This window comes from Lacrimispora sp. (genome assembly GCF_036758025.1).
In the GTDB taxonomy this organism is placed as follows: Bacteria; Bacillota; Clostridia; order Lachnospirales; family Lachnospiraceae; genus Lacrimispora.
This window is the reverse complement of the sequence record NZ_DAIOXM010000008.1, coordinates 114,951-160,734: the sequence shown is the minus strand read 5'-3', so window position 1 is coordinate 160,734 and position 45,784 is coordinate 114,951. Positions and strand designations below refer to the sequence as shown.

Below are 45,784 nucleotides of genomic sequence, written 5' to 3'. Positions count from 1 at the left end.
TCGGAAATGATGACCGGGCGGATTATATTAAGGAATGCCTGTCTGAGGAGGGAGTTTCCTATGACAGATCCAGAAAGGTCTATGCCCACACTGCCCAGCCCAAGGTCTATTTAAAGGACGGGGACCGTGTGTTCGCACCGGGACCGAGAGATAGCTGCCAGCATCTCTTTGCCATAAAGATCGTAAAGGAAGATATGGAGATCATAAAAGAATTTGATATCTGTCACACAAGCTGCTATTCCAATTTAGAATATGAGCTTCCGGAGCTGTCCAAAATATGCAGTCTTTCCTTTGACTTTTCAGACAGGCATGAAAGAGAGTATTTAGAACGGACCTGTCCTTACCTGACTCTTGCATTTTTCTCAGGGTCGGATATGAGCGAGGAGGAGTGCGGGGAGCTGTTAAAACTGTCTTCAAGTCTGGGAACAAAAGTGTCCGGGGTGACCAGAGGTTCTGAGGGAGCCGTCTTTTATGACGGGAAGACATTTTACAGGCAGGGGATTAAAAAGGTGGAAGCCATTGACACTATGGGAGCGGGAGACAGCTTTATAGCAGGCTTCTTGACTGCCTGGGGAAATGGAAGGACCATGGAGGAAGCCCTTGATTACGGGGCGGAGCGCTCGGCAGTCACCTGTACGGTCCACGGCGGTTTCGGGCATCCCCATCCATTTACAGAATCATGATGTTTGAAAGAGAGGTAAAACAGTTGATTTGAGGGTCCTTGTAGTATATAATAAAAACAGGCCTGTATGGATAAATTTGAAACTTAGGAGAAACTTTTATGCTAGACCAGAATGCATTGATTCCGCTTTATGAGCAATTGAAAAATGCGATCACAGAGGACATCAAGGCGAAGATATATCATCCCGGAGACCGTATGCCCAGTGAAACAGAGCTGGGAGAAAAATACGGAGTCAGCCGGATTACAGTCCGGAGAGCGGTGAAAGAATTGTGTGAGGAAGATATTCTCATCCGCAAGCAGGGAAAAGGGACCTTCGTACTGAATACAGGGATGAAGAACCGGCTGGACCTTTTAGGCGGCTTCCATGACTGCATGGAGGAGCAGGGGAGGGCAGTCAGGGCAGAAATCCTGGAAAAATCTATTATCCGTGTAAAAGCTTCCTATGCAAAAGATTTACAGATCGGGGAGGACGAGGAGGTCGTATACTTAAAGCGTATTATGTATGCGGATGATATTCCTATGATGATGGATATGTGTTATCTGCCGTTAAAACGTTTTCCAGGTATTGTTGACAAGATGACAGGGGATTTCTCAGTGTTTCGGATTTTAAAGGAAGAGTACTCCATCAACCTGAAACGGTATTACAAGGTAATCAAGGTACGCAAGGCGACAAAAGAGATTTCCGCTCACCTGCAGTGCCGCATTGGAGACCCCATGTTCGACCTTTTTAAAATCACCTATAATGAGGACGGAGTGCCTCAGCATATTGCCATCAGTATTTTAAAAGGTGAAAACACCTCTTATGTCATATCCAGTGATGAAGACGACCAGATGACCCATGTGGGAATAAGCTGGAAGATATAGAAGAAATGAAAAAACCTGAGGAGTTCATGCTCCTGCAGGTTTTTTCATTTCTGGACTTTTATGGGCAGATACAGTTCAATGTAATGAATGGATCTGGTGTTTTGTTCATCAGCGGCACAGCTTAAGAGACAGCCGCTGTAAGCGGTGCCAAGAGGGGAGTAACCCTGGTCCTTTGCCCAGGCAGCTGCATTTAATATGTCTTTGACATCGGCAGCAGGGGCTTCTGATTCTACAATGGTGTAAACACAGGTTTTATGCCGGAGCATGGGGGGTTGGCCCAGCCTTTGCTTGATTTTCATCAAAGCAGCCTGTTCCTCTGATATCAGAAAATATTCTGATGTCTGCTCTGCACTGTCTCCAAGGAGTCTGTATTCCTGGTATAGACAGCACAGATCAGAGATTTCCAGGTCATTGACCAGCCGGTTATCTTCCAGTTGATAGGAAGGAGGAAGAGGGCGTAAGTCAAATCGGTTTAAGGAGCGTTCCACATCCAAATACAGTTTTTGCAGCTGGTTCAGATGAAGAAGGGCCTGGCGGTGCTTTTCTGCCACCTGCTTTTCTTCTTTTATTTTTTCCCTGACCATGATCCGGTGGGAGGAGAGGGAGCTTTTGTAAAGAATCCGCTCAATGTCCTCAATGCTGAAATCAAGCCTGCGGTAAAACCTGATTTTTAACAGCTTTAAAATATCGTCATATGTATAGGTGCGGTAGCCGTTTTTCTCTTTTTCCGGGTGTATGATTCCTTTCTTTTCATAAAACCGGAGGGTATCCCGGCTTAACCCAATCCGGTCTGATACTTCTCCAATGCTGTACTTTTTCATTTCAAGTCCTCGTTTCAGTCACGTATTGCATCTATTATTTTACCACAAAAATGCAGTTTTTCAGCCTTACGGTTTTCTTTCTATGATTACAAAATATTAACAGAAAGAATTCAAAATATTACAAATTTGTGATATGATGGTACAGGAAATAAAATTTTTAATAATAAAAACAAATGTGAAAAGGGGGAATTTACGTGGCAGAGGACAAAAAGAAGCTGGTCAAATGCCTGGTGTGCGGTGCAATATTTGAAGAGGGGGAACCAGTCTGTCCGGTATGCGGGGTAGGTCCGGAATATTTCACTCCCCATGAGGAGAAGGAAAAGAAGTTTCGCAAGGACACCGAAGAGATCTACATCATACTTGGAAACGGAGCAGCCGGCGTCAGTGCGGCAGAGGCGGTCAGGGAGAGAAACGCCACCTGTTCCATTGTTATGGTGACAAAGGAGGATGTCCTTCCTTATTCAAGGCCTATGCTGACCAAGGCGGTCATGGGAAAGGATGAAAGGGATGAACTGCTTCTCCACGAACCGGAGTGGTACGAGGAGAGAAGGATTTTAAACCTTACGGGAAGGAAAGCGGAGAAAATTGACACAAAGGAAAAAGAAGTTATTTTTGATGATGGAATCCGTCTGAAATACGATAAATGCATTTACGCCCTTGGTTCGGAATGCTTCATCCCTCCGATACCAGGGCATGAAAAGGGAGAAGTTATTGCCATAAGGCGCCTTTCTGATATAGAAAAAATCAATTCCCTTCTTCCAAGGTCTAAAAAGGCCGTGGTTATCGGAGGCGGAGTTTTAGGCCTGGAAGCGGCCTGGGAGCTGAAAAAGTCGGGGCTTTCCGTAACGGTTTTAGAGCATGGAAGTCAGCTTATGAGCCGTCAGCTTGATCAGGAAGCCGGAGAGTTTTTAAAGTCATTGATCCTGAAAAAGGGAATTGAAGTGAAATTCCAGGCAGACACCCAGGAGATTGAAGGAGATGACCGTGTGACAGGAGTCCGCCTGGAAAGCGGAGAAGTCATTCCGGCAGATCTGGTGGTAATATCGGCAGGAGTCAGGGCCAATTGTTCCCTGGCCCAGGAAGCCGGAGCCAGCACAGGACGGGCTGTAGTGGTAAATGAGCACATGGAAACTACCATACCGGGAATTTACGCCTGCGGGGACTGTGCTGAGTATGAAGGAATCAACTACGCCATCTGGCCTCAGGCCCTGGAGATGGGAAAGGCTGCCGGAGCCAATGCTACCGGAGAACGGGTGTCTTACAAAACTGTGCTTGCAGCCCTTACCTTTCACGGCATGGACACTTCCCTGTTTGCAGTGGGAGATGCGGGAAAAGACCCTGAAAAGCCTTATAAGGTATCCATTGAAAAGGACGAGGATCAGAAGACATATAAGGCTTATTATTACCAAAACGACAGGCTGACCGGAGCCATCCTCATTGGAGATACGTCTGAGATGGGTAAAATCCTGGATCAGATGGAGAAGGAAACAGTATAAAACAAACAGCATAAAAACAAGTGCGGCAGATTGAATTCAATCTCCGCACTTGTTTTTTTATTCAACAGAAATATGATAGGTTTCCAGCCAGTAGTTGATTTGAAGAATATAGGCCAGCATCTGAGGCCCAGCCATCAACTGGCCGTACCAGGGCTTTCCGTAGTCCGAGGGACTGGTTAAAAATGCCTCCAGCTTCTCCTTATCCAGAAATTCCATAACAGGAGAGGAGCCCCCCGCCGCCATATCCCGGACACGGCTGACCAAAAGAGCCTCGTAATTAGTGTCATAGGTTTTGGGGTAAGGTGATTTTTTCCGGAAGAGGATTTCGTCAGGGAGAAGGCCCTTTCCAGCCTGGCGCAGGAGGTTTTTCACCACTCCATCCCTGGTCTTCATATCCCAGGGCACATTCCAGACGTACTCAATAATCCGGTGGTCTGCAAAGGGAACCCGTGCTTCCAGGCCGGAATACATGCTGCTGCGGTCCATACGGTTTAACAAGGTCTGCATGAACCAGCGCAGATTCAAGAAGGCAATTTCCCTCCTTCTGGCTTCCACAGGATTATCCTCTAACAGGATTGGAGTTTCAGCCAGGGATTTTTGGTAAGCTTCCTGCACATATTCATCCATTCCCAGATAATCCAGGAAGTCGTCTTTCAGAAGCATTTTCCGGGATTTTAAGTCCATGGTCCAGGGGAAGGCGGAGGCTTTGAAGCATTCTTCCTTGTGAAACCACGGATATCCGCCAAAAATTTCATCGGCGCATTCTCCAGTTAATGTCACCTTGTTGTGCTGTTTGACCAGGGAACAGAAATGGAGGAGGGAGGAGTCGATGTCTCCCATGGCAGGCAGATCATGGGCCTTCACAGAGTCGTAGAGGCGGTCGGCCTGGGTCACGTTGTCGCACTCCAAAAAGTGATGGTCGGAATCCAGGAATTTTACCATCTGCTCCACAAAAGGCAGGTCTCTGGAGGGCTGGAAGGCGCTGGCTTTAAAATATTTGTCATTGTTGACAAAGTCAAAGGAAAAGGTGGTGAGCTGTTTGCCCTGTTTTTTCAATTCTGCAGCGCAGACTGCGGAAACCAGGCTGGAATCCACTCCTCCGGATAACAGGGTACAGATGGGAACGTCGGAGACCATCTGGCGCCTGATGGAGTCCTGGACCAGGAAAGAGGTCTTTTCAATGGTTTCCTCATAGCTGTCTTCATGGACCTTGCTTTCCAGCTTCCAGTAGCATTGAAGGCGGAATCCGTCTTTGGAGCAAAGGAGCATATGGCCCGGGAACAGCTCGCTGATCCCCTTAAATACCCCGCATCCGCTGGTGCGGGCCGGACCTATGGAAAATATCTCGTTTAAGCCTTTCTTATCCAGAACAGGAGTAATGACCGGATGAGCAAAGAGGCCTTTTAATTCTGAGGAGAACACGATTTCCTCCCCTCTGATGGTATAAAAGAGAGGTTTTACCCCGGACCGGTCCCGGAACAGGCAGAGCCGCTTCTTCACCGGATCAGAGATGGCAAAGGCAAAGATGCCATTTAACTGCTTGACAAAGTCCGGGCCGTATTCCATATATCCGGTCAGGATTACTTCCGTGTCACTGGTAGTGGAAAAGGTATGGCCCTTTTTTTCCAGATCCAGACGAAGTTCTTTGGTATTGTAAATCTCTCCGTTGTATGTGATTCCAAAGGTATATCCGGCGTCTGCTTTTTTCATGGGCTGGTCGCCGGTTGTCAAGTCAATGATGGAAAGCCGGGCATGGCATAGGCCGCCCTGTTCAAAGAGCCAGACACCGGAGTTGTCAGGGCCCCTGTGCTTTTGGACCTCGCACATCTTTTTCAGTATGGTTTCATAACGGGGTTCATCTTTCTTGTAATCCTGAAAAGGATTGTAAAAACCGGCAAATGCACACATATAATTCCTCCTATGAGCGAATGGTTATAAAAGAAAACAAGCAGCAGCAAAGGTGGCAAGAAAGCCCAGGATAACAGGAGGAAGATTCTTTCTGGCAAGTTCCATAGGCTCTACGCCGCATATAGCCGCCACGGGAATAAGTCCCCAGGGAACGATGGTTCCTCCCCCTACGAAAATTGCGGTGATCTGTCCGAGAGAAGCTAAAACAGGAATGGAAGCGTTCACTGCAGTACCGAAGGTCCGGGCCAGGGAGCCGGTGAGGGGAAGGCCGGAAAAGCCTGAGCCGTCTAAGCCTGTCAATCCGCCTATTACCATTTGCACGGCAGCGGCAGCGTACTTGTTAAGAGGAGCGTGCTGAGCCAGCCATACAGCCCAGTCATTCATGATTCCTCCCTTAAACTGTTGGCCCATAATGGTGGAAATTCCCTCTCCGCCCAAAAAGAAAAAGGCTCCGATGATGATGACAGGGGCAAAGATCCGGATGGCAAAAAGAAAACCTTCTGTGACGTAATCCGTCACCTTTTCCAGGGACTGTTTTCCAAAGCCCAGAACAGAGCCGATAGACATTGCCACCAGCGCCGTACCGGAAACCATGCTGGTGGCCTCTCCTCCTTTTAAATCAAAGGCCAGCATAAGAATAATATCGGCCAGGAACAAAAGAGGGGTGAGGACTGCCATGACCAGGGCTGTTTTTCCGGCTTTGGGCCTTTCTTCCCGGGAGTTCACAACAGGGAGATTTACGATTCCGGCTTTGATATGTCCCCTGTTTAACAGGTATGCAGAGCAGACGGTAACAATGCCCATGACCAGAAACAAGGGCCGCCCCTCGGTCAGAATATCGGAGGGAGAGATAGAAGCCGCTCCTGCGGAAATGGCCGGGGCTCCCTGGATGACCAGGTCATAGCTTAAAGCAAAGCCGTGTCCGAATAAGTTCATGGATATGGCGGCTGCCAGAGGGTTTAAACCGGCTTTGACGGCAAAGGGAAGCATGATGGCTCCTACCAGGGCCACGGAAGGGGAGGGCCATAAGAAAAAGGAAAATACCATCATGGTCAGACCCAGAACCCACCAGGTCAGATCAGGGTTTTTCATAACCTTTGACATGGGAATCATCATCAGATGATCACTGCCTAAGTCTTTTAAGCATTTGGACAAAGCTGTGACCAGGGCAATGGTGGCAATGACCTCCATAAATTCCTTAGAGGCATAGAGGATGGCATTAAATATGGTCATAATGCCTCCTGTCACGGACCCAAGGCCCGCCAGCCCCAGCAGAAATAAAAATGCAATGCACACCAGAGGGGTATCTTTTCTGAGAATCATGACACTTAAGATTACGATAACACCTATGAGATAAATATAGTGCAGCGGTGTCAGTATCAGATTGGGATCAAGCATAGGAACCACTCCTGTCAGAAGAATATATCTTATACTATGACAGGTGGGAATGGGCAGTGTGATTTTTTTATGGCAGAACTTGAAATTTTTCTGTCCGCCTTTTATACTTATATTCTATAAAGAAGTTCCAGAAGGTGATGCCCAAGGGAGGGACTATGCAGATTACATCGGTACACATCAAAAATTTCAAATCAATCCGGGATATGGAAATCCAGGATATTGAAAATGCCCTGATTTTAGTTGGGAAAAATAATACGGGAAAAACAGGAATTCTGGATGCCATAAGGGCGGCCACAGGTTTTTATGAAGTCCGTCCCGAGGATTTTAATGAGCAGAAGCAGAATATAGAGATCACCATGACTCTGGGTATTACAGAAGAGGATTTAAAGCTGTTTCACAAAGGCGGACTGGTTAGTCAGTATAAGAGGTATGACGGCTGGCTTCACGACTTTGAAGAAAAGCTTCCGTCTTACCGGGATGGGAGTCTCACCTTTACCTTTTTAGTCAATTGGAGCGGAGAGGTGCGCTTTCAGGATGGATACCGGAAGAATAACCGGTATATCAAAGAGATATTTCCAAGGCTATACTACATTGATTCGGAACGGGATTTAAAGCAGTTTCAAAATGATCTGCTTTTGTTTCAGGAAGATGACCAGTTGGTTAAATTAAAAAACAACTTATGTCTGTTTGACGATACAAAGGAATGCAATCAGTGCTTTCAATGCATCGGCTTAATCAATCAGAAAACGCCGGAGGAGCTGCAGGTTTATGAAACCGTAAAGCTGCTGGAATACAAGATGTACCAGCTTAATTTAAATGACTTTGCAGCCAGGGTCAATGAAAATTACAAAAAAAACGGAGGGTACGAGGAGATTCGTTTTTCCCTTAATATGAGCTCCAATGAACTGTTTCGTGTGAAGGCGGAAGCCTATCATATGGAACGAGGGCGGTTAAGCCCCATCGGCACCTTAAGCACCGGCATGAAAAGCCTGTATATGCTTTCCCTTTTGGAGACTTATACAGAGGATGAAAAACTGATTCCCAGCATTGTAATCGTGGAGGACCCGGAAATCTTTCTTCATCCCCAGCTTCAAAAGACCTCCAGTGAGATTCTTTACCGCCTGTCCAAGAAGAATCAGGTGATTTTTTCCACCCATTCTCCCGGGATGCTCTTTAACTTCACCCGCCGCCAGATCAGGCAGGTGGTTTTAGATAAGGATGGTTATTCCATGGTTAAGGAAAGGACCGACATTGATGCGATTTTAGATGATCTGGGCTATGGAGCCAATGACCTGTTAGGGGTCAGCTTTGTGTTTATCGTGGAAGGAAAGCAGGATAAGAGCCGCCTTCCCCTTTTGCTGGAAAAGTATTATTCGGAAATCCAAAATAAGGACGGGAGTCTTTCCAGAATTTCCATTATTACCACAAACAGCTGTACCAATATAAAGACCTATGCCAATTTAAAATACATGAACCAGGTGTATTTAAGGGATCAGTTTTTAATGATCCGGGATGGAGATGGAAAGAATCCGGAGGAGCTGGTGAACCAGCTTTGCAAATACTACGATGAGCGAAGTATGGAGGATGCTGACAAGCTTCCCAGAGTGACAAGGAGAAATGTTCTTATATTGAAATACTATTCCTTTGAAAATTATTTTCTCAATCCAAAGATTATGGCAAAGCTTGGGGTTGTGGAAAGTGAGGAGGAGTTTTACCGGATATTGTTTGACAAGTGGAAGGAATACCTTCACCGGATTAAAAGCGGAAAAGCGTTTTTAGAGGCAGTGGGAAAGGATATGGAATCCGTAGAGGAATTAAAAGCTCATATGGAGGAATTTAAGATTCATATGCGGGGACATAACCTGTACGATATTTTTTATGGGCCGTTTAAGAAACAGGAGGGGGAATTGCTGAAGAAATATATTGAATTGGCTCCCAGGGAGGATTTTAAGGATATTTTAGATGCCATTGACCGGTTTGTTTATTTTGAAAGCAGGAAAACAGAAGGGTAAAAGACAGAGAACCGCCCCGGGTGCTGCAAAAGGGCAGCAGCACCTGAGGTGGTTTTAATACTTCTGTTTTATGAATTCCGCCACATCGGATATTTCCGGATTTTCTTTGGATTTCACAATGTATTCAATCATATAATTTTGCTAGATTATGAATACGGCGGATTAATTCATCTCTGACATGGATTGGCTCTATACACTGGCATTTGTCTCCAAAACTTAAAATAAGGTTATAGCCTGAATCGTCATCAATAAATGGAAGCAAAGCGATAAAATAGTCTTCACCATATGGGAAAATATTTTCGCTTCCGCAATAATCGATGACCTTATCTCTTGCAGACGTATGAATGAGCAGTTTGACTGTTACTTGTTTTTTGTCCATCATATCTGTAAACTCGGAAATGATTGGAGGCAGCTCCCGTAACGTGTAGGATTCATTCAGTATCTGCAGACTCGACATTCTTGACAGCTTAAATAGGCGAAAGTCCTGCTTTTCCAGGCAAAAGCCCTGAATGTACCAGCTATGGGCCTTTAACATAAGCTTATACGGTTCTATTTTGCGGCTGGACGTTTTGCCGTTCCGGTCAAAGTAGTCAAAGGTTATAAGCTGCTGTTTCTCTAAGGCTTCATTTATGTTATTGAGAAATGTTTGCAATTTCGGATTGCCTCTCCACGGCTGTAAATCGATTAATATTTGATTTGACTTTAATTCGATATCATTGGTATGTTCAGATGGGATAAGGCTTCGGACCTTTACTAAGGTATTTATGATATCTTCTCTGTTTGTGACTGCTGAAACACTTTCCAGACCCCGTAAAAGAGTAACAATGTCGGAAGCAGAAAACACTTTTTTATCAACCTTATAGTTGTCCATAATTTGAAATCCGCCGTTTACGCCGGATGTTGAAATGATGGGAATACCTGACATATTAATGGTATCTATATCCCTGTATATGGTTCTTAATGAAACCTCAAATGTTTCTGACAGTTCTTTTGCACTGACTTTTTTTCTCTCAAGCAAAAGCAAAATAATGGAGATAAGCCGGTCGATTTTCATGTTGATCACCATTTTTATTTTATAACACTGACATAATGCTGTCAACGATTGGTGGTATGATAGTGATACAAAATAGTTCAGGAGGAAACAAATATGGATTACACAGAGGAGTTTTATAATATTGTAAAAAAGGCAGCAGCTATTGCAGTAGCAACAGCAATTGAGAATCAGTCTAATGTGAGACTGGTTAACCATTGTATTGATGCGGACAGACCCGGAGTCATTTACTTTGCCACAAACAGGACAAGCCCTAAAGTGGCTGAATTTGAAAAAAATCATGAAATATCATTTTCAACCGTTCCGGTGCCTGCTGACGGACATATACATGCACGAAGCAAAAAAGCGATGATTCAAAAAAGCAGTTTTTCCATTGAGGAGGTAAAGGATTTGTTTATAAAACAGATTCCAGGCTTTGATAAAACCTTGTCCGCAATCGGAGGTTTTTTAGATGTATATGAAATTCATGTCAGGGAAGCAAGCGTTGTATTAGGGCCCATGCAGACGGGGGAAGTTAGATTTTGAATCAGGCCAATCGATTCAGTAAGGCTGATCGGATGCCTGTTAACCATAATTTTGCAATATACAGAGAGTGAGTGTAAAATTACACTTACTCTTTTGCTTTTAAGAACTAAAAAACGTCAATATCATACAAGAGGAATCTATAAAAGTATGTTATAATTTACACGAAGCATAAGGAGGACAATTTTATGACAGTCCGGGAACAACGTTTCGTATGTTATGATAATGAGCTAAAAATCGAAGCACACCAATTTAATGGGATCATGCAAAAGTTTCCAAATCACTTTCACGAATATTATGTGATTGGATTCATAGAAAGCGGAAAGAGGCATCTGACCTGTAAGAATAAGGAGTATATCATAGACGCAGGGGATCTGGTGTTATTTAATCCTTTCGATAACCATGCCTGCCAGCAGGCTGATGAAAAAACACTTGACTGGAGAAGCATCAATATCAATGAGAACATCATGGAGGAAACGGTCCGGCAGATTACAGGCATCGGCTATCTCCCCAAATTCACCACAACGGCAGCACATCACAGTGAGAGTGTACTTCTATTAAGTGAACTTCATCAATTGATTATGGAGCAGAGAAAAGATTTTAAAAAGGAGGAGGTTTTCTTTTTCCTCATTGAACAGTTGATCAAAGAATATACGGAACCTGTAAAAGAAAGCCTTTCAGAGGTCAGTGAGGAAATTCAAAAATCCTGTACTTACATGGAAAACCACTATGGGGAGTTAATTGCACTTGATGATTTGAGTGAGCTGTCCGGCTTAAACAAATACACCTTGCTGAGAAACTTTACAAAGCAGCGGGGAGTTACCCCTTATCAGTATCTTGAAGCAATACGAATCAGTGAAGCAAAAAAGTTATTGGAGAATGGAATCGATCCTTTGGAAGCCGCCATGAAAACAGGCTTCACAGATCAAAGCCATTTTACAAAGTTTTTCAAAAAATTAATTGGACTTACCCCCAGACAATACAGGGATATATTTAAGGAAAGTAAAGGTTAGATAAATACATATGAAAACAAACAAAGAAATGACTGGACATCTGCTGGCGGCTATTACAACTTTTATATGGGGAACAACCTTTATATCCACGAAAGTATTGCTTGTCAGCTTTACACCTATTGAGATATTATTTTTCCGTTTCGTCATGGGCCTGATAATTTTAACCGCGGTATTCCCACACAGGCTGAAGGGGACCACCTGGAAACAGGAAATCCTGTTTGCCGGTGCCGGATTATGCGGGGTTACGCTTTATTTCCTTTTGGAGAATATCGCATTAACCTATACCCTTGCGTCCAATGTGGGGGTCATTATATCCATTGCACCGTTCTTTACAGCGCTGTTTTCCCATTTGTTTTTGGAAAATGAGAAATTAAAAGCCAACTTTTTTATCGGCTTTGTGATCGCTATGATTGGGATTATTCTTATTAACTTTAATGGAAGTATGGTTTTGAAATTAAATCCCATGGGTGACTTATTGGCTATATTAGCAGCTTTTGTGTGGGCAATATACGCAATACTTACGAAAAAGGTCAGCCAATTCGGCTATAACACCATACAGACCACCCGGAGAATATTTCTTTATGGAGTGATTTTTATGCTGCCTGCATTGTCCGTACTTCCGTTTAAATGGGGATTTGAAAGGTTCCTGCAGCCTGTTAATTTATTTAACATTCTGTTTCTTGGATTAGGAGCATCGGCACTTTGTTTTGTTACCTGGAATACGGCTGTCAAGCTGCTGGGGGCGGTAAAAACAAGCATTTATATTTATCTGGTTCCGGCTGTTACCGTTATCACTTCCATACTTATATTAAATGAAACAATCACATGGATTGCGGCCTGCGGAACCCTTCTTACATTGGTGGGATTATTTATTTCCGAAAGGAAAGTAAAGAGAAAGTAAACTTCTTCGGGGGCAGCAGCCCCCTTTATATTATTTATTCTTATACTTTTGCTACCACTCTGCAAGGTAAGCCCGTCATCCCTGCATATTTGACCGGATAGGTGTTAGCAATGAATTCTCCGCTTTTTTCCTGCAAAAGCAGCATTTTTAAATTACAGATATTCTCAACCACAAAAACATTTCTGTCCGCACAGTATTGATCCTTTGGGGTATGCTCTGTCCCCCGCCTGATTCCGGCGCAATCAATGCCTATAATGGAAATGCCCAAATCCAAAAGCTTCTCAATTAAATCATCAGAAAGCTGAGGGTGCTCCTTAAAATAACGCCTGCCGCCATATCCTTCTTTTTCAATAAAGCCCGTATGAAAAGCCACAAACATCCCGCTTTTTACCTTTAAAATGTCGATGTCTGAAATGTCAATATCCCGATCTGTCACTGTGCTGACATCAAATACAACTGCATTCCGCTCCACATATTCCAGCGGAAATTCCTTGTTCATCACATCAAAGTGTGTTCCCAAATGGCCTGCCAGGGCCTTTTTTTCATTTCCCTGAGCATCTTTGACCATGTTTGGCGTAATCAAAACTGTCAAATCAATAAACATAAGATTTCCTCACTTTTCTGTTTCCCCTTTTCCTGAAAAAGAAGAAAATAAACTGTTGAGAATCATTCCAAAAACAATCAAAAGTATACCGACACCGCCCATACTGTCAGGAAGAGAATCACCTAAAAATAAAGTACCTCCCAGCAATGTAAAAATCACTTCCCCGGCCTGAGTGGATTCAACCACTGCAAGCTGTTTTTGATTAGATTTTACCAAATCCGTTGCCCGGAAAAACAGGAGAGTGGCAATCACCCCGGAAAACATTGCTACACAAAATGACTGGAAGAACTGACCCAAAGAGGGCAGGCCCACATGTACTGTGCCAAAACCAGCCATTAAGAGCCAGAAGGGAAGGCTGCATAATGTCATTCCATAAGTTCTCTCAATGGTGGACAGCCGGTTTTCGCTCATTGCCATGGTTTTTCTGTTGCCAAGGGGATAGGAGATGGCTGCAATCAATATGGGAATCAAAGTCAGGAGAGTGGTGCGCACCTCTAAATTTACCATATTATGTACCTGCATCAGGAATACTCCCAATAAAATGATTCCTGATGCAGACAAGTTTTTAACAGGAACCCGGCTGCCGAATAAGGGGGACATTAAGATTCCCATTACGATTGTCATTTGCCAGGAAGCGGCGATCAGCCAGGATTCTCCGTAATTTCCTGCATAGGAAAGGGGGCCGTAGAAAAGACCGAATCCAATTGTGCTCCAAAGCAGCCAGCCCTTTGGATTCTCCATGATGATTCTGTGAACATTTTGAAATCCATGCTTTTTTCCGACGATGAGAGCCAGTATGGGCAATGTAAACAGATACCGCAGGCTGGCGCTCCATATCCAGCTCCCACCGGATAAATGCATGCTCCGGTTTAGGATAAATGTGAAGGCAAAAAAGAAAGATCCGGCTATACCGAAAAAAAGTGATTTTTTCATGTTCATCTGATTTTGCTCCTATTATAACATTATTCAATCAGGATTTTTTTCTTTCCTGAAAGTAAAATTCCCCCTATAACGGCTGTAATCAGCTCTGTTGCCGGGAATGCACACCACACTCCGGTTATTCCTCCTACGGAAGAGAGGAAAAGCGCCATTGGAATGATGATCAAAAATCCCCTTAAAACGGAGATCAAATGAGCCGGAAGAGCATGTTCCGTTGAGGTAAAGTAAACGGATATGATAATGTTGAATCCGGCAAACAAACAGGCCGTAAAATAGAGCTTCAGGCCCGGTACGGCGATGCTCTGCAAAAGCGGGTTTCCCTCGCTGTTAAAGATGCCGGCAATCTGCGGCGCCTGAAAGAACACCGTAAGATAAATGGCACCCGACAGGATTAACAGGGAAATCAAGGCGTACCGCAAGACTGCCCGGATATTTCCCAGGTTTCCGCTTCCGTAATAACTGCTTATGAGAGGCTGGATGCCCTGGGCAATGCCCGTATAAATAGAAAGCACCACCAGAGAAAGGTTGGCAATGATTCCGTATGCAGCAACCCCGGCATTTCCCTGAAGATTCATGATAATAATATTAAAAACAATCATAACAATGCCGGAGGACATCTCAGTAATCAGAGAAGGAAGTCCGCTGGAAAAAATACGGCTGATCCTTTGCCCTGAAAAATCGAGTTTCACTAAATGAAAATGATTCTTTCTTTGGAAAAAGAAGGGGGAAAGGATGATCATGCTGATCACCGGAGCCAGGCCGGTGGCCAGAACCGCTCCGAAGATTCCCATTCCCAGAGGAAACATAAAGACGTAATCCAGAACGATATTGGAAAAACTTCCTCCCAGCATTGCCATCATGGAAAGCTGGGGAGCGCCGTCGTTTCTTACAAAGCATAAAAGTACATTATTTAACAGAAACATGGGAGAAAACAGCAGAATTACCTGCAAATACGTTTTGCTCATTTGAAAAACCTCTTCATCAGCTCCCAGCATCCTTATGATGGATTCAGAAAAAAATGCGCCCAGCAGAAAGAAGACTGCGGCAAAGCTGAGGGCCAGAAAAATAGCAGAGGTAAAGGTGCGGTTTGCCTCCTCCATCCTGTTCTGGCTTTGGGAAATGGAATATCTGGTAGCCCCTCCCATGCCGAACATCAGGCCGCTTCCATGGATGAAGCTGTATATGGGAATTGCCAGATTGAGAGCTGCCAGGCCGTTGGCGCCAAGGCCCTTTGCCACAAAAAAAGTGTCTGCCAGAATATAGCAGGACAGTCCTATCATGCCTAAGACATTTAACGATGAGTACCTTAAAAATTCCTTTAAACAAGATGCTTGTTTCATAAAATCAGACCTCCATACAAAATAAAAGCGCCGGAGCCTCGTATCTTCTATGGCCTAACGATACGAAGTCCAACGCTTAAGTTTTTACCCGGCGGTAAAAATACGTTTGCAGTTTATTTTACTGCACATAAGTGTAGCACAGGGTCTCGTTTTTGTCAAAGTCTTATTAAATGTCAGGTTTTATTTATTGCAGGATATAAGAAAACCACAAAGCTTGTTTAACTTTGTGGTTCCTTTTAATGGAGATAGTGGGATTCGAACCCATGACCTCTTGAATGCCATTCAAGCGCTCTCCCAGCTGAGCTATACCCCCATGTCCGCTATTATAGCAAAGCATGAAAAAAATTGCAACAACATATTGCATTAATTTAAAAAAATGTTATAATACATTCAGAACATTTGAATATAGTAGTCTTCAGGGCAGGGTGAAATTCCCGACCGGCGGTAAAGTCCGCGAGCGCAGCAGCGCAGAATTGGTGTAATTCCAATACCGACAGTAAAGTCTGGATGAAAGAAGATGTGTTAAATAAGGATAATACACCTGTCTATTTTTAACACCTGAAAGACATACTTTCAGGTGTTATTTATATTCAGGAGGATAAACCATGAACACAACAAAACAAACAAACAGACTTACCTTGATGGCCATGCTTTGTGCGCTGGCCTTCGTATCCGTAGCCACAATCCGGATACCGTTGATTCCTGCAATGCCTTTTCTGCAATACGAGCCTAAGGATGTCATTATCCTGACAGGAGGATTTATCTTCGGCCCTATGTCTGCGGCACTGGTTTCTGTCATTGTCTCTTTCATAGAATTGTTCACCATCAGTAACACCGGAATTATCGGATTAATTATGAACATCCTGTCAACGGTGGCCTATGTCTGCCCTGCAGCTTCCTTTTATAAGAAATACCACTCTACCGGAGGAGCGTTAATGGGTATGCTGTCAGGTACAGTCCTCATGACCCTGATTATGGTTTTGTGGAATTATCTTATTACCCCCATTTATATGGGATACCCAAGAGAGGCCATCGTTGAGCTTCTTGTTCCGGCAATTGTTCCTTTCAATCTTTTAAAAGGAGGAATCAACACAGGCCTGACTCTTCTTATTTATAAGCCGCTGGTCACCACCTTGAGAAAATCCGGTTTGCTGGCTTTTGATTCACCCAGTCCTCAGAACAGCCGAAAGTTTAGCCCGGGCATGACCTTAACTGCTGCGATAATCCTTATAACCTGCATCATGTTCATATTGGTTTTGCGGGGAAATTTATAATTAAATACAAAGATGCCTTCTGGCTGACGGGTTCCGTCCAGAAGGCATCTTTTATTTTGGGAAGTTACGGTTTAAATTCCTTCCATCTTTTTAAACTTCCTTTTTCAAACACATACTCTGGTGTGATCAAAGTGTCCTGTATCTCTGATTCATAATACCATGGGTCCTCTTCGTGAAGGGGATTTTTCAGAACATGGAATTCCTGAGCGGGCATATAGCCTTGGGCCAGGAGGAAACACTGATTTCCCTGGCTGTCCTCCGCAGTATCCACCACCATAACGCAGTGGCCCGGGCTGCCGCCCCGGATAAATAAGTCACCAGCCAGAATCCTTCCTTCTTCAACAGGACTGGATTCCTTGTCCAGAGACAGAGTTCCCGCATAGACCATAACCTGTCTTAAATATTTTGTAAAAGACTCCCTGGAATTATCATAAGAAGCTTTCTTTACCCAGGAAACCTGATTTCCATTGACAGAAAGCCTTTTTCCTGACATCCAGGAGGTATAGTCCATTAAAAATCCATTGGTCAGATGAAAGGAAATGGATTCATAATCCTCCATCAGCCAAAAGTATTCCCCATACATCCGGATCACGCTGTCTGCACACTGCTGTAAGTCTCCTTCCACCATTGGCATGGCGAAAACTGCTGCATGAATATCTTGAGCCGCTTTTTCCCTGCCATCATACAGAAGCACCGGGCTTTTGTCCGGCTTTAAGGGATACTGCCTTAAATATGCCTGGAAACTCCCCAGGGGTTTTTCCACCCTGCCATACCCTTTGGGCACAGAAAATCTCTCTTCTAAGGTCAGGCCTTGGGAATGAATCAAAGGTTTCTCTGCTTTGATGATTTCTTTCCCGGTTTCCTCCAGGTAAATGATATCTTTATATTCCGGCGGGATGGACGTACTTTCTGCACCTTCCTCACGGGAAGCCGGCCTTCTGTCTCTGGCATGGCTGAACAAAGGCGCTGCTGCGCAAAAAAGGCTTCCGCCAAGTAAGAGTGCCGCAAGTATTCTCATATTCGTTTCTCCCTCTCCCATAACCCACTTCATTTCCAGATACTTTTCTCCATTGTATCACAAAAATTTTTTGATTTCCAATAAATAATTTTTTTATATTAATAAGGAAGCATTTTTTTGACTGCTGTGAAGAAACTATAAAAAAGTGTGAAAAGTATCAACGATTACTTGACACAATCCCGGTATTGAATTATAGTTTTTATTAGAGTATTGTGTGTTTACGCCAATGATCCTTCTGCAACTTTCATTGCCGTGGTCATGCAGTGCACGAGAACAGGGAGCATTGCTTTTTTAAGGGCAGTGAGACCAGTTAAATAGGCATGACCAAAGCGGCATGACCTAAATAAAATTAAGGAGTGCTTTATGAAACAGTATTTTAACCTATCCGTTTCAGAGACCGCACAAGACTTACAGGTTGACTTAAACAAAGGCCTTTCCAGCCAGGAGGCCTCAGAGCGCAGCCAAAAGTACGGTCCCAATGTTCTGGAGGGCGGAAAAGAAAAGAGCCTTCTGGAAATGGCTCTTGAGCAGCTTAAGGATTTTTTAGTTCTCATCCTTATGGTTGCAGCAGTGATTTCGATTTTTCTGGGCGAAGCACTGGAAGGTATCGTTATTCTGGCAATCGTCGTATTGAACACTATTTTAGGCGTATACCAGGAAAACAAAGCCAGCAACGCGCTCAAGGCACTTAAGGAAATGGCAAGTCCCCACGCCAAGGCGCTGCGTAATGGACAGGTCGTTGAAATCGCTTCAAATGAAGTGGTTCCCGGCGACGTAATCATTCTGGAGGCAGGTGATTATATTCCTGCTGACCTTCGTCTCGTAGAATCCGTGAACTTAAAGATCGACGAAGCAGCCCTGACCGGCGAATCAGTTCCCGTTGAGAAGGATTGCAAGGCAGTTCTGGCTGAAGATTCCAGCCTTGGAGACCGCATCAACAGTGCTTACATGGGTACCGTCATTACCTACGGACGAGGAAAAGGTGTTATTACCGACATTGGCATGAAGACCCAGATGGGTAACATCGCAGGGATGCTCAATGACGGTGACGATGAAGCTACCCCGCTTCAGAAGAAGCTGGACAGCCTGGGTAAACTCCTGGGTATTGTATGTCTGGCAATCTGTGGTATCATCTTCCTTCTCGGCTTAGTCCGCGGTATGGAGCTCTTTGATATCTTCATGACCTCTGTATCACTGGCGGTTGCAGCTATCCCGGAAGGACTTACCGTTGTTGTTACTGTTGTTCTTGCCATGGGTATGCAGAAGATGGTAAAGGTCAACGCAATCATCAAGCGCTTAAGTGCGGTTGAGACTCTGGGAAGTACAACTGTTATCTGCTCCGATAAGACAGGTACACTGACCCAGAACAAAATGACCATCCAGCGAATTTATGATGGTAAAGAGCTGTATGATGTAAGCGGTACAGGCTATAGTCCTGTAGGTGATATTACTGACAAGTCCGGCAGCAAGAAAACAGAAGCAGTGCAGAAGGTGCTTGAAAGTCTTGTTCTTTGTAATGATGCTATTTATGATCCTGAAAAGGAGACCATTGTAGGTGATCCTACAGAGGCTGCCATGGTTGTTCTGGCACATAAGGCAGGTATGGTTAAGAAACAGTGGGATGAGAAATATCCCCGTCTGCAGGAAGTTCCTTTTGATTCAGACAGAAAGCTGATGTCTACCTTCCATACTATTGACGGAAAGAACGTTATGTACACCAAGGGCGCGCCTGACGAACTGCTGCGCCGCTGTGTTTCCGTTGATATAGGCGGTAGTGTAGAAACACTTACTGACGCAAAACGCGAGGAGATTCTGTCTGTAAACCAGAGCTTTGCAGAATCCGCATTGCGAGTGATCGGTGCTGCTTACCGCAATGTCGATGTAGTAAACGCTTCCTTTGAAGCAGAAAATGATCTTACCTTTATCGGCCTTGTAGGCATGATTGATCCGCCTCGTGAAGAAGCAAAGAGCGCGATCGACATCTGTAAGAAGGCTGGAATCCAGGTTAAGATGATCACTGGTGACCATAAGATCACAGCGACAGCCATTGGCCGTCAGCTTGGTATTGTTGAAGGAGAAGCCGTTGCTGTAGAAGGCCGCAGAATCTCTGAAATGAACGATCAGGAACTCCAGGAATGTGTAAAAACTGTTAATGTATTTGCCCGTGTTTCTCCTGAGCACAAGGTACGCCTTGTTGACGCAGTAAGGGCAAACGGAAACATCGCCGCCATGACAGGCGACGGCGTTAATGACGCTCCTTCCCTGAAGCATGCCGATATCGGTGTTGCCATGGGAATCACCGGTACGGACGTTTCCAAGGAAGCGGCTGACATGATTCTGACTGACGATAACTTCGCCAGCATTGTAAAGGCCGTTGCAGAAGGCCGTACCATTTACAGCAATATCCGTAAGGTAGTAGGATTCCTGCTCTCCTGTAACATCGGTGAGATTCTGGTTATCTTCCTTGCCATGCTGGTAAACCTTCCGGTTCCCCTTGTTGCAATTCAGTTGCTTTCTATCAACTTGATTACAGATGCGTTCCCTGCATTTGCTCTTGGTATGGAAAAGGAAGAGCCTGGCGTTATGGACAGAGCTCCAAGAGATCCTGCTGAACCTATCGTTGATAAGAAGATGGCTGTTGCAGTAGGAATTCAGAGTATCGCTCTGGCAATCGGAACACTTGGTTCTTTCATGTACGGCTATTATGTACATGACGATCTGGACGTAGCCCGTACCGCATGCTTCCTGACTCTGGTACTTGGCGAGCTGCTTCGTGCATACTCTTCACGTTCAGAGCATATTTCCGTATTCAAAATGCGTATTCTGGAAAACAGCTACCTCAATAAATGCGTATTGGCATCCCTTGCTTTCCTGCTTGCCAGCATTTATATCCCTGCTTTAAATCCTATTTTCAGTACCGTTGCGCTTACCTTAGACGAAATGATCGTAGCTTTGCTTCTTGCATTTATTCCAATGCTGGGCGGCGAGCTGGCAAAGAAAATAGTCAACAAATAAGTATTCCAAAAAATCCCTGACGGGACAGGAGCAGGAAACGGCCTTTTTACGTGGGCGGTTTCCTGCTCTTTTTAATGTTTTTATCAATGGTTGAAAATAATATAGGAGGGGATATAAAATGAAATTGACAATGTTAGGAACAGGAAATGCATTGGTTACGGATTGCTATAATACCTGCTTTGTTTTGCAGGACGCTGACGAATATTTTATGGTGGATGCCGGGGGTGGAAACGGTGTTTTAAGCCAGTTGAAAAAAGCCGGGATTGACTGGAAAGAGGTCAAGAATATTTTTATTACTCATAAACATATTGATCATCTTCTTGGTGCGGTTTGGATGATGAGGATGATTTGCCAGTATATGAGACAGAACCAATACAAGGGTGAAGCAAATATATACGGGCATTCTGAGGTCATACAGACCCTTCGCTCTATTGCGGAGATGGTTCTTCAAAAAAGCGAAGTCACTTATCTTAACCAGCGATTACACCTGATTGCAGTTGAAGACGGTGAAGAAAAAGAGATTATGGGCCGATGTGTTAAGTTTTTTGATATTCATTCCACAAAGGATAAGCAATTTGGTTTCACTATGGAACTTTCGAAAGGTAAAAAGCTGACATGCTGCGGTGATGAGCCCTATAATATATCTGAAAAGGAGTATGTGGAGGGAAGCTGCTGGCTGCTGCATGAAGCGTTTTGCCTGCATTCCCAGGCGGATGTGTTTCATCCCTATGAAAAGCATCACAGCACAGTGAAGGATGCCTGCCAATTGGCCCAGGAATTTGGAGTGGAAAATTTGGTTTTGTATCATACAGAGGATAAGTCATTACATCAGCGCAAGGAGCTGTATATGGCGGAAGGGGAAACGTACTTTCGGGGTAATTTGTATGTTCCTGATGATTTGGAAACAATTTTAATTTAGGAAAATCAGCATAGAGCAAGAAGTAATTATATATTGGCTTTTTTTGAGAATCGTGTATAATTAATGCTAATAAAGCCGAGGAGGTTCTACCATGAAAACAATTTTGCATGATATACAGAAAACTGTTATTCTCTATGCTGATATTTTGGCTCAGATATTAAAGGTTGATGTTACGATTGTAGATAATCAGATGAATAGAATTGCTGGATCTGGTAGACTTTTAAAAGAAATAAATACAAATATGGCAGATGAAGGTCATATATTTCGCTATGCTATGAATACGGGAGAAACTCAGATTATTTCTGCCCCTGGCAAGGAGCAAGTTTGTTTAAGCTGTCCTAAAAGTGAAAACTGCCGTGAGACATTTCATATGTGCACTCCAATTATGCTCAATGGATCAGCAATTGGCGGTATTGCGTTTGTCTGCTTTAATGAGCAGCAGCGCAAACATGCAATGAAAAATAAAGATGTTTTTGAACAATTCTTAAAGCAGTTTGCGGAATTGATAACACTAAGTGCAAAAAGGTCCTTAGAGGAGAGAAGAACTGTCTCTATGGTCAATCTTTTGGAATCTATAGTGGATCACATTGATTGCGGCATTATGGTATTACGGCAAAACAAGCAGATTGTGCGAATGAATACAGTGGGAAAGCGAATTCTTCGCATGATGGAATCTGATATTACTGGCATATCAGATATCAAAATGACAGGGAATAAAATATTGGGATTAGATGAATATCTTCTATCTTTCAGCAATAAAACTTATAGGCTTATTGGAAAGATCTTTGATATTGATATTGACAACTACTCATCGGTATTTTTATTTCAGGAGGCTGAGCAACTGCCCCAAACAACATTAAGTCTCAATGGAACAGTCCCTAAAGGGGTTTCGGCAATTATAGGAAAATCCCAGAAAATTATTGACTTAAAAAGGGATTTGTTAATGCTTTCTACTTCTGCTTCACCAGTGTTAATCTCCGGGGAGAGCGGCACGGAAACTAAGATATTTGCCAGGGCAATGCATGAAGAAAGTAACCGGCAGAAGTTTCCTTTTATTTCTGCAAATTGTACGACCATTCCTCATGACCTTATGGAAGAAGAATTGTTTGGCTGCACCAGAGTTGATGAGAAAAGCAAAGGTAAAGTGGGGAAAATTGAGCTGGCGAACAATGGAACCTTGATGCTGGAGGAAATTTGTGATTTACCATTGTTTATTCAGACAAAGCTGTTATCATTATTGGAAGAGCAGAAGATTATGAGAGTTGGGGCAAAGAAACCAACTAAGGTAAATGTACGTGTTATTGGAACTACAAGCAAAAGTATTTCAGATGTGGTAAATGCCGGTCTCTTTTTAAAGTCATTATATTACAGACTTAATGTAATACCTTTAAACATACCGCCATTACGGGACCGGGATAATGATGTTGTTTTGCTTGCTAAGCAGTATATACAACAGTATTCAAAATCCATGGGGAAAACGGTACATTTAATTGAACAGGATTTTTGGAATCATATTGAACAATACTCATGGCCGGGAAATGTATGGGAATTGCAAAATGCGATGGAATATGTCATGAATGTAATGCGGTTAGACGGCATGATTAGTGCAAAATTATTGCCCTCCAATATTTTAGGTAAAGAAGAAGTATACTTAAATGAAAGCCTCAATTTAAAAGATATGGAAAGGAAGCTGATTTCCCAGGCTATAGAGATATACGGTAATCACTCTGATTCGAAGCAGAGAATTGCAGATTCTCTTGGAATTGGAGTTGCCACACTATATAGAAAGATGAAAATATATGGCTTCAGATAATTCCCTGCTTATTATAAAAAGGGAGTAAATACGTAGAAGATTATGATGTTTTTTTGTGAAAATTAAATAAATATTTAAGCGAGGTGTTGTATTTTACATCTCGCTTTTTTACTGTGAATTATCAATATGATATATATTATCATATTGATAAAGTTTATTTTATTATGAATATGAGATGAAATGCAGTACTAATTCCAATAAAATAACGTATATCAAACTTATTTATCAGTGCAAAAGCGTTGCCATCTGAAAAAATATAAATTTTAAATTATCATTTTGATAGAGATTTAAGGTTTTTAGAAGGATACGCCCAGGTTTTGACAAGCATTCCGCGGTATTTTATACTTTGGCATTATAAGAGTATTACTGCTGCGGAAGGGAGGGCTTGCAATGCAATATTTACTTGAATGATAGTCAGCCTTGGGGGAATCAAAAGGAGTCAATGAAAGTTATTAGGTCAAAGGTTAGTATTGTATCTAAAATTCTCTACTTAGGAAAGGGGTATTTTTATGAGCGTTGTTCAGGCATTGAATGGTATTTTTTGGGGGTGGCTTGTTGCTGGTATACTGCTTACAACAGGTATATTTTTTACCATAAGTTTGAAATTTCCTCAGGTCAGATATTTTCCACGGTTATTCAGGAATCTGCTGGAAAGTATGAAAGCAGAAGGAGGGGTATCTGGTTTTGGCGCCCTGTGTGCAGCCCTGGGAGGCCAGGTTGGTACGGGAAGTTTGGTAGGTGTTGCAACGGCTTTGGCTTCCGGGGGACCAGGTGCGGTATTCTGGATGTGGGTCACTGCAATTCTTGGTATGCCAATTAGTTTTAGTGAAGCAGTTCTTGCACAGCTTTTTAAAGTGAAAAATCCTGATGGCACTTACCGTGGAGGTCCGGCGTATTACATGGAAAAGGGCCTGAAAAGTAAAGTATTGGCTGCTTTGTTTTCTATCAGCATCATTGTTGGAATTGGATTTTTCTATGCTATGATTCAAAGCAATTCTATTTCAGTGGCATTATCAGGTGTTGTAAGTATTCCGCCGGTTATATCAGGAATTGTGCTTGTAATAATAGTTGCACTGGTTATTTTTGGGGGAGTAAAGCGCCTTTCAGAAGTATCCTCTTATATCGTTCCATTTATGGCGCTTGGGTATATTATCATAGCATTATTTGTTGTTATTACTAATATTGATAAGCTTCCTGCAATTTTTGCTTTGATTTTCAAATCTGCATTTACGTTTCGTGCAGCAGCAGGCGGTGTTGCAGGATATACCATTAAAGAAGCATTCCGGTATGGTATTGCCCGTGGTCTGTTCTCTAATGATGCAGGAAACGGTACTGCTCCCAGTATGCATGCATCTGCAACTGTTAAACATCCAGTAAACCAGGGCTTTGCTGCGATGCTTGGTACATTTATAACAACTATCATTATTTGCAGCTGTACCGCATTCTGCATACTTTTTACAGGTGCTTTGGATTCTGGTGAAACTGGCATAGCATTAACCCAGACTGCCTTTGGAAACGCTCTTGGAGGCTGGGGAAAATGGATTGTTTTTCTGGCAATGTTCTTATTTGGATTTACAACACTTTTAGCAGATGTATATTATGGAGAAGTAAATCTTCAATGGTTTTTTAAAGAGAATCCTAAAGTAGTTACCATTTACCGTATCGTCTGCTGCGGCCTGATTGTGTTGGGGGCAGTGGTTCCTGTAACTGCTTTATGGGAGTTAGTAGACTTTGCCAGTGCTTTTATGGTATTCTTTAATGTTATTGCATTAATTGGTTTAAGCAAGTATGTAATCTATATTTTTAAAGATTTCGTCAGACAAAGCAAGACTGGTGAACAGCCGGAATGGAATTATGATAAAGACATTACAGAAATGGACTTGAAGGCAGATTCCAAAAAATAAGTTTGCACAATATTTTGTCAGGAGGATCATTAAATGAATAATGAAGAATTTGTAGAACAGCTGAAAGCGTGGAGACATTATCTTCATATGCATCCGGAAAGTGCATTTGAGGAGAAACAAACATCAGAATTTATTGCGGAGCGTCTCACTGAAATGGGATTGGAAGTACATAAAAATATAGGCGGAACGGGTGTGGTTGCGAGCTTAAAGGTTGGAGATGGCGGTAAAGTAATTGGATTGCGGGCTGATATGGACTGCATCAATATGATGGAATGCGGAGATTTGGAATATCGCTCCCAGAATGAAGGAAGGATGCATGCATGCGGCCATGACGGCCACGTTACCACACTCTTAGGTGCGGCGCAGCTTCTGTGTGAGCGGAAAAACTTTAACGGAACTGTACGCTTTATTTTTCAGCCGGCAGAGGAGCCGGGAAAAGGTGCGAAAGCAATGATTGAAGATGGTCTTTTTGAAAGCTTCCCTATGGATGAAATCTATGGACTTCACAATGCACCATTTCTGCCGGCTGGTGTGATCCATACGCGTACGGGTGGAATCATGGCAAGTGAAGACAATTTTACGATTCGTATTAAAGGAAAAGGTTCCCATGCCTCCAGTCCGCATATGGGAATCGATCCTTTGGTGACAGCATCGGAAATTATTCTGGCTTTGCAGACTATTGCTTCACGGAATGCAAATCCTCTTGATCAGGCAGTTGTTTCCTGTACTGAAATCCACACAGATGGAGCTCATAATGCGATTCCATCAAATGTGGAGATTCTTGGAGATACCAGAAGCTGCACCAATGAAGTACAGGAATTAATTGAAGCAAGAATGAAAGCCATTAGCGAGAATATTTGCAAGATGAATGGTGCCCGCTGTGAATTTATCTATACTCATGAGTTTGCTCCAACAGTCAATTGGGAAGAATGTGTCTCCGCAGCGGTGAAAGCTGCCCAGAATGTTGTTGGACCTGATAAGGTTAATGGAAATTGCATTCCCTGGATGGCTTCTGAGGATTTTGGTACATTTTTAAGGGAAATACCGGGCTGCTTTGTATTTTTGGGAAGTGGAAAGCATGCAAATGCATCAGACAACATTATGCTTCATAATTCCATATATGATTATAATGATGATGTCCTTGCAGTTGGTGCAGAGTTTTTTGCAGAATTGATTCGAATTGGTTTGCCTCAATAAATTGTTATGGGATAAAATGATAGTTTTAAAGGAGGTATTAATGGACGAGTGTGTAAAAATTATAAGCTATGACAGAACTGATAAGAAAGAAGATGTACTAACCAGCTTTACTCCGGAGAATGCGAAAAAGGCGATGGCATTCCATAAGAGCTTTCCGGAGTATACAGTGACTCCACTGATGAACTTAAAGAGTCTGGCAAAAACATTGGGAGTGAAAAGCATCCATGTAAAGGATGAGAGTTACCGGTTTGGCTTAAATGCTTTTAAGATTCTTGGCGGCAGCTATTGCATTGGTACTTATATTGCAGAAGCATTAGGAGTGGATATCAGTGAACTTTCCTATGATAAAATCATCAGTGAGGAAGTGAAAGCAAGAGTAGGGGACATCACATTTGTAACAGCTACTGATGGGAATCATGGGAGAGGAATTGCATGGACTGCTAACAGGATTGGTCAAAAAAGTGTAGTTTATATGCCCAGTGGAAGTGCTCAGGAAAGATTAGATAATATTAAGGCACTTGGGGCAGATGCTTCCATTACTGACTTAAACTATGATGATGCGGTACGCTTGGCGGAAGTCCGTGCCAATGAGAATGGCTGGGTTATGGTGCAGGATACTGCATGGGAAGGATATAATAAGATTCCCAACTGGATTATGCAAGGCTATATGACCATGGCTTTGGAAGCAGTCGAGCAATTGAAAGGTGAAAAGCCAACTCATATTTTTCTTCAAGCAGGAGTAGGTGCAATGGCGGGGGCAATCGCTGGTTACTTTACAAATTTATACCATGCAGAGGAACGCCCGGTGATTGTCATAGTAGAACCAAATAAAGCAGATTGTATTTATAGAACTGCTGAAAAAGGGGAAGTTCAAGCAGTGAAAGGTGATATGAATACGATTATGGCTGGCCTTGCTTGTGGGGAACCTTGCACGATTGGCTGGGATGTATTAAAAAATTCTGCAGACCACTTTATTTCCATGCCGGATTATATTGCAGCAAAGGGAATGAGGATACTTGGAAATCCGTTAGGAGAAGATAGAAAAGTAATTTCGGGTGAAAGCGGAGCCGCCACAGTGGGTTTTGTAGCTGAAGTAATGCAGAATGAAAGTATGGATTTCTTAAGGAAACGTATAGGTCTTAATGAAGATTCAAGAGTTCTTTGTTTTTCAACAGAAGGAGATACTGATAGAGAGAATTATAGAAGAATTGTGTGGGATGGTTTTTATCCCAGCTTTTAGGATTGAATATCAGGTAAAGTAACTTCTAATGAAATCATAAAGAAGTAAATGGAGTAAGCTGCTGTACTGGAGGAATATAGAAACGGGCGTATCGAAACAATGATATGCCCGTTTGCTATGCTATAGGCACTTTCTATCTTAATTGCTGATTCTATTGTATGCTGAACACCTTTATTTCTTTTTCTCGTCGGGATCATAGATTTCTTTCGAAAATTCCGTCAAAATACGGCGATGCTCCGGTGTTCCTGCCGGATATTGTTTCTGTTGGAGCATCTTTTGTTTGTTTGCCGCCTTTACAATCACATAGCAGATCATAAAAAAAGCAACGAGAGCCATGCCCGCAAAAAAGCCTAAGGTCTGCCCTTTTAAAAACGGCATGCTGAACATGGCTATGATCAGTCCGGCCATAGTAAACAGAGAACTATACGGAAATCCGCATAGACGGCAGTTCCCTTCCGGTTTTCCGTTCTTTTTCCGGAAACGGATATGGGTATACATGAGCACAATATAAGTGAAAAGCAGTGCAAATCCTCCGGAGCTGATTAAAAACAGATAGACTCCGGGAAAGAACAATCCGACGCATAGAAACAGTATCATGGACAAACCGGAAAATAAGATTCCCCGGTAGGGAACATCGGTTTTATCCCTTAAAAATGCGGGACCAAGCCCATCCTCCACAAGAGAACGAAGCATTCTTCCGATTCCAAACATGGCAGCTACCATAGTGGACAAAATTGCACTGATTAATATAACCGTCATGGCAGTACCGGCCCAGGTCATTTGATATCGGTTTAAGGCGGTAACCATGGGGCTGACGTTTTCACTTAAGGATTCGCTGGGAACCAGAAGCACAAGAACTGAAATACACAGAATATAAAGTGTCACGAGCCAGAAAACTGTCAGGTGAATTGCACGGGGCACATTTTTTTCCTTATTTTCTGTTTCACTGGCAGCCAGCCCGATGATTTCAAAACCTGCATAGGTGAATAAAACGATCAGCATGCTTCCTGCCAGGCTTTTTAGGCCGCCGGGAAGAAATGGCTCTGACCGCAATATACTGGTTCCCAAGGGCTGGGAGCCCGGTAAGACACCTAAAATGATAATGAAACCTAAAAGAATAAATCCGATAATAGCAATAATCTTTATTGCAGACAGAATACTTTCCAGATGACTTAACTGTTTTGAACCCAAAAGGTTTAATAATGTTACGGTAATGATCAGTACAGTGCCCAGGATTGGGATTGAGACGGATGGAAACCAGGTCCGGAACAGTAAGGAAACTGCGGTAGCCTCACTGGATATAGCAATAACCATTCCGGTCCAATAGACCCAGCCCACTACAAAGCCAGTACCATTGTTTACATACTGGGACGCAAACGTTCGGAAAGAAGCGGCATCCGGATTGGATACTGTCATTTCTGAAAGTGCAAATAAGATAAAATAAACCATAACAGCGCAAATCAGATAAGAAAGAATAATTGCCGGGCCGGCAGCTTGTATGGCAACCGATGAACCTAAAAAAAAGGAACCGCCGATTACGGTTCCCAGAGCCATCATCGTTAAACGGCCTGCAGTTAGACCACTTGCTTTATTTTTCATGGGATTCCTCGCTTTTGATTTTTGTATTATTATTCCGGGTAGCGGAAAAGTTATTCGGGACATTGAAAATACAATGATAAAGCGGAATCTGGTGCAGGAGGCAGTAAAATGCACTTTTCTGCGATATGCATTACTTCCCATAATTGTATAATTTTTAACAAAAGTGAATATAATGTAATAAAAGTTCCTGGATAAAGCCAATGTATAACAGTAATGGGAGAAAAATCAGCTCCTGCAATGAAGACAATGGTTTTGCGGAAAGATATTTGAATCCATCTGATATCTACATTATCAGTGGTTATAAAATAGAAGTATTTATAAAAAATCTGAATTCGCCAATTGGGATAGTTTTTAATGAAAACGGGGAGATGCTGGTAGCTGATTCCGGTTTGGCTGACGGAAATCCCCGGATATTACAATTGATTAATGGTCAGTTTGAAACCATTGCAGATGGTTTTGTTACCCCCATATCAGGGATTAACTATTTAAACGGCGTGATCTATGTATCTCACAGAGGATTTATCACAAAGATTTACAAAGATGGTACAAGGCAGAATGTCATTATGGGACTGCCCAGCAACGGTGACCACTATAACAGTCCGGTGGCATTTTCTCCGGATAATAAGATGTATTTCGGACAGGGAACGGTGACTAACAGCGGTGTCGTTGGCAATGACAACGAGTGGGTGATTGCTTCTCCGCTTCTGTGTGATTACGCAGGAGATTATATCATGATTCATGGACAAAACTTCGCAACACATAACATACTGACAGAAGGCTTGCCGGATGATACCGCGTTAACGGGAGCTTTTTCTCCCTATGGCATTCCTAATATCGAGTACGAGATCAGAAAGCGGTATATCAAGGCATCGGGAAGCATTCTCAGGGCAAACCTGGACGGCTCCAATTTAGAACAGGTCGCATGGGGATTCAGAAATCCTTCTTACTTAAAATTTGATTCCAGCGGTCAGTTATATTTGGGCAATAACGGTTATCAGGCAGTGGGCAGCAGGCCCATTGAGAATGCCACCGATGATTTTTATTATATTACACCTAATTTGTGGTATGGATGGCCGGATTATTCCGGAGGCGATCCCGTAAATTCAACGCGTTTTACGCCCAGGGGAGGCGTACAGCCTTCTCTTATCTTTAAAAATCAGCCCAATGTTCCCCCAAGACCTTTTGTCACATTTCCGCCCAATTCCTCTATAAGAGGATTTGATTTTAATTATAATTTCCAATTCGGTCCTTATGGAGATGTGTACATCGCTGAATACGGCAGTACCATACACACCCAGGTCGGCGATACCATATCTTATGCCAATGCAGGACACAGAATATCCAAAATCGATATGAAATCCAGGACCATCAGCACGTTTGCCATCAATCGGACGGGATTTCCGTCGTCTTTGTCAAAGGGAGGAGGTCTTGAGAGACTTGCCCACCTGTTATTCGGTCCTGACGGAGCAATGTATATCGTAGATACCGGACTGAATATTCAGGGAAATCCGGATAAGTTTATTCCCAATACAGGGGTCATCTGGAGAGTGACCAGGGCGGAGTAAGGCGAAAATATTTCTTTCGTAAGGGGGCTGAGGTATTGGCTGATATTTCTGATTTAAAGTGTGATATGTTTCAAGAATAAATTTTAGGAAAGAGAAACCCATGAAGCAGATTGCAATATTATCCGACACTCATGGTCTGCTGCGGGAGCATGTTGTGGTTGAACTTGCTGAAGCAGATTGCGTTATTCATGCTGGCGATGCTGACACACCATGCATTATTGAGTCCATAGGGCAACTGGGAGAGGCCTATGTGGTACGTGGCAACAATGATAAAGAATGGGCAGAAGCCTTGCCTGAAAGCATTGCCGTCACAATTGAAGGTGTGAGGTTCTTCATTGTTCATAACAAGAAAGATGTACCAAAATACTTAAAAGATGTGGATGTGGTGGTCTATGGCCACTCCCACAAATATTCTGCAGAAGTTATTGAGGGAATACTGTTTCTCAATCCCGGAAGCTGCGGTAAACGGCGTTTTGATTTGGAAATTACAATGTGCCGTATGATTGTAGATGCAGGGCACTACAGGTACGAAAAAGTGATAATTCCCTATGACATCTAAAGGAATGATTATAATCTGTATTGTCTGTACAACCGCAAGTACTGATTTTAAATAAAGTGAAAGAACCGGATCATAAGCCGGAGAATGGAGTGCAGAAATGCACTTTTATTCTCCGGCTTTGTGGTTTTCTGGAAAGGGAAAAGTTATGCTGATGACATCAGTGCTAACTCAAGACCTTCCTTATATTGATTCTCCTTAAGTTTCGATACAACAGTCCAGTAATGGCAGCTAAAATCAAGACAGCGGCCACTGTAATAAGCTGCCCCTGTTCAGGGAACACAATACCCAATGCAACAGGGGGAGCTATTGCTGCAAATCCAGCCAGCATAGCCGCCATAGCTGACATAGACTGTTTTACCGCTTGCTGAGGGCTCTTCCAGTCAAACTTCAGGAATCGAAGATTCGCAGACAGGCCCACGACAGCGATAAACCCTGCATAGACTACTGGCGTTACAAAGACCATCAATATGGAAAAGTAATTCAAAGGAAAGGTCATGGCCAGAATCAGACTGCTGAAGATAATGGGTGGCAGCAAGACCGTTAAATTCACCAGAATCTTGGAGTCGAAAATTTCCTTGGCACTCACCGGCAGGGAGCTCAAAATCCAGCGGTTCTTCCCTTCCATGTTAAGTGAAACTGCGGTAGTGGAAGACATGACGACAAATAATGATGGAAAAAAAGGTGTCATGTGCTGCAGCAGTCCTGGCAGCCCTGGCAGCTGCAGCATGGAAGAAAGCTGTTCAGAGCCGAAAATCCTGAGGGCCAGGATAGCCGCTACCATCAGTACCGGTCCAATACAAGTATTGAGAAGATACACCGGGCAGGAGGTCAGCAGCTTTAATTCTCTGCGATATAGTGCTTTGTTCGCCGTAGCGGCGGACAGTTGGGTTATGCGGTAGGAGGTTCGTGTATGCTGTGTGAAAAGTGCAGAGTTGATCTTTGCGTATACCTTGGACAACAGAAATACGAAAAGGGCAGCAGCAACGGCTGATAGCAGAACAAATGAGATCAGTGCCAAAACGTTCCTCTGGGACAACGCAGCAGTGACCAGCCTTGCCGGAGGGTAAAAATGCCCGATTGCCTGCCCAAGCTGGAGGCCCAGATCAGCCAGTAAATCCACATCCACCGCCTGCATGGAAAAAGACAGTGCCATTGCTCCGATGGTGGCTCCAAAACTGAGAAGAGTGATCACCAGATTCTTGTGGCGGAACCGGACGCTGATTGCGGTGATCACTCCTCCCATGGTCATGGCGACAATCATAGGCAGCAGCGGAGCCGACAGCCATATGAGTAATGCTGACAGCCAGAGAATAGCAGGAGCCCCGCTTTCTTTCATGAAGACCGTCATAGCCGGAAGAAGGACCAGACTGCCAAAGAGCAGGTTGCCCAGATATACCGTCAGCAGCCGGCTTAAAATGACTGAGGACCGGGGGACCGGCAGAGACATGATCAAGTCATAGTCAGAAAAGCCAAACAGAGTTCCGCTGCTGCGAATCAGGGTGAAGAACAAGGTAATCATGGAGAAAAACAACAGAATGATGGCAGGCACCAGTTCCACCAGTCCAATAGCGGCGTATCCCACCGCAGTTATATAACTGAAAAAGACAATCATAGCCCCTAAAAGCAGGGCCACTGCTCCCATGAGGGCTGCTTGCAGCCGGGCCCGGGAATCCTTTGTATGGATCAATTGATTTATGCCAAAGAGCCCCAGAACCTGAATTTTGGTAAGCAAAAATACGTTAGTCATTGTCCAGCACCTCCAGGAACGCATGCTCCAGACTGGAGTCTCCCCGTACATCCTCGGTGTTGCCGCAGGCAATCAGCTTGCCATTTTTGATAATACCGATACGGTTACACAGTTTTTCAGCTACATCCAGCACATGGGTGGAAAAGAAGATAGCTCCTCCTTCGTCACACATTTCCTTCATCATTTCTTTCAGCCGAAAAGCTGCTGACGGATCCAGTCCAACAAAAGGTTCATCCAGTACCAGAAGACGGGGCTTGTGCAAAAAGGCAGAGATGAGGGCCAGCTTCTGCTTCATTCCATGGGAGTAGGAGCCAATTAAATCCCCCAGACTGGCGGTCAATTCCAATCTTCCGGCATAATCTGCAATTCGTGTTTCCCGTTCTTGTTTGTCCACTTTAAAAATATCGGCAATAAAAGACAGGTATTGGATGCCTGTGAGATATTCATAAAGATCGGGGTTATCCGGCAGGTAGGCGGTAACTTGTTTGCAGGCCAAAGGTTCATCCTGCAGGGAGTGACCGTCAACCGTAATATTGCCATGTTCAAATTCTAATACCCCTACTGCGGAGCGGATCGCAGTGGTCTTGCCTGCACCGTTGTGTCCGATAAAACCAAAGAGATCTCCTGCATGGACGCTGAGACTCAAGTCATCCACAGCTTTTTTATTTCCATAAGTCTTGGTCAGATGTTCTATGCGTAGAATTTCACTCATTTTTGCTCTCCTCCTTCTTTGGGTGGTGTGATGATAATTGCAAGGGAATGCATCTTTCTGCCGGGTTTAGCGGCTTGTTCCGGTGTGCGGTAGGGCGCGGTCAGTTCCCCGATTTTAAGCATTAAGTCTTCCAGCTCCTCCAGATTCACTGAAATGGGACCGGTGGAAAAGCTTGAACCGTCCTTTAAAATATTAATATCATCACGGGCGGCGTAATCGGCAAATTCCCGCATGAGAGCGGCTGAAAACTGGGCAAACAAGCTCATATAGACATCTCCCCGGTTCTCTTCCAACAAGCGGGGGATGTCCTGGGCAGTGTCCATGTCTATTGCATAGACCTTTTCCACCACTGCACGTACCGGCCGTTCTTCCGCTATTTTCAGTACACCGCATTTGACCATTTTTCCCAGATGACGGTACAGAGAGGCTTGAGCAATATCGGGCAGTGCTTTAGCCAGCTCTTTGGCAGTGGCGGTTTTTCTTGCTGTAATCTCCATCAGGATTCTGCTGTCGGTGGGATCTACAAAGCAGGATATCAGATTTTTCATTGTTTTATGGTTCATATTATGCCTCCTAATGCTATCACTTATAATAATATTATCATATTGAGAATGTTATTGCAATTGATAATATTTGGATGTTGAAACAAAAGTACCATAAAGATTTGATGGCCGAACCGTCTGTGTAAATTGGCCGTGTATTACCTAGCTTTTAGGCTGCAGGCTAAGGCGGGTCCGTTATTGGCATTATATATTTTAATAGTCAATATGCAGTGATATACTTTCCATCCTGGTTTTGTTATAATTAAGAAAATTTGAATTTAACGGTGGAAATAATGATGGAGAAAATGACAAAAGAAGCTGAAAAAGTAATGATTGAACGTTTTGGAAAAGATAATGTTATTGCATTAGCAACAACAGATAATGGTGTTCCTTATGTGCGTAGCGTAAACGCATTCTATGAAAATGGAGCGTTTTATATCATTACGTACAGACTTTCTAATAAAATGAAGCAGATTGAAAATAATCCGGTTGTCGCTATTTCGGGGGATTGGTTTACTTCACATGGAAAGGGTGTTAATTTGGGCTATTTTGGTAAAGAAGAAAATAGACATATTGCTGAGAAACTGAGAAAATCTTTTGCTGAATGGATTGATAATGGGCATAACGATTTTAATGATGTAAATACCTGTATTCTTTGTATTAAACTCACAGATGGTGTCTTGCTATCACATGGAACTCGATATGAAATTGATTTTTGCAGATAAATGTGATTTTTATTAGTTATAGTGGTTCACTGCAAAATTCTAATTATGAATAATTTTGTAATCCATGAATCCAGTTCCTTGCTTTGACAGGAATGATGGCAAAACGCTGTAACGTGAAGCGTGTGATGGCAGAAGCAGTGAACTGGGGAAAAAGAAGCGCCCGTATTAACTCCATTTCCCCGGGGATTATCGTAACCCCTCTGGCTATTGATGAATTCAATGGCCCCAGAGGAGATTTTTATAAAATATAGAAAGGGAGATGGGATATAACACATTTGCATTGATTTATAGAATGGGTTATGCCAGTTAAGCTTTACTCGACACACGGCAGTCCTTTAGATTTTTCCCGTGTGTCACGAAATTCCTTTGGTACGTCATCATCTTTCATTGCTGCATGGACTGCACAAGTACCGGCTGCTTTTGCAGTTTCGTAATACCAATGTTTGTACTCTAACATATTTAGGGTTTCTTTCATTTGTTCCATTTGCTTCAAGACAGCTTCACGCTGCTGGTCAATTAAAGTCAACCGCTGTTCAATCGTAGAGTCTCCTTCCACACACCAGTCAATAAAAGTTTTAATATCCTTAATTGACATCCCGGCTTTTTTCAGGCATTCAATGGTAGATAAATATTCAAAGTTTTCATCTCTGAACATTCGGATGCCGCCGCCAGAACGCTCCAAGAAAGGAAGTAAACCTTCCTTGTCGTAATACCGTAAAGTGGATGGAGCCACATTCAATTTTTTTGCCATTTCTCCTACTGTATATAGCATGTTATTTTTCCTTTTATGATTTTACATATTTTTTTAATTAAACCATCAACTTAAAGTAGCTTTAAGATATAAAACCTAGGTTAAGTTAAACACATTATATCTTCAAAAATATAATTGGTCAACACGAAAAACCAACTTGAATTGTTTGCTGAAGTGATAAATGGAGAGAGTTTCTTGCAATATAAGTGAGGCTATATTGCTTGCAGCCTGTAATTGGCTTGATTCTGCTCAATATATTAATAAAAAATTAAAAAGCACAAAATCCTATTGACTTAAAGTTAAGTTTAAGTTGTATATTTGAATTAAACTTTTGGTTCTGTTTTTTATTGGCCTAAAGAAACTAATATATAGAGAAAAGGAGAAAATACATTATGCCACAAACAGGTAATTACATTTTTGAATTAAGCAATAAGGTAACAAGAAAATCCGTTTCCTATAAGAACCGGTATGGGATTACGATTTCTGCTGACTTGTATATCGAAAAAGATTTCGATGAAAATAAAAAATACCCGGCAGTTATTATTGGCGCACCATATGGAGGAGTAAAGGAACAAGGGCCTGGTATCTATGCACAGAACATGGCAGAGCGTGGATTTGTCGCACTTGCTTTTGATCCATCATTTAATGGATACAGCGGTGGAAGCCCAAGGCATGTTTCATCACCGGATTTTTTTGTGGAAGACTTTAGTGCGGCAGTTGATTATATCGGTACACGCACATTTGTAGACAGAAATAAAATAGGAGCCATCGGCATATGCGGCAGCGGCGGATTTGCATTGAGTGCAGCCCAGGTAGACAGGCGCATTAAAGCGATTGCTGCAATAAGTATGTATGATATTTCACGTCTGAATTCAGATTCCATGACAAATGAGGAAAGAAATGCAAGGCTGGACGCATTAAATGAACAAAGATATATAGACTTTGAAGGAGATTTCCCTGTTCTTTCTCAGCGGGGGGCACCAATTGGTTTTGATGATACGACAGACCCAATCGGAATAGAATTTGGAGAGTTTTATTCCACTCCGCGCGGATATCATCCAAATTCTATTACACAGTTTACAGTGACAAGCAGCATGTCATTTATGAATTTCCCTCTTTTGACTTATATTAAGACAATTTCTCCCCGTCCGATCTTATTTATAGTAGGAGAAAATGCTCATTCCCGTTATTTTAGTGAAGACGCATTGAAAGAAGCATTAGAACCGAAAGAACTTTACGTTGTCCCCAATTCGAATCATGTGGATTTATATGATAAGACAGATATAATTCCTTTTGAAAAGCTGGGTTCATTCTTTACAGACAGTATGAAATAATCATTAAATATCTGCAAGCGGGGAGGAAATGCTGTTACATTTCTGCTTTTTACAAGTAAGGAATAGAATCAAACTTTATAAAAGCCTTAACTTAAAGTATGCTTTAATATGTACAATAAACTAAAAACAAAAATACAATGTATTTTAAATCTTAACAAATATTGAGGAGGAAAATAATGAACAGACCATATATATTCTGTCATATGATGACTTCCATAGATGGAAAAATAATGGGATCATATATGGAAACTCCTGAAGGCAATGCGGCAGGAGATGTATTCTATAACATTGCATTTGGCAGCCACCCTTATTATAAGCATCAAGGCTGGTTATCCGGCAGAGTGACCACAGATGACAATTTTACAAACTATCAGAAACCTGAACTTGATGATAATGCACCGCTTGTACCGGAAGGTGATTTTATTGCAGTGAATAATGCTGAGAAGTATTATGTTTCAGTTGATCCATCCGGAAGGCTGGGCTGGAAAAGTAATACACTTACTTACGGCGACACCACTGCCCATGTGCTGGAGGTGCTCACTGGAAAAGCAAGCAATGCCTACAAAGCATTCCTGAGAAAGCTTAATATCTCATACATGATTGCCGGGGAGGATTCCCTGGACTATGCAATTGCTATGGAAAAAGTCAAAACAATGTTTGGTATAGAAACTTTGATGCTGGGCGGCGGAGGTGTTCTCAACTGGTCCTTTATACAGGCTGGTATGTGTGATGAGCTGAGCGTTGTAATCGCTGCGTCTGCCGATGGTTCTTCAGAAACTCCGGCACTATTTGAAACAAGGGGAGGTTTGGCAGGTGACAGCCCCGTGGGATTTACATTGAAAAATGCCGAAGTCAAAGAGGGCGGAAGCGTATGGCTGCGCTATACTGTTAAAAATTAAATAATAGAAAGGAAGATAAATGCTATGGGTAAGGATTTTGTTAGTGTTTTCCCCACAGGAGAAAAAAATGAGGCATATGCAAAATATTTTGTGGGACAAAGTTATTTGAATATGTTGACTACCACCGGTGTAGTAATCGGCAATGTGACATTTGAACCAGGGTGCCGTAATAACTGGCACATCCACCACAAAGGAGGACAAATTTTACTTATTACCGCAGGGCGGGGCTATTATCAGGAGTGGGGCAAGCCTGCACAGGAACTGAACCCCGGCGATGTAATCAATATCCCGCCAGAGGTTAAGCACTGGCATGGAGCTGCCCCGGATAGCTGGTTTGCCCATCTTGCTGTTGAAGTTCCTGCCCAGGGAGCATCCAATGAGTGGTTGGAGGCAGTCTCAGACGAGGAGTATGCTAAATTAAAATAGGAGGATGATAACATGACAAAAGTAACTGCAGGGCGCGATGCCTTGGGCAGCTTTGCCCCCAAGTTTGCAGAACTCAACGACGATGTGTTATTTGGACAGGTCTGGGCGCGGGAGGATAAGCTCTCCCCCAGAGACCGAAGCCTGATTACCGTCACGGCCTTAATGTCAAGCGGTATTCTGGACAGTTCTCTGCAATTTCACATTGCAAAAGCAAAAGAGAACGGTGTAACAGAAGAAGAAATGGTTGAAACCCTGACTCACCTCGCCTTTTATGCAGGCTGGCCTAAGGCCTGGGCTGCTTTCCGTATGGCAAAGGAAGTCTATTGCGATTGACAAAAGAGAAGTCCACGGAGGATGAGGCGAGTGTTCATAAAGATACTTTGTGAACCGCCTAAAAATGCGGGGTATAAGGCGGACAGTTTAGGCTGTCCGCATTTTGCTATGCCCTAAATTGCGGCTGGAAGCTCGCCATCGAAAAGCATTTCATCATCCATTCCATAGAATTCTTCCATAGAGGGGATATCAAATTCTTCTTTAACATCGTTCAGCATTCCAATGTCACGGTAGTAAATCCAAATATCCTGCGGGGCGGTTCGAGAATATTTCTCAGCCTTTTCTCCCACCACAATTTTTGCAATGAACATTCGGAGTAGCTCCGGTGTCAGTTGATAGCACGAACAGACTCAATATATTTTTTCTGCACGATGCCGAGTATTCCACCTTTCAGCAGATTGGAGAAATCGGGTCCAGCATCGTCGATTTCTGTGGGCTGGATTTTTCTGAGGTTCAGGAAAAAATACAGGCATTGGAAACCATGGCGGTTTCCAGCGCCGGTTTTGAAGATATTCAGGCAGAGTTTTGGGAAACGGTTGATTTACTGAAAAAGAAGCACAGCTATGTACACTTTTTCTTAAACAGTAAGGTAGTACGGACACTCTGGGTGTCTGATTAGTCCGTAGAAGAACAAATTGATTATTTACTGTTCATCTTCCATTACTATTTTGAATTACAGACACAGTACAGCGAGGCACTGGAGTTCTGCCTGAACACGCAAGTGCTGGAGGAGTACACTCTCCCCGAGCGGTATGCAATATTCTGCAATCTGCATCCAAATTTTACGCAACATATGCTCCGATCCATGTATGGGATTGCACCGATCTCCCATGGGCATTTCGATGCCGAAAAGGTAATTCGATTTGAAGACCCCGGCAAGGTTGATGATACACAAAAAGTTTTGCAAAATATTCATCGAGACAGTGAGCATGTGGCAGTATTTTGCCATTCAGAGTTTGGAGGAGATGCTCTATCTGGAGCTGATGGAAATGATAAAACGAGGAATCCGCGTCAAACGCTGCGTCTTGTGTGACCGATACTTTGTTCTTGTGGATAAGCGGAAAGGAGATTACTGCGACAGGCCATACAAGGGTCAGCGTACCTGCAGACAGGTCGGGGCAAGCAGAAGTTTAACGAGTCAATTGGCGATGACATTTACCTGCTACAGTTTCAAACCATTTACAACCGAATGTACTCCCGCTATTACCGCATGATGCTTGGGAGAGCGGCCGCCAGACCAACAAACCGACTGAGGAGCAGTTCAAGGCATGAACGGAAATGGCATCCAAAGCAAGGTGGGAATACAAGGCAGGGGAAATCAGCGGCGAGGAGTTGCTTTTCCGGATAAGGACTGATTAATTAGGATACTTATGGCACAAGGACACAAATACTAATTTATCGAAAAGTAATTGTAAAAGTAATTACTTTTCGATACAATAAATGTTATATACGCGAGAAATGAGGTGTGGCGGTTGGCTGATATAAAAACGAAACCTAAGATACCAATGGAGAAAATCAATATAGCAGAACTTAATCGTGGACAATCCTCAAAGCTGATACGAGGCTTAGCTGAAGATGACAAAGTGGTCAAAATACTAAAACATAGCAAGACGATAGCGGTTGTTATGTCTTATGAACGCTATAAATGTCTTTTAGAAAAGGATATTGACATAAATGAGTTTTGACACACTGTTTCTAAATTTGTCATTAAGATAAAAACAGCAAAGGAGGCCGCGGTATGGCAAGCTCATCAAACCAAAAGCTGAAGCTCATGTATCTGATGAAGATATTGCTTGAACGGACTGATGCCCAAGCACCTATGACAATTGCTGAAATCGTAGAAGCACTTGCCGGATACGATATCAAGGCAGAGCGTAAATCCCTTTATAGCGACATGGAGCTTTTACGGCAGTTCGGCGTTGATATTGAAATGCAGCGCGGTAAGACGGTAGGATATTACATAGCTGAACGGCAGTTTGAATTGCCGGAATTGAAGCTGCTGGTTGACGCAGTGCAAAACTGTCGCTTTATTACCAAGAGGAAAAGCGAAGAACTGATAAAAAAGCTTTCCTCGCTCACAAGCAGCAAGCAGGCCAAGCAGCTTCGCCGCCAGGTTTTTGTGGCAGATCGTGCAAAGACCATCAATGAAACAGTCTACTGCAGCATCGATCAGATCCATCATGCCATCGACATTGAGGGAATCCCGCAAAACGGCGGTGCCTTGGCATTTAAATCATACGGAAGAAGGGTAAGTCATGCAGCTTGGTTGGATAGATTTTTCGTGCAGTGAACGTAACAAGATTATACAGACTCTAAAAATGCTTGAGGAATCCACCGCGTTGGATGAGCTTGGGATTGGTGTGATCCGTGATGGGTATGCCGACATCCTCTTTCCGGGTATTTCAACGCTTCAAACGAGAGCCAAATACTTTGTGCTTCTCCCATATCTGTTCAAGGTGGCTGAGCGGCAAAGCTTTAAGCGCAGCAGCGAGATTTTGCCATGGATGCACAGGCAGGAGGATTTGCTTGTTCCCACGCTTATTAAAAACAGCGAAGACACCACCGGTGTCATCGGTCTCCGGGCGCATAAGCAAGGAAAATCGGTGAAGGTGAAATCCTCAAGTATTTATTGGAACGGGATGCGAACCTTTGAGATTTTAAGGGACGAGCATCTGTCCATATCCAATGTTTGCAATATCATTTATGGTAAGCAACTGCGCAGAAATTCAGTTAAAATTAAGACCGAAGCAAAATCAGACGGCACAGAAGGGTTCGACGATGAAACAGCGGGTAACGAAAATATGCCTTTGTTTTCAAGTATCACGCCGGACTATGCGGTCATGACCGAGGCGGCGATAGAGCTGACCAAAACGGAGGCCGAATATCTGTATCAAAAGATGACCACAGCTGTCGGGTCTCGCGCCTCCTTGCTTGCTTTCATGTTAAGAGAGAAGTGCTTGTTCCCGAGCTTTCAAGACATCAATGAGGAAATCCTGCCGGATGACCTGCGGCGTTCCGTTGAGCTTGCGAAGGCCTTCGCTCATTTTATTTCCGGTGCGTACACCCGCTACAATGTGATTTTTTCAAACAGCGGGGATGCAGACCAAACCGAGAGATACCGCGAATGGAAGGAAACTTTTGATTTTGACGGCTTTCATTTATCGGACGTTCTTTCGAGGGTAACCGGGAACCCACCTACCAATGCGTTTTTGAAGGAATTTTATGAGGCCTCTAAGGCAGGAAATGACCAGGCCGTTAACAGGCTGATTATCCAGCGCGAGAAATCCATTAAGCGGGAGCGGGCGAAGCTGGGCAAGCCACAAGAGTATCAGTACGACAAGCCGGTACATGATTATTTGCTAAATTATCGCTACGGCACGGCATACACGATTGTAAACGATATTTTGAGCGGATTGGAGGGATAGGTATGGGCAGAACGCTGTTTGACTATGAAGAAAATCGCCTTGACTACGGCGGCTTGCTAACGCCGGACATCGGCTATGACGTAGATTTTGCCGTTGCCTTTACCTATTCCCTCGATCTGGAGGCCTTATTGGGTGTCCCCGTGTCTCTGGGGCTGCTGGATGATGATATGGATACAGGGTTGATCGACAATCCCTTTTTCCTATTGGAAGCCATCAGAAAAAGCAGCGATAAGATCGCCATCTTCTGCAACGCCGGAAGTATCGCTCTTCCTCGCAATATCCGCATTGTGTTCGCTCTGTTGGAAAATAGCGTTTTTGAAGTCAATCTCAGCGGGATGAACAGCTTTCATCCGAAAATGTGGTTTATCAAATACACCAATGATGCTGGCGATTCCTACATAAAGCTGATTGCTCTCAGTCGGAACCTTACCTTTGACCGCAGCTTTGATTATGCCGTAGAGATGACAGGCAAAATTGGGAATCGAAAGCTGAATAAAAACAAACCGCTTTCTGATATGCTCCAGTTCACCGCCAAATATGCCGGGGCTCAGAAGAGAAAGAAGATACTCGCTTTGGCTGAGGATCTTTTGCGCGTGAAACGGTTTGAGTTGGATGACCGATTTGAGGACTATGATTTCCTTCCGCTCGGCATCACGCCCGGCGCGGCAGAAAGCACGGGGCTTTTTGATAGCTGCAATGATCTCATTGTTTTCTCGCCATTTTTAAGCTCCAATATGGTCGGGAACTTGGCGAACAATGCGAGGTATAGGAAAACCCTCTTTACCCGCAAGAGTTCCTTGAACAGGAAGATCATTGGCCTGTATGATGATGTCTATATTACGAAGGACATTGTAATGGACAATGAAATCATGTCCGAGGGCGAGGCTGAGCCAAAAGGGTGTGATATTCATGCCAAGCTGTATTTTACGCGCGGCGGCAATGGAAACTTCCTGTATGTCGGGTCAGCCAACGCCTCTGATAAAGCCTTTTATAACAATGTTGAATTCTTGCTGAAGCTGAAATACAAGCCGTATATGGCAAGCTATGATGCCCTTCTCAAGGAGTTTTTGCCGGAGGACGGCTGCCCGTTTGAGCGCATTGCGGATATTGAAACGGAAGGATCAGCGGAAGATACGAGCCTTTTGGAAAAGTCCTTCCGTGAGGCGCTGCGCAGTATAAAGAGCGCAACCGTCACCGCCGATGGCGAACGCTTCTCCATTACTCTGCAGACAAATGGAAAGCCCTTAGAAAAGACTGTCTGCATTGCTCCATTGTTTCGGGCGGGTAGCTTTGCCCCCTTGACAGACGGATTTATTTTTACGGATATGCTGCTAAAAGAACTGAGCGAGTTTTTCATCATAAAAATTGAGGACAAGCAGATTGTAACAAAAGTCACTTTGGTCGGCATTCCCGAAGGCCGCGATCAGGCAATTTATAAAAGCATCATCCAGGATAAAAACGGGTTCTTGGCCTATGTTTCGTTTATGCTATCGGACAATTACTCCGAGAGCTGCTTTGAGCAATATGAACTGGCAAAGCAGCTTTTGAACGACTCCGACGCACCGCAGGCTGTCATTCCCGCCGCCCTCTATGAGAGAATGTTAAGTTGCACCGTGAATAACCCCTCCCGCTTGCTTGACCTTGATCACCTGATGAGCAAGTTGGGTGACGATATTGTAGGCGATTTTGTGACGATGTACCAGCCGTTTAAGGAAATCGCAAAGAGGATGATAAGATGAAACCGAAGGATTTTCAAGAAGCGACGGCAAGACGGATCGTCGAAATATTTGAAAAAGAGAAGCAGAATCGGGTTTTGCTCGCCGATGAGGTCGGTCTTGGCAAAACCATTGTTGCGCGCGCCGTTGTTGGCAAAGTGTCGGATTGGCATAGGAAGATGGGTGACAAGCATTTTAAGGTCGTATACATTTGCTCCAATATCAACATAGCCAACCAAAACTCAAAAAAGCTGGGCATTCGTGACGAGGACTGTTTGAGAGTATCAGAGAGCCGTTTGTCCATGCAGCATTTGAAGATATACCAGAATCAAGGCCGAGGCCACAGATTTCAGCAGCTCATCCCCCTTACCCCGGCAACCTCCTTTTCGATGACCGGGGGCTGTGGAAACCAAGAGGAGCGGGCGCTGATGTTTGTCCTGCTGCGTCGGCTTCCGGCGTTTTGGGAGCTATCCGGGCTTTCGGACTTCATGCGTTATTATGAGCTAAAAAATTGGGATTACTTTGTCAACCTGTATGAAGGACAGGTTGTGTCCTGTGATGAAAATGGGAGTGGATACATTTCCATCATGACGGAGGCTCTGAATCAGGCGATCTCAAACGAAATGATCTGTGAAATACAGACTATCTGCCATAAAGTCGCTCCGGAGGACAGATGGCGCAGCCGCAACATCATCAATTCGCTTCGCTGTATCTTTGCTCAGATCAGCCTTGATAAGTTAGAGCCGGACTTGGTCATAATGGACGAGTTTCAGCGTTTTCGAGATTTGATTGCGCCGGCCGACGATGAAACGGGTATGCTCTCCAAGAAATTTTTGCAGGACAGCACCACAAAGGTTCTGCTCCTGTCGGCAACCCCTTACAAGCCGTACTCGACGCTTGAGGAAATCGGCCAGAATGAATGCTTTGACCACTACCGAGAGTTTATGCAGGTGATGGACTTCCTTCTGTACGACGCTCGGAAAAACGCCGAGTTCAAGAGCGTTTGGCGGGACTTTTCCCATTCCCTTTCGGAGTTAAATACCGGCAGGCTCACCGTCCTCTATGCCAACAAAGCTAATGCGGAAAACGCCTTATACAGCAGTATTTGCCGCACAGAGCGGTTCAGGGTGGGGATGATCGATGCATCAAGAGCTGCGGAGATTGATATTGGCCGGAATGACATACTCTCCTTTGCCGAGATGCAGAGGTTTTTGAATGAATACAATATCGGCAATGTGCCGGTTGACTATGTGAAATCCGCGCCTTACCTTTTGTCATTCATGGAGAGCTATAAGCTGAAAGAAAACATTGTAAAGCAGTACAAGGCAAGGCCAAACGCTCAGCTATTAAAGCGTTACAAGACCATGCTGCTGCGGAAAAGCGACTTGAATGTCTATAAGAAGGTGGACTCCGGCAATGCAAGGCTCCAATACCTAATGAACACCGTATTCGACGGCGGAAGGTCAGACATGGAGAAATTGCTGTGGCTACCGCCGAGCAAGCCGTATTACAAAACAGCCG

43 protein-coding genes, 1 tRNA gene and 1 riboswitch are annotated in these 45,784 nt (G+C 43.6%); of the genes, 29 read left to right on the top strand and 15 right to left on the bottom strand.

Features of this window, described 5'->3' with window-relative positions; genetic code table 11:
• Positions 1-683, top strand: a 683-nt coding sequence (locus V7M78_RS09370; protein WP_333648753.1) for a PfkB family carbohydrate kinase, incomplete at its 5' end; no start/stop codon positions are given.
• 98 nt (positions 684-781) lie between these two features.
• Entirely contained in the window at positions 782-1,546 is a 765-nt protein-coding gene (locus V7M78_RS09365; protein ID WP_333648751.1) for a GntR family transcriptional regulator, read from the top strand.
• A gap of 44 nt (positions 1,547-1,590) precedes the next feature.
• Here the strand turns inward: V7M78_RS09365 and V7M78_RS09360 are convergent, their stop codons facing one another.
• Entirely contained in the window at positions 1,591-2,367 is a 777-nt protein-coding gene (locus V7M78_RS09360; RefSeq protein ID WP_333648749.1) for a MerR family transcriptional regulator, read from the bottom strand.
• Between the two features lie 194 nt (positions 2,368-2,561).
• Between V7M78_RS09360 and V7M78_RS09355 the strand changes: the two genes are divergently transcribed.
• Entirely contained in the window at positions 2,562-3,863 is a 1,302-nt protein-coding gene (locus V7M78_RS09355; protein ID WP_333648747.1) for an FAD-dependent oxidoreductase, read from the top strand.
• A gap of 57 nt (positions 3,864-3,920) precedes the next feature.
• Here V7M78_RS09355 and asnB read toward each other — a convergent pair whose 3' ends face one another.
• The gene (gene asnB / locus V7M78_RS09350; protein ID WP_333648745.1) at positions 3,921-5,771 is read right to left on the bottom strand and encodes an asparagine synthase (glutamine-hydrolyzing); all 1,851 of its coding nucleotides are present in this window, start codon (positions 5,769-5,771) and stop codon (positions 3,921-3,923) included.
• A 24-nt stretch (positions 5,772-5,795) separates the two neighbouring features.
• Positions 5,796-7,169, bottom strand: a complete 1,374-nt coding sequence (locus V7M78_RS09345; RefSeq protein ID WP_333648743.1) for a citrate transporter — start codon at positions 7,167-7,169, stop codon at positions 5,796-5,798.
• A 155-nt stretch (positions 7,170-7,324) separates the two neighbouring features.
• Here V7M78_RS09345 and V7M78_RS09340 point away from each other — a divergent pair, with 155 nt between their 5' ends.
• Positions 7,325-9,181 carry an ATP-dependent nuclease gene (locus V7M78_RS09340; RefSeq protein ID WP_333648741.1) on the top strand — a complete coding sequence of 619 codons (1,857 nt, stop codon included), beginning with the start codon at positions 7,325-7,327 and terminating at the stop codon, positions 9,179-9,181.
• A 124-nt stretch (positions 9,182-9,305) separates the two neighbouring features.
• Here V7M78_RS09340 and V7M78_RS09335 read toward each other — a convergent pair whose 3' ends face one another.
• Positions 9,306-10,235: a helix-turn-helix transcriptional regulator gene (locus V7M78_RS09335; protein ID WP_333648739.1), complete on the bottom strand. Its 930-nt coding sequence runs from the start codon at positions 10,233-10,235 to the stop codon at positions 9,306-9,308.
• A gap of 93 nt (positions 10,236-10,328) precedes the next feature.
• Between V7M78_RS09335 and V7M78_RS09330 the strand changes: the two genes are divergently transcribed.
• The 3 genes from V7M78_RS09330 (at position 10,329) to V7M78_RS09320 (ending at position 12,668) form a co-directional block, all read left to right on the top strand.
• Entirely contained in the window at positions 10,329-10,757 is a 429-nt protein-coding gene (locus V7M78_RS09330) for a pyridoxamine 5'-phosphate oxidase family protein (protein ID WP_333648737.1), read from the top strand.
• A 185-nt stretch (positions 10,758-10,942) separates the two neighbouring features.
• Positions 10,943-11,767, top strand: coding sequence for an AraC family transcriptional regulator (locus V7M78_RS09325; RefSeq protein WP_333648735.1), 825 nt, complete (start codon positions 10,943-10,945; stop codon positions 11,765-11,767).
• 10 nt (positions 11,768-11,777) lie between these two features.
• Positions 11,778-12,668, top strand: a complete 891-nt coding sequence (locus V7M78_RS09320; protein ID WP_333648732.1) for a DMT family transporter — start codon at positions 11,778-11,780, stop codon at positions 12,666-12,668.
• A gap of 40 nt (positions 12,669-12,708) precedes the next feature.
• On the opposite strand, the gene V7M78_RS09315 is transcribed toward V7M78_RS09320, so the two are convergent.
• The 4 genes from V7M78_RS09315 to V7M78_RS09300 form a co-directional block, all read right to left on the bottom strand.
• On the bottom strand, positions 12,709-13,272 hold the full coding sequence (locus V7M78_RS09315; protein WP_333648730.1) for a cyclase family protein: 564 nt from the start codon (positions 13,270-13,272) through the stop codon (positions 12,709-12,711).
• Positions 13,273-13,281: 9 nt separating this feature from the next.
• Entirely contained in the window at positions 13,282-14,211 is a 930-nt protein-coding gene (locus V7M78_RS09310) for a DMT family transporter (protein WP_333648728.1), read from the bottom strand.
• A gap of 23 nt (positions 14,212-14,234) precedes the next feature.
• On the bottom strand, positions 14,235-15,551 hold the full coding sequence (locus V7M78_RS09305; protein ID WP_333648726.1) for an MATE family efflux transporter: 1,317 nt from the start codon (positions 15,549-15,551) through the stop codon (positions 14,235-14,237).
• Positions 15,552-15,791: 240 nt separating this feature from the next.
• Positions 15,792-15,864, bottom strand: a tRNA-Ala gene (locus tag V7M78_RS09300).
• Positions 15,865-15,958: 94 nt separating this feature from the next.
• Positions 15,959-16,074, top strand: a riboswitch (FMN riboswitch).
• Positions 16,075-16,156: 82 nt separating this feature from the next.
• On the opposite strand from V7M78_RS09300, the gene V7M78_RS09295 reads away from it, so the two are divergent.
• Positions 16,157-16,825: an ECF transporter S component gene (locus V7M78_RS09295; protein ID WP_333648724.1), complete on the top strand. Its 669-nt coding sequence runs from the start codon at positions 16,157-16,159 to the stop codon at positions 16,823-16,825.
• A 64-nt stretch (positions 16,826-16,889) separates the two neighbouring features.
• Here the strand turns inward: V7M78_RS09295 and V7M78_RS09290 are convergent, their stop codons facing one another.
• On the bottom strand, positions 16,890-17,843 hold the full coding sequence (locus V7M78_RS09290; RefSeq protein ID WP_333648722.1) for a DUF4846 domain-containing protein: 954 nt from the start codon (positions 17,841-17,843) through the stop codon (positions 16,890-16,892).
• Positions 17,844-18,206: 363 nt separating this feature from the next.
• Here V7M78_RS09290 and V7M78_RS09285 point away from each other — a divergent pair, with 363 nt between their 5' ends.
• From V7M78_RS09285 to dpaL, 6 genes are all read left to right on the top strand, one after another.
• Positions 18,207-20,858, top strand: a complete 2,652-nt coding sequence (locus tag V7M78_RS09285; RefSeq protein ID WP_333648720.1) for a cation-translocating P-type ATPase — start codon at positions 18,207-18,209, stop codon at positions 20,856-20,858.
• 118 nt (positions 20,859-20,976) lie between these two features.
• Positions 20,977-21,777: an MBL fold metallo-hydrolase gene (locus tag V7M78_RS09280; RefSeq protein WP_333648718.1), complete on the top strand. Its 801-nt coding sequence runs from the start codon at positions 20,977-20,979 to the stop codon at positions 21,775-21,777.
• 91 nt (positions 21,778-21,868) lie between these two features.
• Positions 21,869-23,590 carry a sigma 54-interacting transcriptional regulator gene (locus V7M78_RS09275; RefSeq protein ID WP_333648716.1) on the top strand — a complete coding sequence of 574 codons (1,722 nt, stop codon included), beginning with the start codon at positions 21,869-21,871 and terminating at the stop codon, positions 23,588-23,590.
• 509 nt (positions 23,591-24,099) lie between these two features.
• Positions 24,100-25,494, top strand: a complete 1,395-nt coding sequence (locus V7M78_RS09270) for an alanine/glycine:cation symporter family protein (RefSeq protein ID WP_333648714.1) — start codon at positions 24,100-24,102, stop codon at positions 25,492-25,494.
• Between the two features lie 33 nt (positions 25,495-25,527).
• Entirely contained in the window at positions 25,528-26,691 is a 1,164-nt protein-coding gene (locus V7M78_RS09265; protein WP_333648712.1) for a M20 aminoacylase family protein, read from the top strand.
• Positions 26,692-26,731: 40 nt separating this feature from the next.
• Positions 26,732-27,931, top strand: coding sequence for a diaminopropionate ammonia-lyase (gene dpaL / locus V7M78_RS09260; RefSeq protein WP_333648710.1), 1,200 nt, complete (start codon positions 26,732-26,734; stop codon positions 27,929-27,931).
• Positions 27,932-28,102: 171 nt separating this feature from the next.
• Here the strand turns inward: dpaL and V7M78_RS09255 are convergent, their stop codons facing one another.
• On the bottom strand, positions 28,103-29,530 hold the full coding sequence (locus V7M78_RS09255) for an amino acid permease (RefSeq protein ID WP_333648708.1): 1,428 nt from the start codon (positions 29,528-29,530) through the stop codon (positions 28,103-28,105).
• A 200-nt stretch (positions 29,531-29,730) separates the two neighbouring features.
• On the opposite strand from V7M78_RS09255, the gene V7M78_RS09250 reads away from it, so the two are divergent.
• Together V7M78_RS09250 and V7M78_RS09245 are read left to right on the top strand one after the other, a co-directional pair.
• On the top strand, positions 29,731-31,095 hold the full coding sequence (locus V7M78_RS09250; RefSeq protein ID WP_333648706.1) for a PQQ-dependent sugar dehydrogenase: 1,365 nt from the start codon (positions 29,731-29,733) through the stop codon (positions 31,093-31,095).
• 100 nt (positions 31,096-31,195) lie between these two features.
• On the top strand, positions 31,196-31,654 hold the full coding sequence (locus V7M78_RS09245) for a metallophosphoesterase family protein (RefSeq protein WP_333648704.1): 459 nt from the start codon (positions 31,196-31,198) through the stop codon (positions 31,652-31,654).
• Between the two features lie 163 nt (positions 31,655-31,817).
• Here V7M78_RS09245 and V7M78_RS09240 read toward each other — a convergent pair whose 3' ends face one another.
• Genes V7M78_RS09240 through V7M78_RS09230 form a run of 3 tightly spaced genes read right to left on the bottom strand, consistent with a single transcriptional unit; the run spans position 31,818 to position 34,676 of the window.
• Complete coding sequence (locus V7M78_RS09240; protein ID WP_333648702.1) at positions 31,818-33,401, bottom strand: hypothetical protein; 1,584 nt, start codon at positions 33,399-33,401, stop codon at positions 31,818-31,820.
• Positions 33,394-34,104, bottom strand: coding sequence for an ABC transporter ATP-binding protein (locus tag V7M78_RS09235; RefSeq protein WP_333648761.1), 711 nt, complete (start codon positions 34,102-34,104; stop codon positions 33,394-33,396). Before V7M78_RS09235 ends, V7M78_RS09240 begins: the two co-directional genes overlap by 8 nt.
• A gap of 5 nt (positions 34,105-34,109) precedes the next feature.
• Positions 34,110-34,676, bottom strand: a complete 567-nt coding sequence (locus V7M78_RS09230; protein WP_333648700.1) for a helix-turn-helix domain-containing protein — start codon at positions 34,674-34,676, stop codon at positions 34,110-34,112.
• Positions 34,677-34,951: 275 nt separating this feature from the next.
• Here V7M78_RS09230 and V7M78_RS09225 point away from each other — a divergent pair, with 275 nt between their 5' ends.
• Both V7M78_RS09225 and V7M78_RS09220 read left to right on the top strand, forming a co-directional pair.
• Entirely contained in the window at positions 34,952-35,380 is a 429-nt protein-coding gene (locus V7M78_RS09225; protein ID WP_333648760.1) for a pyridoxamine 5'-phosphate oxidase family protein, read from the top strand.
• 92 nt (positions 35,381-35,472) lie between these two features.
• Entirely contained in the window at positions 35,473-35,631 is a 159-nt protein-coding gene (locus V7M78_RS09220) for a hypothetical protein (RefSeq protein ID WP_333648698.1), read from the top strand.
• A gap of 62 nt (positions 35,632-35,693) precedes the next feature.
• Here the strand turns inward: V7M78_RS09220 and V7M78_RS09215 are convergent, their stop codons facing one another.
• Positions 35,694-36,152, bottom strand: a complete 459-nt coding sequence (locus tag V7M78_RS09215) for a MerR family transcriptional regulator (protein WP_333648696.1) — start codon at positions 36,150-36,152, stop codon at positions 35,694-35,696.
• Between the two features lie 371 nt (positions 36,153-36,523).
• On the opposite strand from V7M78_RS09215, the gene V7M78_RS09210 reads away from it, so the two are divergent.
• From V7M78_RS09210 to V7M78_RS09195, 4 genes are all read left to right on the top strand, one after another.
• On the top strand, positions 36,524-37,465 hold the full coding sequence (locus V7M78_RS09210; RefSeq protein WP_333648694.1) for an alpha/beta hydrolase: 942 nt from the start codon (positions 36,524-36,526) through the stop codon (positions 37,463-37,465).
• A 176-nt stretch (positions 37,466-37,641) separates the two neighbouring features.
• Complete coding sequence (locus V7M78_RS09205; RefSeq protein ID WP_333648692.1) at positions 37,642-38,364, top strand: RibD family protein; 723 nt, start codon at positions 37,642-37,644, stop codon at positions 38,362-38,364.
• A 24-nt stretch (positions 38,365-38,388) separates the two neighbouring features.
• On the top strand, positions 38,389-38,790 hold the full coding sequence (locus V7M78_RS09200) for a cupin domain-containing protein (protein ID WP_333648690.1): 402 nt from the start codon (positions 38,389-38,391) through the stop codon (positions 38,788-38,790).
• 12 nt (positions 38,791-38,802) lie between these two features.
• Positions 38,803-39,123: a carboxymuconolactone decarboxylase family protein gene (locus V7M78_RS09195; protein ID WP_333648688.1), complete on the top strand. Its 321-nt coding sequence runs from the start codon at positions 38,803-38,805 to the stop codon at positions 39,121-39,123.
• Positions 39,124-39,236: 113 nt separating this feature from the next.
• Here the strand turns inward: V7M78_RS09195 and V7M78_RS09190 are convergent, their stop codons facing one another.
• The gene (locus V7M78_RS09190) at positions 39,237-39,434 is read right to left on the bottom strand and encodes a DUF4368 domain-containing protein (protein WP_333648686.1); all 198 of its coding nucleotides are present in this window, start codon (positions 39,432-39,434) and stop codon (positions 39,237-39,239) included.
• Positions 39,435-39,448: 14 nt separating this feature from the next.
• On the opposite strand from V7M78_RS09190, the gene V7M78_RS09185 reads away from it, so the two are divergent.
• The 7 genes from V7M78_RS09185 to V7M78_RS09155 all read left to right on the top strand — a co-directional run.
• Positions 39,449-39,742 carry a hypothetical protein gene (locus V7M78_RS09185; protein WP_333648684.1) on the top strand — a complete coding sequence of 98 codons (294 nt, stop codon included), beginning with the start codon at positions 39,449-39,451 and terminating at the stop codon, positions 39,740-39,742.
• 310 nt (positions 39,743-40,052) lie between these two features.
• Positions 40,053-40,337, top strand: a complete 285-nt coding sequence (locus tag V7M78_RS09180; RefSeq protein ID WP_333648683.1) for a DUF6076 domain-containing protein — start codon at positions 40,053-40,055, stop codon at positions 40,335-40,337.
• Positions 40,338-40,595: 258 nt separating this feature from the next.
• Entirely contained in the window at positions 40,596-40,808 is a 213-nt protein-coding gene (locus V7M78_RS09175; RefSeq protein ID WP_333648681.1) for a type II toxin-antitoxin system Phd/YefM family antitoxin, read from the top strand.
• A 53-nt stretch (positions 40,809-40,861) separates the two neighbouring features.
• Positions 40,862-41,413 carry a hypothetical protein gene (locus V7M78_RS09170; protein ID WP_333648679.1) on the top strand — a complete coding sequence of 184 codons (552 nt, stop codon included), beginning with the start codon at positions 40,862-40,864 and terminating at the stop codon, positions 41,411-41,413.
• Positions 41,379-42,548 (top strand): DUF6361 family protein, encoded by a 1,170-nt coding sequence (locus tag V7M78_RS09165; protein ID WP_333648677.1) that lies wholly within the window; start codon positions 41,379-41,381, stop codon positions 42,546-42,548. The genes V7M78_RS09170 and V7M78_RS09165 overlap by 35 nt, the downstream gene beginning before the upstream one ends.
• A gap of 2 nt (positions 42,549-42,550) precedes the next feature.
• Positions 42,551-44,287: a hypothetical protein gene (locus V7M78_RS09160; RefSeq protein WP_333648675.1), complete on the top strand. Its 1,737-nt coding sequence runs from the start codon at positions 42,551-42,553 to the stop codon at positions 44,285-44,287.
• On the top strand, positions 44,284-45,784 hold a 1,501-nt coding region (locus tag V7M78_RS09155), incomplete at its 3' end, for a DEAD/DEAH box helicase family protein (RefSeq protein ID WP_333648673.1). The genes V7M78_RS09160 and V7M78_RS09155, both read left to right, overlap by 4 nt.

Bases quoted from the DNA above. Each gene is read 5' to 3' on its own strand.
- V7M78_RS09340 (WP_333648741.1), top strand. From the start codon at position 7,325: ATGCAGATTACATCGGTACACATCAAAAATTTCAAATCAATCCGGGAT.
- V7M78_RS09345 (WP_333648743.1), bottom strand. From the start codon at position 7,169: ATGCTTGATCCCAATCTGATACTGACACCGCTGCACTATATTTATCTC.
- V7M78_RS09280 (WP_333648718.1), top strand. From the start codon at position 20,977: ATGAAATTGACAATGTTAGGAACAGGAAATGCATTGGTTACGGATTGC.
- V7M78_RS09230 (WP_333648700.1), bottom strand. From the start codon at position 34,676: ATGAACCATAAAACAATGAAAAATCTGATATCCTGCTTTGTAGATCCC.
- V7M78_RS09205 (WP_333648692.1), top strand. From the start codon at position 37,642: ATGAACAGACCATATATATTCTGTCATATGATGACTTCCATAGATGGA.
- V7M78_RS09215 (WP_333648696.1), bottom strand. From the start codon at position 36,152: ATGCTATATACAGTAGGAGAAATGGCAAAAAAATTGAATGTGGCTCCA.
- V7M78_RS09210 (WP_333648694.1), top strand. From the start codon at position 36,524: ATGCCACAAACAGGTAATTACATTTTTGAATTAAGCAATAAGGTAACA.
- V7M78_RS09160 (WP_333648675.1), top strand. From the start codon at position 42,551: ATGGGCAGAACGCTGTTTGACTATGAAGAAAATCGCCTTGACTACGGC.
- V7M78_RS09285 (WP_333648720.1), top strand. From the start codon at position 18,207: ATGAAACAGTATTTTAACCTATCCGTTTCAGAGACCGCACAAGACTTA.
- V7M78_RS09220 (WP_333648698.1), top strand. From the start codon at position 35,473: ATGATGGCAAAACGCTGTAACGTGAAGCGTGTGATGGCAGAAGCAGTG.
- V7M78_RS09320 (WP_333648732.1), top strand. From the start codon at position 11,778: ATGAAAACAAACAAAGAAATGACTGGACATCTGCTGGCGGCTATTACA.
- V7M78_RS09310 (WP_333648728.1), bottom strand. From the start codon at position 14,211: ATGAACATGAAAAAATCACTTTTTTTCGGTATAGCCGGATCTTTCTTT.
- V7M78_RS09250 (WP_333648706.1), top strand. From the start codon at position 29,731: ATGTATAACAGTAATGGGAGAAAAATCAGCTCCTGCAATGAAGACAAT.
- V7M78_RS09245 (WP_333648704.1), top strand. From the start codon at position 31,196: ATGAAGCAGATTGCAATATTATCCGACACTCATGGTCTGCTGCGGGAG.
- V7M78_RS09295 (WP_333648724.1), top strand. From the start codon at position 16,157: ATGAACACAACAAAACAAACAAACAGACTTACCTTGATGGCCATGCTT.
- V7M78_RS09190 (WP_333648686.1), bottom strand. From the start codon at position 39,434: ATGTTCATTGCAAAAATTGTGGTGGGAGAAAAGGCTGAGAAATATTCT.
- V7M78_RS09335 (WP_333648739.1), bottom strand. From the start codon at position 10,235: ATGAAAATCGACCGGCTTATCTCCATTATTTTGCTTTTGCTTGAGAGA.
- V7M78_RS09165 (WP_333648677.1), top strand. From the start codon at position 41,379: ATGCAGCTTGGTTGGATAGATTTTTCGTGCAGTGAACGTAACAAGATT.
- V7M78_RS09270 (WP_333648714.1), top strand. From the start codon at position 24,100: ATGAGCGTTGTTCAGGCATTGAATGGTATTTTTTGGGGGTGGCTTGTT.
- V7M78_RS09195 (WP_333648688.1), top strand. From the start codon at position 38,803: ATGACAAAAGTAACTGCAGGGCGCGATGCCTTGGGCAGCTTTGCCCCC.
- V7M78_RS09200 (WP_333648690.1), top strand. From the start codon at position 38,389: ATGGGTAAGGATTTTGTTAGTGTTTTCCCCACAGGAGAAAAAAATGAG.
- V7M78_RS09180 (WP_333648683.1), top strand. From the start codon at position 40,053: ATGTGGCAGTATTTTGCCATTCAGAGTTTGGAGGAGATGCTCTATCTG.
- V7M78_RS09360 (WP_333648749.1), bottom strand. From the start codon at position 2,367: ATGAAAAAGTACAGCATTGGAGAAGTATCAGACCGGATTGGGTTAAGC.
- V7M78_RS09265 (WP_333648712.1), top strand. From the start codon at position 25,528: ATGAATAATGAAGAATTTGTAGAACAGCTGAAAGCGTGGAGACATTAT.
- dpaL (WP_333648710.1), top strand. From the start codon at position 26,732: ATGGACGAGTGTGTAAAAATTATAAGCTATGACAGAACTGATAAGAAA.
- asnB (WP_333648745.1), bottom strand. From the start codon at position 5,771: ATGTGTGCATTTGCCGGTTTTTACAATCCTTTTCAGGATTACAAGAAA.
- V7M78_RS09240 (WP_333648702.1), bottom strand. From the start codon at position 33,401: ATGACTAACGTATTTTTGCTTACCAAAATTCAGGTTCTGGGGCTCTTT.
- V7M78_RS09325 (WP_333648735.1), top strand. From the start codon at position 10,943: ATGACAGTCCGGGAACAACGTTTCGTATGTTATGATAATGAGCTAAAA.
- V7M78_RS09225 (WP_333648760.1), top strand. From the start codon at position 34,952: ATGGAGAAAATGACAAAAGAAGCTGAAAAAGTAATGATTGAACGTTTT.
- V7M78_RS09170 (WP_333648679.1), top strand. From the start codon at position 40,862: ATGGCAAGCTCATCAAACCAAAAGCTGAAGCTCATGTATCTGATGAAG.
- V7M78_RS09315 (WP_333648730.1), bottom strand. From the start codon at position 13,272: ATGTTTATTGATTTGACAGTTTTGATTACGCCAAACATGGTCAAAGAT.
- V7M78_RS09330 (WP_333648737.1), top strand. From the start codon at position 10,329: ATGGATTACACAGAGGAGTTTTATAATATTGTAAAAAAGGCAGCAGCT.
- V7M78_RS09305 (WP_333648726.1), bottom strand. From the start codon at position 15,551: ATGAAACAAGCATCTTGTTTAAAGGAATTTTTAAGGTACTCATCGTTA.
- V7M78_RS09255 (WP_333648708.1), bottom strand. From the start codon at position 29,530: ATGAAAAATAAAGCAAGTGGTCTAACTGCAGGCCGTTTAACGATGATG.
- V7M78_RS09365 (WP_333648751.1), top strand. From the start codon at position 782: ATGCTAGACCAGAATGCATTGATTCCGCTTTATGAGCAATTGAAAAAT.
- V7M78_RS09290 (WP_333648722.1), bottom strand. From the start codon at position 17,843: ATGAGAATACTTGCGGCACTCTTACTTGGCGGAAGCCTTTTTTGCGCA.
- V7M78_RS09275 (WP_333648716.1), top strand. From the start codon at position 21,869: ATGAAAACAATTTTGCATGATATACAGAAAACTGTTATTCTCTATGCT.